A 57,671-nucleotide genomic window follows, 5' to 3' on the forward strand; every position below is an offset into this window, starting at 1 on the left:
TAATAACCAACTTCACTCACCAATACGACACCTTTTTCTTCTAATTGTTGAAGTGTAATATGTCGATTATAAATATTAGGAGGTTGCACATTCTCTTCTAACACCCAAGGCTGTGAAGATAATGGTCTATCTTTACCATAAAAAGTCACCCATTCATGCATATACTCACCGCCCACATACGCAAGTGGCGTGTGATAATGTTGATGCCAAGCTTGTTCAACATCTTGCACAAAGTTTTTTACGCCAATAAATTTTTGTCCTGCATTACGCACATTAGCGGCTTGAACGACTGTATAACCAGAAACAACCAACATACCAAAAACACCTAAACCATACAGTGCGCCACGTAATGAACGTTTAGGCATTACACTAATTGAGCCCACAAAAAGTGCAGTCGCAATCGACATAAAGGGTTGTAACCACTCGCTGATACGCCCCCCTTCATGAAAACTAAACCAGATAAAAATAATCGTTAATGGAAACAGAAAAATAAAATTGAGTAATTGGCTATCTTTAGAAGCAGACCAACTTACACGTCCACCATAAAAACGTAAAATTCCCCACATTAAAACCACAGGGTAAAAAACGGTCAGCGCAGCACGCGTTGTACGTAAATTAAAACGATTTTCAATTTGTGAGTCGACCCACTTAAACGCTGCAAAGTCGGTTTGCCATAACCAAATAAAATTGGGAATAACAAAAGCAAACCAAATAGCTAATGCTAAATAGAAATAAGGAGAACAATAGCTTGCTCGAACTTTAGGCACAAAAAGGCTTGATAAAAACACAGAACCGATAAAAGCTAATGATGAATACTTCCCCATTGTGGCAATGCCCATAGCGATAGCGAAGCCAATCCAATACTTTTGATTATCATTAATCGCACAAAGGAAAAAATAGAACGCCCATGCCCAACAACCAACTAGAATATAGTTATCGTTATAAGGGATAATATCAAAGTTGATAACACCAGATAAATTAAGCGCCAACATAGCAAACCAAGCTAAGTTCGTATTTTGTGTCAACTTGTAGGCTAAGTTCCAAACGCCTAGTAGCCCAACAGCAATGACAATAAAGTGGATAAAATACCAATAAAAGCTAAAATCGATACCGCCGTAAATAGCGGGTGTCATTATAAAACCCACAAACCAAGGATTTTTGGGGGAGCCCCACCCTCCGTTAGTGCCCCAATTGACAGCCTCAACGGCATCATAAGGCACGGTAGGGTCAAAGAGATAACTCACTAAGATCCAAAGAGTCGCATAACCAATAACCCACCAATATACTGGTTTACGTAATTGTGCAGATGATAATGTCATAATAAATAGAAATTTAAGTTAATTAATTTAATTTAGTCGTTAATTGACGTCACAACACAGTAAAGTATAGTGAAATGAACCGCACATTGTACGTGAGCAAAAATTAAATTGTCTTAAATTTGCGCTTTTATTGAAATTTTGTTTCTGATAGATTGCGCAACCAAGAAGATCACTATCGAGTTACCATTATGAATATGATTAAAAGAAAGCCCGCAGCTAAAGCACGTAAGAAATCGCGTGAAGAGCTGAACGCGGAAGGACGTGAACGTAAACGTCAAAAGAAACACCGTGGCAATCCTGCCGGTAACCGTCAGCAGGAAGCGGAAAATAAACAGCAAGCGAACAATACAGCGCCGAAAGATCCACGTATTGGTAGCAAAAAACCGATCCCTCTGATTGTGGGCGATGCACCAAAAGTTGCGAAGAAAAAACCTGCGCCAGTTAAAGCAGAGCCCGTTCGTTTAACGCCTGAGCAAGAGTTAGACCTATTAGAAAACGATGCACGCTTAGATGAATTACTGTCTCGTCTTGAAAACGGTGAAAAACTCAACGCAGAAGAGCAGGCTTATACTGAGAAAACCCTTGATCGCATTGATGAATTAATGGTTGAGCTAGGTATTGAGTTTGAAGATGATGACGATGAAGAAAAAACTGAAGACATCATGCAATTATTGAAAGGTAAATAATCAAAAGGCTAATCATTTGCCTTGATTAGCTTACATCTAACGGATATCAATAACTTATTGATATCCGTTATTTTTTATAGCTCGCTCTCTCTTTTACTTTTCATTAATACTCATTATTAACAATAGATTAAATAACCCTCTCAAGCTCAGATAACTCCATCTATTCCTCTCTTGTTATCCCTGATATCCTATTTTTCTATCTTTAATATACGAGTGATAAAAAATATGGATAACAGACAGCAGTACTTAGATATCGCAGCTGGGCAAGGAGAAAAAGTGCCCTCTCGTATAGTGGCCTTCCCTGCACAGCCACTAAACTATGCGCTTATTGAACAACGCTTAGAAGAACAGACCGATTACACTGATGGTGAGATAAATTATCTAAGTGAAAATATTGACGATGGTTTTTTCTATCGCTGCCAACATGGTGATGACGAGTTACATTTTTTTGTCTGTCTTTACCCTCGTGATAAAGATTACGAAATACGTCCAATGTATTCGACTGATGAACTTACACCACAACTACTCGCGCATGCGAATTCAACAACTCAAGATTTATTATTAGAAACACTTTTTACTGAAACTTTGCATCCTTTAGCAAGCTATCGCCATCAACTGAATTTTCTTAATATCATCGCACCTGAAATGGTCTTAGCATTAGATGAATCAGCGGCAGGTAAGGCATTAACACCTGAGTGGATACGCTTCCAATTAGAAACGCCCGATCTCTATCCTGAAGTAGAAAGCTTATATGTTATTCATGCTGTCTATGACACAGAAAATGATCCACCAACGATGTTCTGGTTTCATACGCATGGATTAGCGCGCTGCGGTTTAACCGAAGTCGATTTAGTTATTCCAAGTATGCTTGAACCATACTATGGTATTCCTGAGCTCTTCCGCTGCTTTGTTAACAACAGTATTAATCATCGTCAAATTGAATTTGGTGAACCAATGCTTTGTGGTCAAACATCATCAGGTTTGGAGTATCTTGTTGCATTACCTTTTGAAGAAGGTATTCGCCATATTAATCAATCAACACCTCTCGAAAATCTTAGACCTTTAGAAGAGATGCGTTATGACACAGAAGGCGCACCAAATGGTGTTTTCTTGGGTGATTTAGCCGATCGTGATGAATATCATCAACATCCTTCCTCTATGCTATTTAGAACCAATGAAGAAAATCCGGTTTTAGAAACCTTCTTTAAAGGTTATGAAGAGCAGCAAGCGATGATGCTACTGCGTAGCAATGAAGAAACCTATGAGATGTCTGAAAAAGCCAAGCGACGCTGGGAATACTTCGTTTCTATGTTTGATAACTACAATCAACCACCTGTTGAGAAAAAAAGTGGTTTTCTCTCCAAATTATTAGGAAAAGACAAACCCGAAGAGACTGAAAACCCGTGGCAGTTTATGATCAAATTCGGTATTCCTTATGGTGAAGAGGAAGAGCTAGAGCATATGTGGTTTGTGCCACAGTCTCGTGATGGAGACACCGTTTATGCAAAATTACTCAACGTGCCATTTTATGTTGAGGATATGCAAGAAGGTGAAATCTATCCTATCAACACCGCATTAATAACTGATTGGGTCGTTTCATACGAAGACAATAGTTATACCCCGAACAATATTTACCAACTTTTTAGCCACCAGCAAACTCACTAATTAGCGGGTATTCACAATAACAACGCGAGCTTTTCATTTAAAAAACGATGAAGAGCTCGCCATGCTAATCGCCTTAAAATCTGCTGTCATATTGTGACCCGTTAATATTATCAATTGATTGTTATATTGTTGCTACATTGACATTTCAAATCTTCACATTCTGTTTTTGTCTAGTAACAGATAAGGTAAACAGTCTATTTTCATCTCAATATCTTTTCTCTGGTTGATTTAAATCAAGTGCAGATATGCATAGACTAGGCTAAATTATACCCAATAAGGATAATTATAATTCTCATTAGCATTAAAAATATTTATTATAATTAACCTTAATATTATTATGTGAATTCTCATACACGTTAATAATTATCAGTATCATTATTCTTTGTATCAATATTCGTGGAAGGACAATCATGTCTCTGATCCCAAATCACAGTTATAAAATCTTGAGCTACTCACCTCAGATTAGCCCAGCATACAGACAGAAATTATTATCTTTAGGTATGTTACCTGGCGCTGTGTTTAACGTTATTCGTATCGCACCACTGGGTGATCCTATTCAAATAGAAACGCACCGAGTATCCCTAATTTTGAGAAAAAAAGATCTCGCACTCATTAATCTTAGCGAAGTGGTTCATAACGAAAAATAATCGTTATTTCTCATTCAACCAGGCAAGACAACTATTGGCATCACTATTATGACTCCTCTCACTATAGGCCTTATCGGTAATCCCAATGCTGGTAAAACAACACTCTTTAATCAGTTAACAGGCTCTCGCCAGCGTGTAGGTAACTGGGCGGGTGTAACGGTCGAACGCAAAGTTGGTCGTTTCACAACTGCAAATCATAAAATTGAGCTCGTCGATTTACCCGGAACTTACTCTTTAACGACAATCTCAGAACAGACATCGCTTGATGAGCAAATTGCCTGCCATTTCATTTTAAGTAATGAAGCAGACATGCTGATTAACGTGGTTGATGCATCAAATCTTGAGCGTAACCTCTATTTGACATTGCAACTACTTGAGCTTGGTATTCCGTGTATCGTGGCATTAAATATGCTCGACATTGCAGAACACCAAGATATGCAAATTGATATCAAGGCACTTTCAGAGCAACTGGGTTGCCCTGTTATTCCAATGGTTTCAACCAAAGCATCAGGTATTGATAAACTCAAAGAAGCCATTGATACCTTCCCTGCTGAAAAGAAAAAACCACAAGAATTACTGACGTCTTATCCGATATGGTTACTTAATGAAGTCGAGGCACTTGCTGAAAAAATTAATCACGATGAGTTTAATTTACAGCAACGTCGTTGGATGGCATTACAGTGTTTAGAGGGTGATATCTATACTCACCAACGTGCTCAAGTCACTAGTGAAGATATCAAAACCATTCGCCAACGAATTCAAGACGAACATAACAATGAACCCGAATTAGTCATTGCAGATGCCCGTTATCAAAATATTGAGCGTATCTGCCATACCGTGATTAATATGGAAGCCATTAAGCCGAATATTCTGACGCAAAATATCGATAAAGTGATATTAAACCGTTGGTTAGGTGTTCCTATCTTCCTGTTTGTTATGTACTTAATGTTTGTGCTCGCAATTAACATTGGTGGTGCTTTACAGCCTGCTTTTGAAGGTGGCTCTGAAGCTATCTTTATCCATGGTATTCAATGGATTGGTGCAACCTTTAACTTCCCTGAATGGCTAACGATTTTCCTTGCTCAAGGTGTCGGTGGTGGTATCAATACCGTTCTGCCATTAGTGCCACAAATCGGGATGATGTACCTGTTCTTATCTATTCTTGAAGATTCAGGTTATATGGCGCGAGCTGCCTTTGTGATGGATAGATTGATGCAGGCTCTGGGTTTACCAGGTAAATCATTTGTACCACTTATTGTCGGTTTTGGCTGTAACGTACCTTCCATTATGGGTGCGCGTACACTGGATGCACCAAGAGAACGTCTGATCACTGTATTAATGGCACCGTTTATGTCCTGTGGTGCTCGCTTAGCAATCTTTGCAGTTTTTGCCGCTGCATTCTTTGGCAAAAATGGCGCGAGTGTTGTTTTCTCGCTCTACCTTCTCGGTATTGTCGTCGCCATTCTCACTGGTTTACTGTTAAAACACACCATTATGCGTGGTGAAGCCTCACCTTTCGTAATGGAACTGCCGGTTTATCACGTTCCTCACCTAAAAACGTTACTGATGCAAACATGGCAACGTCTAAAAGGCTTCGTGGTACGTGCAGGTAAAGTCATTATTATCGCCAGTATGTTTATTGGTGCGTTAAACAGCTTTACCTTCTCAGGTAAACCTGCGGATAACATCAATGATTCTGCATTAGCGTCTGTCAGTAAAGTGATCACACCATTACTTCAACCTATTGGTGTTCACAGTGATAACTGGCAAGCAACGGTTGGTTTAGTCACTGGTGCAATGGCGAAAGAAGTGGTAGTAGGAACATTAAATACCCTCTATACCGCAGAAAGTATTGTTAATGAGCCTTTTGATCCTGAAGAATTCGACCTGTGGGGCGAAATTGGTGACGCCTTTGGTGAAACATGGGATAGCTTAAAAGAAACCTTCACGCTAGCTGCGCTTTCTAACCCAATTGAAGCCAGTAAAGGTGATGGCGAAATGGATACCGGTACAATGGGCACCATGGGCGCTAAATTTGGTTCAGGCATTGCGGCATACAGCTACTTAATCTTTGTTTTACTGTATGTACCTTGCGTTTCAGTCATGGGTGCTATTGCCCGTGAAACAAGCCGTGGATGGATGACTTTCTCTATTCTTTGGGGATTAAATATTGCTTACTCATTGGCAGCCCTGTTCTATCAAGTGGCAACCTTTAGTGAACATCCACAAAGCAGCGGTATAACGATTGCAGCGGTGGTTATCTTCAACTTAATTTTATTTATCTTGTTGCGTAATGCGCGTAGTCGCCTAACAATTAACTTAAGCAATAAACCTTCATTATCTAAACAATGTTGTTCAAAAGGTAGTTGTCACTAAGTGACAAAGGAAAAGTAAGATGGCAAGTCTGATAGAAGTACGTGATTGTATCGCCCTTAATGGTCGAGCCGATGCCCGTCTTATCAGCCATCAACTCAATATGCCTGAACCTTTGGTGCAAGCAATGTTAGAGCGGCTCACATTGATGGGTAAGCTTGAAGAGGTGGATGTAGAAGATTGTCTCACAGGCAGTTGTAAAAGTTGCCCTGAAGCCACCGCATGCCAAACAAAGCTTTATCAATTACGCTGATACGTTATAAAAAAACTAAACCCCTATTTATTGTAGGGGTTTAGTTTTTCTCCAAGAAAAACAATATTCGGGTTCTATCTTGACGGATCTGAAATCATTTTTTACATGCGTTAATAAGTACATCACTAAATTCATCAGGGTGCGAAATAAACGGAGCATGTGCAGCATTACGGAAAATAACAGAAGGCGATTGAGGATAAATAGCATCTAATAATCCAGCCACTTTTCGAGGCACTAACCCATCTAAATAACCATAGAAACGAATAAAAGGGCAACGCAAAGCTTTCAACTCTTCTCGTAAATCTTCAGTACGCAAAATTTCTAGCCCCCCATTAAGAACCTCAACAGAAGGCAGTGGTTGATCTAATACCACGGATTTTAACGCTTTCATATCCTCACGCGCACTCTGGGTGCCTAACGTTTGTAGCGCTAAAAAGCGCTCAACGGTGCGATGAAAATTCTCATTTAATTGCTGCTCAAAGCCTTTTAAAACCTCAGGTTTGATACCTGGCCAATCATCATGGGCGCCAAAGCAAGGCGAAGATGCCACCGTAACCAAGGCTTGTACATGATTGGGATTATCTAAAACCACACGGCTCGCCACTAATCCACCTAAAGACCAACCTAACCAAATTGCATTTTCAGGGGCGTTGGCAAAAACAATCTCTGCCATCTCTTTTAATGTAAGAGCAAGAAAACCTTGGCTACGACCATATCCAGGGAGATCAACGAGATGCAGTGTAAAATGCGAGCTTAATCGCGGTATTAATGATTGCCAAACCTGTGCATTCAATCCCCATCCGTGTAATAGCACAAGATGCGTTTTTCCTTCACCTATTGTCTGCCAATACAATTTATTCATTGTTATGCTCTCTTTTCTTTTACAAGGATGTTCATTATGTGGATAACAATAGCAGGATATTGTTGGTTATGTCGTCAACCCTTACATTATGATACTAAAGGTATTTGCTCGAGTTGTATTCGCTATTTACCTAAACAGCATAATCGTTGCCCATGCTGTTTATATCCCTCATCCCACTCTATGATGCTATGTGGACGCTGCTTACAATCGCCTCCACCATGGAAACAGATGTTGACAGTCACTGACTATCAACCGCCATTAAATAAATTATTACACCTTTATAAATACCAACCTCGCCCTCAAATAGCGTTATGTCTTGCACGACTTTTTCTATTGCGATGGCTTTCACATCGGCGAGAAAATTTGGTGCAGAAACCCGATAGAATTATTAGCGTTCCTTCACATCGTCATCGCCGTTGGTCTAGGGGCTTTGAGCAAGTAGAAGCTATCGCTAAGCCTTTGGCAAGGTGGCTAAATTGTGCTTATCAACCGGATACCCTGATAAGAACTCGTGCTACACTGGTGCAAACGCATCTTAATGCCAAGCAAAGGCAACAAAATTTAAAGAATGCATTTGTATTAAATAACACAGTGTCGGTATCAGGGAAAAATCTGGCACTAATTGATGATGTTATCACTACAGGTGCGACATTAAAGAGCATTATACCTTTGTTATTTCGTGCGGGAGCACGCTCTGTTGAGGTATGGGCGATTTGTCGAACCTTGTAGTTAACCGCCAATTGGGCGTATGATAACCAACCAGAACAGTCAACTATTGAGCAAGACGATATGATTATTATTACTGATGCCGCACAGGCGCATTTTGCCAAACTACTGGCTAACCAAGAACCCAACACCCAAATTCGTGTATTCGTTATCAATCCAGGCACACCTAATGCTGAATGTGGCGTTTCATATTGCCCACCTGATGCCGTAGAGCCAAACGACACTGAAATTAAATTCGAAAAACTTTCTGCGTATGTTGATAACATCAGCGCACCTTTCTTAGAAGATGCGGAAATTGACTTTGTCACTGACCAACTGGGCTCACAATTAACCCTAAAAGCACCTAACGCAAAAATGCGTAAAGTCGATGCTGATGCACCGTTAATTGAACGCGTAGAATACGTACTACAATCACAAATTAACCCGCAATTAGCGGGTCATGGTGGTCGTGTTAGTCTGATGGAAATCACTGAAGACGGTTATGCTATCTTACAATTCGGTGGTGGTTGTAACGGTTGTTCCATGATTGATGTCACCTTAAAAGATGGTATCGAAAAAGAACTGTTAAACCTGTTCCCAGAAGAGTTAAAAGGTGTGAAAGATTTAACTGAACACCAACGCGGTGAACACTCCTACTACTGATATCCCTCAGTATCACATCCCCTATGGTACTCACCTGCACTGATATCATGGGGGATTTGTTTATTAAAATAATCATTTACAAAGTATAACGTCATCTTTACCGATTTGACGTTATGATAAATGTATCGTTCTCTCGCTCAGAACAAATAAATCAATTAACAATATAATAAATAAGACAATTATGGATAAGTTTCAATTTCTCAGCATTGAACAAGCCTATCAATTCTGGACATCTCAATCGGCGATATTAGTTGATGTAAGAGATCCCCAGAGTTATCGCATAGGTCATGCTACCGGCGCATTTCATCTCACTAATGATACGCTAAACCAATTTTTACAAGATGCTGATTTTGATGTGCCTGTTATGGTGATGTGTTATCACGGTCATAGCAGCCAAGGTGCAGCTCAATATCTGGTCAATATGGGCTTTGAAACCGTTTATAGTATTAATGGTGGTTTTGAAGCATGGCTAAGAGAGTTTCCACAAGCGATAACTTCTCTGCAATAACTACAGATGAGTTTTATTAATGATCCACATTATTACGCTTTCTAACCCTCAAGCGGCTGATTTATTTGTCAATTATATGGCAACGAAAGGTGTGCGAATTCACGCAAAAAATGAAAATCAGCAAATCTCACTTTGGTTAGAAGACCAACATCAGTTGGATATGGTTGAAAAAGAACTAAACACTTTTCTACGTGAGCCTTTTCACCCACGCTATCAAGCTGCAAGTTGGCAAACTGGTGCTCCGCAAAAAACAGGCATAAAATATCGTCCTGCATTTTCGATAAAAAATATGGTGCAACGATCAGGCCCTTTAACGGTACTGGTGATTATTTTATGTATCCTCGTTTTTATCTGGCAACAAGTGGTGGGTGACTATAATGTTATGCTCCACCTCGCATGGCCTTATGAAGAGAGTCTAGACTTTGAAGTCTGGCGCTATATCACGCCAGCTTTTGTTCATTTTTCATTGATGCATATCGCCTTTAATCTCGCCATGTGGTGGTATCTCGCCAGCCAAACAGAACAGCAACTCGGCACCAGTAAATTATTTGTGATTATGCTCGTTTCTGCGCTATTTAGTAATTGGGCACAATCACTGTTTACAGACTCCAACTTCGGTGGACTTTCTGGTGTTGTGTACGCATTAATCGGCTATGTAGGCTTAACGGGCATACGTAATCCAGAAAAAGGTATTGGTGCGCCAACAGGCTTAATCGTCTTTTCGATTTTGTGGATTGTAGCGGGTTATATGGGCGTTTTAGGTGACTCTATCGGAAATGCCGCACATTTTGCAGGCTTCCTTATCGGCTTATTGATGGCTTTGTGGGATAATCGACATCAATTATCTCGTGGATCATAATAAAATTAACATGATATTTTTAACATTAGGGGACACCTGTGAAGCAAACGCAACGACATGATGCCATCATTGAACTGGTACGCCTACAGGGCTATGTCAGCACTGAAGAATTGGTGGAGCATTTTGAAGTCAGCCCACAGACAATCCGACGTGATTTAAATGAATTAGCGGAAAAGAACAAAATCCAACGTCATCACGGTGGTGCAGCATTACCTTCAAGCTCCGTGAATACGGCTTATCATGATCGTAAAATTATGTGGTCTGATGAAAAATCACGTATCGCACAACGAGTAGCAAGCTTAATTCCAGATGGTGCAACACTGTTTATTGATATCGGCACAACACCTGAAGCTGTCGCACATGCATTAATTAACCACAAAAACCTACGTATCGTGACCAACAACCTCAATGTGGCAACGTTACTGATGGGCAAAGAAGACTTTCGCTTAATTCTTGCGGGTGGTGAAGTGCGTACACGAGATGGTGGTATTGTCGGTGAAGCTACGCTTGATTTTATCTCTCAATTCCGTCTTGATTACGGTATTTTGGGGATAAGCGGTATTGATATGGATGGTTCTCTACTTGAGTTTGATTACCATGAAGTTCGCACTAAACGCGCAATTATCGAAAACTCACGCTGTGTAATGTTGGTGACTGACCATTCTAAGTTTGGTCGTAATGCAATGGTTAATTTAGGTAATATGAATCTGATCGATTACTTATTTACCGATCAAGAACCACCAGCAGGGATCCAAAAAATTGTTGAGCAGCACAACGTTCAACTCGAATTATGTTAATTTAGCAATTCTCCTAAAAAGTACCTCTCGAGGTACTTTTTTTTCGTCTATTCTCAATAAAAACCTGATTAACTTATTCTATTTTCTCTCTTTTTTGTTAACACATTAACAATGTTGTTTATTTCTAATAAACACACAGTTTATGTGGATATGATAATAAATTGTTATCCATATCACGCGGTTATGTTTTTTATCAGTTATATAGTTGGCATTTTCATCAAACTTCATTACAATTATGAGCGAAAACGAACATTAAAGAATTGTTTCGCGCATTCGTAGGAGGATGTTATGAAAACTCAAGACTTGATTGTCATCGGCGGCGGAATAAACGGCGCTGGAATTGCGGCGGATGCAGCTGGCCGAGGCCTTTCAGTACTTATGCTGGAAGCTCAAGACTTAGCAAGTGCGACATCTTCCGCAAGCTCTAAACTTATTCATGGTGGTTTACGTTATCTCGAACACTACGAGTTTCGCTTAGTGAGCGAAGCACTGGCAGAGCGTGAAGTATTATTACGCTTAGCGCCACATATCGCATTTCCAATGCGCTTTCGTCTGCCACACCAACCCCATTTACGTCCAGCTTGGATGATCCGCATTGGTTTATTCCTTTATGATCATTTAGGAAAACGCGTGAGCTTACCAAGCAGTAAAGGCATTAAATTCGGCGCAAACTCTGTTTTAAAACCTGAATTAACACGTGGTTTTGAATATTCAGACTGTTGGGTTGATGATGCACGTTTAGTGGTACTCAACGCACAAGAAATCGTTCGTCGTGGCGGTGAAGTACGCACACGAACTAAAGTCACTCGTGCTTGGCGTGAAAATAATTTATGGATGGTAGAAGCACAGGATTTACGCACTGGCGAAACCTCGCTCTATCAAGCAAAAGCACTTGTCAACGCAGCTGGCCCTTGGGTTAAAACACTGTTTGATGAAGGCTTAAAACTGAAATCACCTTATGGTATCCGTTTAATTAAAGGTAGCCATATTGTTATTCCTCGTGCACATAACGAACCACAAGCGTACATCTTACAAAATGAAGATAATCGTATTGTCTTCGTTATTCCTTGGATGGATGAGTTCTCCATCATCGGTACTACGGATGTTGAATATAAAGGCGATCCTAAAGACGTAGCGATTGATGACAATGAAGTTCAGTACTTACTGAAAGTCTACAATGATCACTTCAAGAAACAACTGACCAAAGAAGATGTGGTTTGGGATTACTCTGGTGTGCGTCCATTATGTGATGATGAATCTGATTCACCACAAGCGATCACGCGTGACTATACCTTAGATGTTCACGATGATAATGGCCAAACTCCTCTGCTATCGGTATTTGGCGGTAAATTAACCACTTATCGTAAATTGGGTGAACACGCCGTTGATAAACTCATTGCTTATTTCCCTAATATGGGTAAAGCATGGACTAAAAATGGTCAATTACCGGGCGGTAATTTAGAAGGCTGTGATCGTGATGGTTATTCACGTTTAATTCGCCAACGTCACCCTTGGTTACCAGAAGCACTGGCACTGCGTTTTGCACGTACTTATGGTAGCAATACCGAATTACTGCTCGAAGGCATTACTGATTTAGCGGGTATGGGCGAAAACTTCGGTCATAACCTGTATGAAGCAGAATTACGTTATTTAGTGAAACATGAGTGGGTTATCGAAGTTGATGATGCAATTTGGCGTCGTACTAAACTCGGCATGTGGCTAAATGACGAACAAAAACAACGTATTGCCCAATGGTTAGCAGCAAATACTCAAAATTCATAAGAGTAGTCATACTATTCTCTGACTCTGTTCGATGTTTTTATTAGCAATTTTTGTGGCGCCTAATACCGCGCCACTTTTTTTTGCTTTTTTCATATCAAAATCATCGAAATACCCTAAATTAACCACTATTTAAGCTGTTTTTCTAGAAAGGCTTTTAACACGGTAGCATTGTTTTGTTGCTCATCTTTTCCTGAATAAAGTAATACCAAAGGCTTCTCTTTTGCTATCGCAACAAGCGATTGCCAATGTTCTGGTGCCGCCATTAATTCTTGGAGATAACGTTGTGTGAATTCAGCAAAATCACCGCCGCCTCCATGAAACCATTTTCGTAATTCGGTCGAAGGCGCAACGCCTTTATTCCACTCGTCATAATGAAAATCGGTCTTTTTCACACCTCTCGGCCACAGCCTATCGACTAATACGCGATAACCTTCATGCATTCCGTCTTTATCACCATAAACACGTTTACAAGTGATCATTTCGCCTCCCATCAATCAGTTAGTTCGTTTTATTGTAGAAGAAAAATCACCCAACTTATCAGGTGATACACTCACTTTTCTCACAAATACGTCTTACAACATGAATTTTTCTCTTATTGTGACTGAATTATCCTCATCAAAAATAGGGTGAATAGTTGTTGACTAAATAACCTAATTAAGAGAATCTACATCTAGACGTCTAAATGGTTAGATGGGCAAATAAGTAGTGATACTTAATAAAAATAACAACACAGTGACACGATTGATGAGGTACAGGTATGAGCTTTTATCACGCAAGCCAACATGAAGCGCTAAACCAAAATCTTGCTGAACTTGATGGCCAGATCCAAGTTTCCTTTGAATTTTTTCCACCTCAAACTGAGGAGATGGAAAACACCCTTTGGCAATCTCTTGCGCGCTTAAATACCTTAAAACCGAGCTTTGTCTCTGTCACTTATGGCGCAAATTCAGGTGAACGTGATAGAACACACTCCATTATTAAAGGCATTAAAGAACGTACAGGACTAGAAGCGGCTCCTCATTTGACCTGTATTGATGCCAGCCGTGAAGAGTTACAGCATATCGCACAAGATTATTGGCAAAGTGGTATTCGCCACATTGTGGCATTACGGGGCGATTTACCTGATAACACTCAAAAACCTGATATGTACGCCACCGATTTAGTGCATTTACTTAAAGGGGTGGGCGATTTTGATATTTCTGTGGCGGCTTATCCTGAAGTGCACCCTGAAGCCAAAAGTGCGCAAGCAGATTTAATCAATTTAAAAAGAAAAGTCGATGCCGGAGCCAACCGTGCGATCACCCAATTTTTCTTTGATGTCGAAAGCTATTTACGTTTTCGTGACCGCTGCGTTTCAACAGGTATTGATGTTGAAATTGTGCCAGGAATTTTACCTGTCACTAATTTTAAACAGCTAAAACGCTTTGCGGGTTTAACCAATGTGAAAATTCCGGGTTGGATGCATAAAATGTTTGATGGGTTAGATAACGATCCTGAAACCCGTAGTCTAGTAGGCGCTTCTATTGCCATTGATATGGTGAAGATTTTAAGCCGTGAAGGAGTCAAAGATTTTCACTTTTATACACTTAATCGTTCAGAATTAACGTATGCTATTTGCCATACGCTGGGTGTTCGCCCTGAACTTATCACAGCATGATCCTATAACACAATTACCCCGCCAATTAAGCGGGGTGACATTTTGATGAATTACTCACCAAAGTGATAAGGTTTTTCTAAGGGTAATAGGCTGTATGCGGTGTCTAAATCACCATTAGCAATACAAGTATCTATTTTACGTACCTTATCGGTAATATCTGTAATATTCACAATCCACTCTTTGCAGTATTTTTCAACGGCTTGATTACGCAAGCCAATTTGAATGGTGCGATAGCTGAGTCGATTAAGATAAATATCACGTTCAGGATCCCACTGAATGCGGATATTACTGGTTTCTGATGCCTCTTTCCACGCGTCTGCACTGGCGTAACGGTCTGGATCAAAATGACTCACAACACCTTGTGTCAGCATCTCTTGAAAACCTTCATGTGTAATATCAACCGCAAGAATAGACGCTTGATTAGCATCTTTGCGTCCCCAGCCAGAACGGTACATCATCCAAAGAAAGGAAGGTTTTACCCACGTCATGCGGGTCATACTAAAAGGGGGCGAAACAAAAGTTCCGTTTGCGACTGCGCTCTGAGCAATAGTATTAGAATAGGCTTGGTAAACACGAACAAAATCATCCGTATAATATGCCCTTACTTCGCACTCAGGACATCGGTCAACATCATCGTTCATCTTTCTTTAATATCCTTTTATATTAATAAAATGGAACTATACGCTTAAATTATGAGCCTCTGATCACAGATAATCAAGAGCCCCTATTTTTGTTAAGACTCTATAAATAGAGTAACGCGCGTTCACAAAAATAAAAAAAAGAATAACAGTAAAACAAACAGACTCATGTCGCGATTGTGGTTTAATAATAACAAACCTAGTCTTGCAAAATATATCTCACACTCCGTCCACCAGCACCGCTATCCGCTAAAAAGCCGTGTTCAACCAGAAATGCTAAATGCCTTGTCGCACTGGCTCGGCTGACTTTTGCTACACTTTTATATTGGCTATTATTAATTCCATCAACAAAATCCCCACCAAGCATTCTATTAATCACTTTTGATTGCTCTGATGATAACAACGCTTGATCGTGAGTTTGCCAATATTTTGTTGCCCTTACTGTATTATCAATTTCATGGGTCGCATCCAAAATCGATAATTGAAGCATTTGTAAAAACCATTGAAGCCATAATGTAATATCGCCATCACCTTTTTGCATATTTTCGATGACGTCATAATATTCTTGGCAATGCTCATTAATCGTTTTTGACATTGCATATAGCCTTACTGTTTTATTCTCAGCTTGAGCCAATGCTAAATCCATAATTAATCTGCCTATCCGACCATTTCCATCTTCAAATGGATGAATAGTTAAAAACCAAAGATGTGCAATAGCCGCTCGAATAATTAAATCAGGTTCATAATGAGTTCTCGTTTCATTAAACCAGTCTAAAAATAAAGCCATTTCTGTTTCTATTGATTTTGGTGGTGGTGCTTCAAAATGAACAATGGGCTTATCAATTCTTTTACCCGAAACAACCTGCACAATACCTGTTCGATATTGCCCTGAAGTAATCGGATTTAAAATAGAGTGCCCCTGAGGAAATAAGAGGTTATGCCACTGAAATAACCGCTCATGCGTTAATGGCTCATCTAAATTATTAATCGCATCTAATGCCGCTTGAACAAAACCTTCTGATTTTTCATCAGTAGGATATGTTTTTTCCTCTACAATGCCTAATCGAGTTGCTAATGAAGAGCGAACAGAAAAAGCATTTAACTTTTCACCTTCAATATCACTCGAATAAATAATATTCGCCAAAATAGAATCTAATGCTGAAGTGCTATTTTCAGGCAACATTTGGCTTTGCCCATAAAGCATCCCTTGAATAAAACGGGTATCAATAAGCAAAGGTATGATTGTATTGCTTTTAAACCTGAAATGAGTCCAGTTTGAATGTTGCCAAATCCACATAAATCACCCCATGAGTCAAATACAAACTCTATTCTACTCACAAAGTGAGGCGAATAGAAAGCTTAATCTACTCACAAAGTGAGGCGAATAAGTTTGCTAATTGACTCATTAGGCTGGAATGAGACGCTCAATAAGCTGTGTTTTGATAAGTGCAGGCGCTTTCACAACAGTGCCTGAAATTTTTGCCGTCATGATTTCAAAGGCTTTTTCTACCAATAACGCTTCGTCCTGCTTCATGGACCACACATTATTCGGTAAAAAGCTGAGCATCACATGATCATCGAATGTACCAATATGAAGATGAGCAGGGATACTCCCTTCACGTTGACGGATAACACTCAATAAACCTTCAAGAATAGGCAACGATGAAGCAATAAAATGAGAAGGTATTTGCTGATGTTGTTCCAAATACTGTTTCATCATCCGCTCACCATCTTTGGTCGTATTATGTTCAGCATAAGAGACAGTGACGCGGTTATCATCACCATAATGCCCTTTTATGGCTTGCACATAACCGCGCAAACGAGCGGCAATAGTTGGTAATAATGCATCACCCGCAAAAAAGTGGATTGGCGCATCTTGCTTTATCATCGCTCTTGTCAGCTGAGCACCACTGTCACAGTTATCTGAAGCGACACAAATAGCTTCACTAACAGAGAAATCTCTATCTAAAAAAACCAATGGTTTTTGACGATGCTTAACATGATGTAGCTGATTTTTGCGGCTAGACGAAACAATAAAAATGCCATCAACATTGCGCTCGTCCATTGATTTAACGAGCTTATTTTCATTTTTGATATCACCATAAGTACAGCTAATCGTTAGCTGACAACCAATTTGGTGACAATGCATCTCTAATTTTTCAGCTAAAGCGGCAAAGAATGGGTTAGAAAGGCGAGGAATAACCAATCCGTAGGTATCTGTTTTATTAAGCTTTAAGCTTCTAGCCGCATGATTGACGGTATAACCAAACACCTCAACATAGTCTGCTATCTTCTTTTGCGTTTTTGCACTGATCCGGTATTGATCACCTTTGCCATTTAATACCAATCTGACTGTGGTAATAGACAAATTCAGGTCATTTGCAATCTGTTCAACTGTTTTTGCCATTAATATTCCATCATTGATATAGCCCTCATCTTAATGATGAGGGCTGATTAACCTTTATTGAGCAGGCTTAGCTCGGTATTTCTTCCACATCGCTTTTAACGAAGGTCCAATAATGGGTAGGATCAACGTCAGTATCGCAATACCTAAGAATGTCGCTGTAATTGGGCGTGTATACAGGATAGATAAATCACCCTGAGACATCATTAAAGCACGGCGTAAGTTTGATTCTGCCATCGGCCCTAAGATAATCCCGATAACCACAGGAGACATGGAGAAATCAAGCTTAATCATAATGTAAGCGAGTAACCCTGCCCCCATCATCACAAACACATCGATGATGCTATGGTTCACAGAATAAGCACCTACACTACATAATACAAAGATAATTGGTACTAATACGCGACGCGGAACATCCATCACTCGAACGAAGAGTTTCATACATAAGAAACCTAGGATACCGAGGAAAATATTCGCCATCATCAAACCAATAAAGATACTGTTAACTTCAACTGGATTGTCAGTAAAGAGCTGAGGCCCTAATGCCAATCCTTGAACCATAAATGCACCCATGATAATAGCAGTTGCACCATCACCTGGAATGCCTAAGGTCATTAAAGGCACCATGGTTCCGCCTGTCACTGAGTTTGCACCGGCTTCTGGTGCAGACACACCTTCTGGTGAACCATGACCAAACTCTTCAGGGTGTTTAGACCAACGTTTTGCTTCGTTATAAGAGATAAATGATGAGATATCTCCACCTGTACCCGGAATAGCTCCAATCGTTGTACCAATAGCAGAAGAGCGTAAATATGTTGGTAATACGCGTTTAAAATCTGCCCACGTTGGTAATACACGGTGAATACGTGCATTAATTTTTTCGTTTTTCTTCTGCTTACGCTCACGGTACTCTTCTTCGAAGCTAATAAGTCCTTGAGAGAAAGCAAACAGGCCAACTAGGATAGGAATAAATGAAACACCACCCATTAAATACACAGTATCAAAGGTAAAACGAGGTCCTGATGTCATCGGATCAAGTCCAATGGTTGCGATTGCTAAACCAATTGCCCCGCCCATTAATCCTTTCACAATCGATTGCGATGATACACTGGTAATAATACTTATGCCAAATACAGCGAGTGCAAAATACTCAGCAGCAGAGAAACCCGTCGCTACTTTTGCCAATTGAGGCGCAATAACAATCAGGGCAATCGTACTAAAGATCCCCCCAAACATAGAGCCCATCGTAGATAAACCCAGTGCTCTTCCTGCTTCACCTTTTTTCGCCATTGGATAACCATCCAATACCGTAGCAGCAGAAGCGGGTGTTCCTGGTGTACTTATTAGTATTGCGGTAATTGAGCCACCATATACGGCACCACAATACATCCCCAATAATAATAAGATCCCTGTCATTCCTTGGAAGGAGTAAGTTAATGGGAGAAGCAATGCAATCCCCATATTCACTGTTAGGCCTGGTAATGCGCCGATAATAATACCCGCGAATACCCCCAACAGGATCATCGTTATCGTTTCCAGACTAAAAACGACCATTAAAGCGTCTAGTATTTCCATCTCAAAGCTCCTTTACCGCTTACTCAAAAAAGACGGAGGTTGGCAGAGGTGAATTAAAGATAATGTCAAAGAAGACATAAACGGCGGCAACCATTACGACTGGAATAATAACCAGCGCAATAGGCTTTCTTTCATTCATCAACCACATAATGATTGGGATAAGAAGCAATGACGGAATAATAAAACCAAAAAAATACAAGCCAGTTGCATATAGCAGCATAAAAATGCCTAAGCCATAAGCACGCTTAACCGCAGTCGAACTTAAGTCAACAGATTGGTGAACGTGTTTTACTTTTTGCACAATCACACCTATCCATTGAAAAATCCCCAGTAAAACAAATAAGATGGCTAAACCATAAGGCCAGAAGCGCTCTCCTGGTACACCATATTCATCAAACATACTCATATCACGGGAGAGATAGATAATAAGTAGCCCAAAAGCTACTGAAATCGCACCGATGATTGTATTGATTTTAGTCATGTCGGGATCTCCCCGACCCTATCCAGCTTGCGGATAGGGTGGTTTATCATAGAAAGGTTATTTTTTCAGAGTTGCTGAAATTAACTCAGCATACATTTCGTGGTCTTCTTTCATCATTTGGTAAGCATCGTCACCTGTGATGTAAACAGGCATAATACCTTGTTTTTTCAGTGCTTCTTGATATTCAGGTTTTTGAACCACTTCAGAGAATGCACCGACTAACTCTTTCTTCACGTTATCAGGGACATTAGCTGTTGTTGCTAATACAGCCCAAGCACGCATTTTCACGTTAGTGTCTAATTTCAATGCTTCTTTGAAAGTAGGTACGGCTGGGAATAATGGGAAGCGACGCTCATCCATTACACCAAGAACACGTAGAATACCAGCATCAACTTGAGATTTAACTGCACCCGGCGTTGTTAATACGCCATCAAGGTGGTTACCCACTAAAGCAGCGATTGAAGGGCCTGTACCTTCGTTATAAGGGATATGGTTAAATTTAGCCCCCGTGGTACGTTCGATATTAACACCCGCTAAGTGATAAATAGCACCCATCCCTGAGTTACCCACTTTCAGTTTACCTGGGTTCGCTTTCGCGCCATCGATAAACTCTTGTAACGTGGTGTAAGGTGATTCTGCATTAACAACTAGCACCACTGGATCAGCGATAGTTGTTGCGATTGGGGTGAAGTCTTTATAAGTAACTGGTGATTTTCCTTGGTGTGGGAACATCGCAAGTTCAACGGTTGTCATTACTAATTTCGTGCCATCTGGACGCGCATTAGCAACTTCAATCAGACCCGTTAAACCATTACCCGCAGGCTTATTCACAGGAACGAAAATACGTCCAGCCGGCATCACATCTTTTGCAAATTCAATGATAGTACGTGCAGAAGTATCAGTACCACCGCCTGGATTTTTCGGGATGACAACATCAATATTTTTTGTAGGATACGTTAACTGTTGGGCAACTGCGTTCCCCATGCCCAGTGTCATCGTAATCGCCAACGCTGCGAGTAGACTCTTTTTCATAAAACCCTTTCTCCACATTTTTATTGAGTAGCCATTAACTGCTGATAAACAATGTTTTTTCGGTTCCAAGTAAAGGTCACGTGTAGGGTATTGTTTTCAGCAATAATAGCCGGATATGAAAATTCGCCTTCCCCATCGAGTAAATCGAATGGTTCAGACCAAGTACTGCCATTATCGGATGAAAGACTGACAGAGATGGGATAACGACGACTCCAGTTACCTGAATTCGGGTTATACACCAATGCCAGTTGACCATCTGCGAAGGAGACGACATCAATGCCGCTATTATTATTTGGTAATATTGTTGCATAAGCTGGACACCAACTGCGCCCATAATCCGTTGAATCGCTACGATAAATCGTACCGCGCGTACTCCGCATCATGGCATGCACATGCCCAAGCTGGGATTCCCATAGTGTTGGCTGTATCACGCCATCCCATTGAAAAACGCGTTGTAGATCAGTCTCCCATAAGGCATCGTCCTTTAAACCTTGCCAGATTTCATGTTCCGTCTGTTCACCTTTATGATGTTCAATTGGAATATCTACTCGCAACCAGTGTTGACCGTTGTCACTCGAAATATCGACAAACGCATCCCAGAATTGGTCATCCTCAACCGATCCTGGTGCCAACCACTCGCCATTCGACATCACTAACACTTTATTTTTCACAGGACCTCTAGGTGCTACATCACCAGAAACCAATTCACTCGGTAAACTCCAGCTATTTCCGCCATCCTTCGAGATAACGTATTGGGTCGTCCAACTATGTACATCGGGACCCGTTTTATAAAACAGCCAGATATTACCTGTTGATGGGTCAACATGTAAAACTGGATTCCAGTGCGCAACACCCGGATTTTTAACAACAGGCTGAGCATGTTGCCAATGATCACCCTCTTTCATCACTAGCCAGATAGCGGTATTACCGCTACCTTCTTTATCACCAGCGAAAAAAGCGGTTAATAAACGCTCAGAGTTAGGCACACGCACAATCGTTGAAGCATGGCAGTGATTAAAAAGTGAATGTGCATTATCAAGCACAAACTGGGTTTCCTTCATCACGAAAGGCATATTCCTACTCCTGTGTCCTAAATTAATCTAACGAAAGCCACTTCTTCATATTTTCACCCAATGCAGTCATGCTATTGACGGCAGAAGGGAAAAATGAGTTTTCAAACTGACTGCTGTTACGGGAACGGCAGACCAGTGTGCTGAAGTTACCAATCAGGCGCTGATGATATTTAGCGCATGCTGGATAATCCAGTGTTTCGGTCATCGCTGCTGTTGATAAATAATCAGCTAACACCGTAGCCTGCTCTGGTTTATCTTTCCAATTCTCATAAAGCCAAACATAAAGCTCTGGATGGAAGTTTGCCATAACACCGCTATATGCCTGACATCCAGCTTGGAATGAAGCTAATAGCGTTTGACTGTTAGCGTTTGCAAGATGCAAACGAGTTCCTTTTGATAATGCCAAACGACGTTCTATCATCGGAAGAGAACAGCACGTATCTTTGATAAAGGTAAAGCGATTACTTTGTGCACACCACTCTACAATCTCTTCAGATAACAAGCGCTTGTAAGGATAAGGGCATTCATAGATACCCAAATCAATCTCTTTTGGCACCACATTGGTTAAGACTTGCAGTGTTTCCATCGCTTTATCATCTGACTCCCCGACAAGAGCCAAGCGATTACTGATCATAATGACGCCATCGACGCCAGTACTCGCCATTGCCTGCAATTGTTCTTTTTGCTGACTTAATGCGGTTGCAGTATGACCAGAAGCAACTACAGGTACTCTTCCATCTGCTTTTTCAACGATAAAACGGGTAAGTGCTTGAGTTTCCTCATCACTTAAATAAAACATTTCGCTTGATTGGCAGGCGGCAAATAGTCCATGTACACCAGAATCGATATACCAGTCTACAAGGCGCTCTAATGACGCCCAATCAATCTCCCCTTTGGCATCAAAAGGGGTTAGCATAACAGGCCAAACACCGACGTATTTTTGCTGACTCATCATCAATTCCTTACAGTAAGTTAATGGCATCGCCTGCCACTTTCACTTGGATACCTTGAGTCAGTGCTTGAGCAACGAATGCTTTTAGCACAAACGCCAATTTATCTTCATCAACATAAGCCACAGTAATGTGGTTACTTTGATGTCCCGCCATAAGGTCATCACGAGTTACGCCATCTAACGTACAGTTCAGTAATGGCCATTCGTAGTTAGTTGCTCTACGGCGACGTTCAAATTCTGCTTCAGGTAATTCTACCGCCACACCTGTACCGATATGCATAATCACATCAGTACCTTCATAGTGTGCACGACTCCATAACAAGCGTCCTGCCTTGCCTTGCCCCGCGATAGTTGAACCCCCTTTAGGGAAGAACATCGGAGGCTGGCGATAACCTGTTGCACCTTTTAGGCCACCTTTGAGGTGTTCAAAAGGAACAGAGCCTGAAATTTCCATATCCCAGTAGAATGTTCCTTCATACTCACTACCCCAACGAATATCATGTAGTGTAGTTTCAGCCGGTAATCCTAATGATGTTAATAAACGCCATAACATCGTTTGAGGAATAGCCGTACCCATATCCACTTCGTTGATACAAGGAATTGGCGTGTTAGGGCAGATAATCTCGCCGTTTTCATCTGGTAATGGGAAACGCGCGGTCGAACCAATCGCACCTTCAGCAAAGTCAGATGCAGGGCAACAATCTTTTAAGCCCTGCTGATATTGCACACCCACCGCCGTTAAACCAAAACGTTTTACGAAACGCGCCATTGCAATCATCATGGCGCACTGCTCCATCACTTGTTCACGAGTGAGTTCAGTTTTGTCATCTTGACCAAACATAAACGTCATCCCGTTATCTTCGTACCACTGTAAACATGCCTCTCTTAATTCTGTCGGTACTTTTGCCATTTCGACCAGTAACGCAGACTGAGAAAGGGATTCAATTGGCATACCAATATTGATCATTGCCTGTTGTGGGAAGACCCCGTTAATCATTCCCATACAGAATGTATCGAACAAACCGATTATTTCTTTATTTTTAATTATGTATTCGCCGACTTTGCGACCTACTTCGCCGGCTTCTGTCGCCATTACCCTGTGTGTTGGCGCAATATCTGTAAGATAGTTAAGCTTATGATTTACATAGCCATATTTTAACCAAGTAGCTAAACCATCTACAAAGAATTCATCATCAAACTCTTCTGACCATAAACGTGAATAATTTTTACCTAAACTGGTCATCGTACCCGCTAAACACAACATGCCCACCAGACCCGGCCATGTACCATCAAAGTTAGCCAGCAGTAAAATAGGGCCACGATGGTGTGCTAAAGAAGAGGCAATATGGTGTGAATATTGCCATGCGGTTAATAACACAATCACTGGTGCATCAGGATCGATTGCAGCAAACATATCGCAACCTTCACGCTGACTGCTGATAAAACCATGACCGCGAGCTTCATTAATCTCATGAGCACGCTTCATTTTGTAACCTTGAGCTTCTAATGCTGTAGCCAGTTTATCTTCAAATTTTTTCTGTACAGGCCAGCAAGTTACGTTTGCAGGCTCACGTAAGTCTGCGTTGGTGACCATCAGGATCTCTTTAGAACCTGCTGTAATGGTCGTTGGTAATTTTGGTAGATTTAAGTTCAACATAAGGTATCCCTGGTAAGGTAAACTCGGTTCATAATCGGAAAAATTAGTGGTCAACAATCTGACATCATTTCGTTATAACGCTGCTGATCTTGATACATCTGCAAATAAACTTGATATTTGGCCTGATGGAAGGCAAACGTGTCGCTATCTGGTGTGATAATGCCACCTTCTCGTACCATTGCGCTGGCAGCTTTAGAGAAATCATCAAAGGCTTTACACGCTACGGCACCTAATAATGCAGCCCCTAAATTCACTGCATCTTCTTCTTGCGCTAAATGAATTTCACGGCCTGTCGCATTAGCATATTCGCGTAGCCACAATGGATTTTTCGTTGCACCACCACACATCACGATGCGATTAATTTGATGTCCAGCATCTTCAAGTGTGTCGATAATATGACGTGTGCCATAAGCAATAGATTGCAGTGTTGCAAGATAATAACGAGCCAATGCAACACGACCACTTTCCAACGTTAATCCGCTTACCATACCTTTTGCGGCAGGATTAGCGCGTGGAGAGCGATTACCATGGTGATCAGCTAAAACATGAAACTGTGCGGTTGGATATTGTTCTGTTTCTTCCAATTCAGCGACAGCTTCATTTAATAAGGCGTAGTAATTCACCCCTTTTTCATTCGCTTCTTGTTCTAATTCAGCCCATGACTCATGACGACGAATAGACCACTCGACTAACGCACCAGCAGCACTTTGACCGCCTTCATTTAGCCATAAGTCTGGTAACATCGCGCCAAAGTAAGGTCCCCAAACACCAGGTACCATAATGGGATATTGACTTACGATCATATGGCAGTTAGACGTACCACTGATAATTGCCAAACTACCTTCAGGTTGTGATGCCGTTAATGCCAACCCACCCGCATGTGCGTCAATAATGCCTGAAGCAACAATGACACCTGTGTGCAAGCCAAACGCATTGGCAACTGACTCATCTAAACAACCCGCTTGTTCACCTAACGCAAGGATGGTTTGTGGTACTTTTTCTAATAATTCATCCAAACCTACATCGGCTAACAAGCTCTCACTAAATTGTCCCTGATGTGCTAAATAGTTCCATTTACAGGTTAATGTACAGGTACTTGCTACATCCCCTGATGTTGCTTTCCAAACTAAAAAGTCAGCTAAATCAAAGAATCGCCATACGTTTTGATAACGCTCTGGATAATGATTTTTTAACCAGAGAATTTTTGGCAACTCCATTTCAATACTCACTTCACCACCGACATATCGCAGTGAAGGATCATTGGTCAGATTGATGGTAACCGTTTCTTGTACAGCACGGTGATCCATCCACATGATGATATCTTGTTCCGCTTTGCCACTCGGTGAAACAGAAAGCCCTTTGCCATCCTTATCCACAGCAACTAAAGAACAAGTGGCATCAAAGCCAATAGATTTCACATGGATAGGATCAATAGCTGATAACGCCACCGACTCTTTTACAGTCGTGCAAACCTGCTGCCAAATATCGGTAGACGATTGCTCAACGAAATCCGTTTTTGGGCGGAATTGAGCAATAGGGCGGACAGAAAAGCCCAAACGCTTTCCATTGCTATCAAATACCGCTGCACGGACACTGGCTGAGCCAACATCAACGCCAATAAAATATTGTTGTTCCATGCGAACCCTCATCATTTGCTAACGCTATGCTAATTTTTGCTACTTCGAGTTAGCAAGTTAATTCGAGCATGCTGAAAAAACAATCACAATAAGATTAGTTTGTGATGCAGATCTACATGGATAATTTAATATCATGATTTTATTGATAATTTATTTATTTGGCTTTATGAGTTATTTAGATGACATACTGAATCGATTATGTTCGTTATGAAGCTAACGAACATTTAATTAATAAGATAAGTAAAAACACTTATAAAAATAGCAATATTTCGACAATAAATACCCTTTTATAAAAAGATATCTCTCTAATAATAAGAGATATTATTCAAAAAATAATAAAACAAACAAAAACAATAATATTCCTATTGCTATAACGCTCTATTACTTTACTTTTAATAAGTTAATTTAAATTTATATATTCTTTTTTGGAGCATTTAATTATGTTGAAAAATATTGCTATTAGTCTTTCTCTACTGCTTATTTCCTCTTCTACCTTTGCAGCGACATTAGCTGAAAAAGAATTACAACAAAAATTCGAGGAGAATATTCAATCTCGTATTGTTGATTTAAATAAAAGCTGTGATGCCAATATAAAAGTCATGTTTGATTGGTCTGCATTTACTGCTGATGATTTAAAAACAACAGGTATTGATAGTTATTGTAGCGAAGGATTAAAAGGCGTAATTAATACTTGTGAGAGCTCAAAAATAGCACAAGAAACGGTAAAAGAAAAAATACAGAATATTACCTGCTCTAAAGCAACACCACGTAGTATTGATCTCAAAGAAGGCACGCTGAATTTTGGTATTGATTTCAATGCTGCAAACGATGCAAAAGCGGTTCAAGAACATTTAATGAATAATCTTTAATTTTTGCCAATAAAAGACAGCAGTATTTTACTGCTGTCTTTTATTACTATTTATTGATTAAATAACGGATTGAATTAATTTTTTTGAATAATCCTGCGTGACTTTACCTAGGTTATTTATCTCACACAATTCAATATTTTTACCTTGTAAAAAGAACATCACTTTATCGCAGAAATAAGCCACTGTTTGAATATCATGACTAATAAAAAGATAAGAGAGTGTAAATTCTTCTTTTAACTGTTTTAATAAATCTAATATTTGAACTTGAGTGGGAATATCTAAAGAGCTAAGCGCTTCATCTAATACAATAAGTTTTGGATAAGATGCTAATGCACGACATAAACATACCCGTTGAGCCTGCCCTCCAGAAAGTTCAAATATATAACGTGTATAGCAGCTTTTAGATAATTCTACTTTATCTAAAAAAGCAAAAATAAGTGTTTTCAGTGCTTGATTGCTAATACTTGGATTAATGATTTTAATCGGCTCAGCAATAATTTCGCCTACCGTTAATGTTGGATTAACAGACGTCATATAATCTTGAAAAACGATACTAATTATACCTTGGCGATGAAGTCGTTTTGTAACGGGCTTATTATTTAAAAAGATGGCACCACTATCAGGTAACTCTAATCCACAAATTAAACGCGCTAACGTACTTTTACCACTGCCACTTTCACCCACTAAACCAAAAGCTTCACTCGAATTAATATTAAAAGAGAGTGAGTCGATAACCTTCACTTTTTCACCAAATAGTGTGTTATTTTTTTGAGTATAGTACTTACTAATATTCTCAACGCTTAATAACATAAACCCTCTTTTATTTGGATAATATTAATCTATTTTTTATTAATCAATTGTTCGAAACGTAATGAAAGCTGTCGGCGTGCATTAATTAAATAACGCGTATATTCTTGTGTTGGATGCGATAAAACGGTTATTTTCTCACCACATTCAACCATTTTTCCTTTTTGCATCACTAATATATCGTCAGCAATTTCATTGACTATCCCTAAGTCATGAGAAATAAAAATCAGTGTTGAATGATAAGTTGTGACGACATGCTGGAGTAGTTTTAAAATATCTTGGCGAAGAGGTGCATCAAGCGCCGTTGTCGGTTCATCTGCAATTAATAACTTTGGTGATAAGGCAAGTGCAATCGCAATCATCACACGTTGTAATTGTCCACCACTTAATTGATGAGGAAATGCTTGCATAATAGATTGAAATTGATGAGGAAATACATGAGATAATGCCAACTCAGTTTCTTCTACGGCTTGCTTTTTAGAATAGGAAAAATGGTAGATTAAAGTTTGGCAAAATTGCTTTCCTATTCTCATTAGAGGATCAAAGGCACTCATGCCATTTTGCACAATCACACCTAAAGATGTCCCCAATAAAGCTCGACGTTGAGAAAGCGCCTCATGACTGATTTTCTTTCCATTCAAGAAAATCTCCCCTGACATGACTAATTGTTCAGGTAGTAATCCCATAATGGCTTTACTAATCAAACTCTTGCCACTACCACTTTCGCCTACAATCGCTAATGTACGCCCTTGCTTTATCGAGAAAGAGATATCATCAATCAGTTTTTTTCCGCTTTCTTGATGAGTAATAGAAACGTGCTCAAGCGTCAGTAAGTTGTTCATGCTGTTCTCCTACTGACTGACGATTATCCGGATCAAACACATCACGTAAGAAATCACCCCAAAAATTAAATGCAGTAACAACAAGGGTAATTGCAATGCCTGCGGGTAACATTTGCTCTGGGTGTAATACCATGACATTTTTTGCTTCACTCAACATATTTCCCCATTCTGGCGTTGGTGGTTGTACACCTAACCCTAAAAAGGAGAGCGCCGAGATCATTAAAACAACACTACCAATATCCGTTGATGCTAAGACAATAGTTTCAGCAAACGTTACTGGCAATAAATGACGCCGTAAAATATGACTAGAAGGTGCACCAATCACCTGTGCATATGCAATGTAATTACGATGGGAATATTGGCGAACAACCCCTCTGATCATTCTGGCATACCATGCCCATTTCACTAAAATAACGGCAATTAAGATATTACCAATACCCGGCCCCATTATTCCCACTAACGCTAAGATCATAATTTCTGCTGGGAATGACAAAACCACATCACATAATCGCATAATTAATGTGTCTGTCTTACCATGAAAAAATCCGGCTAACATTCCCATTAACCAACCAATCATTAATGTCACACTCATGGCTAATAAGGCATAAAATACCGTCGTTCTTACACCAAACAATAACCTTGAAAAGATACAGCGCCCTAAATTATCCGTACCCAGCGGGTAATCAAAGCTTATAGGCTTAAATTTCAAACGTATTGAGGTTAATGTGGGATCATGCGGAGCTAACCAAGGGGCGAATATTCCTGCAATAACCACAATCATAATCACCAATAAACACAGTTGCGCACTTTTATCTTTTCCGAGTCGTTGCCAAAAAATCCGCCACATCATTATCTCCTTAGCCGTGGATCTGCCATCATTTGAATGACGTCCATCAGAAAATTAAAAAAGAGAAATAACAGTGACATCAATAAAATATAAGCTTGTATCATCGGATAATCACGACCAAATATAGCGCTGATACATAGTCGCCCTATTCCCGGCCAAGCAAAAATATTCTCAATCACCACCGTACCAGCAATAAGCTTTGGAATACTCATCCCTAAAGCCGTTAAACTGGAATACAGCGAATTACGTAAAATATGACGACGCAAAATAAGATTATCAGGTAATCCACGCGCTTTGGCATAAAAGACATAAGGCTGATGCCATTGATTTAACATCGCACCGCGTAATAACCGTAAATAAGTGCCGATATACCCTAAAGAGAGCGCCAGAGCAGGCAAAATAACAGACTGAGGCGATAGCATCCCGCTGACAGGCAACCAATCCAAATAAACAGCGACTCCCCAAATTAATAGCAATCCTAACCAATAATTAGGAATAGCCGTTAAAATAAACACAATGAAACGGATGCATTTATCCGTAAAACTTTGAGGTTTAGCCACACACCATAATGCTAAAGGGAGTGTCAGAATAATCGTAAAGAATAGCGCGGTTGAAGCTAGCCAAAGTGTTGGAGGTAACGCCCTTAACATCTCTTGAATAACAGGGGTTCTTGTAAGAAAAGAGGTACCAAAATCGAGTTGCAAACCCGCCATTAACCACAAAAAGTAACGCGTAAAAAAAGGCTTATCTAAACCTAATTCATGGCGCATGCCTTCAATGGCTTCGGGTGTGGGGACTATTTCATTGACGCGTAGCGCGACTTCCGCAGGATCAGACGGAGCTAATTCCAACAGAATAAAGGCAATAAATGAAATGATCAGTGCCAGTGGGAAGATAGCCAGCACTCTCCAGAATATATAACGTAGCATAAGATTTGATCAGTGAAGCACGTTGATATTACGTGCCTCACTTATTTGGGTTAATCTCATTGATGCATTAATTAAGGCTTAAAGCGCATCTTTTCAAACGGTATTTCATATTGAGATGGATTAAAGCCCACATTTTCTAATTCACTACGATGGATAGCCTTAGTACGTGAATAGGTTAACGGAATATAGACCGCTTGCTCGGCTAATGACGTAAACAAGTTTTTATAGAGTTCCTGACGGCGCGCTTCATTAGGTGTAATTAATAACTCGCCAATCATTGCATCCAATTGGACTTTATTTGCCAACCCTTTTTGCCCTTGATAATCTGCGTGAGCTGGTATTCTAAATGATGAAACAAAAGAAGCGGGATCGTAAGGCGTTCCCCATGACAGTGAATATTGTAAATCAAAATCACCATTTTTTTGCCTATCTAAATAGGCTTGTTTCTCTTCACCTAAAATCGTTAAACCGACACCAATCTTTTTAAAATCATCTTGAATAAGTTCAGCTATCTCTTTCTCAACGGCATTATTCACATTATAAGAGAGCAATAGCTGTAATTTCTCACCTTGTTTCTCACGAATAGCTTTACCTTTTGGTAATACCCAGCCTTCGGCTTCTAATAGTTCAATCGCTTTTGTTGGTTGATAAGCATAAGTTGGAGAATCAAAATCACAGTAAGGCACACTGCGCGCCATTAAAGTATCAGCGATTTTTTCGCTACCCGCTAAAATACCTTGTGCAATCCCTTCTTTATCAACCGCATATTGTAATGCTTGGCGGACTTTTTGGCTGGATGTCATTGCACGACTACTATTGAGCACAATTGCGCGAGAAGCGATCGGTGCGCTCATTTCAGTTTTGAATTTATCTGACGCCATAAGAGCTTCAAATGAATCCATATCTAACATGTCGCCATCTGCACCAAAAATAAGCTGAATATCCCCTTTTTGTAGAGAAAGTAACATGGTTTGTCTATCGGGGATCACTCGCCACATCACGCCATTTAATACCGGCTTCTCTCCCCAATAATTTGGGTTAACTTTAAACTCAGCATATTGATCTTTTTTATGCTCAGTTAATACCCAAGGCCCTGTACCAATATAGTTCGCAACACCCATTTTTGTTTTGCCATTAATAAAAGAATTTGGCGAAATAAAGCGGAATGGGCGAGTTAAACCTAATTCGGTTAATGTTGGGTAGTAAGGGTTTTTTAGATTTAATTTAACCGTGAATTCATCAACAATTTCAACACTATCAATCTGACGAACTAACTCTAACCACGCATGTCGTTCATAGTTGTCTAGCACAGCTTCAATATTTAATTTTACTGCTTTAGCATTAAAAGGTTCACCATCGCTAAAAGTCACATCATGACGTAAAAAGAAGGTGTAGCTCTTTCCATCAGGAGAAATATCCCAACGCTCCGCTAAATAAGGTGCAACACCTTTTTCGGTATTTAATACAAGGGATTCAAATACCATGTTTTGAGCCGCCATCTCACCAGAGTAGAGATGCGGGTTAATATCACGAATGTCTTTTGTGCTGGCATAATCCAACATATTATTACTTTTATCTGCTAACGCAGGAAAAGCACATGCAAGTGTTAATAATAGTGTTGGGAACACTGAAAATAAGGGCTTCACGTTGTTCTCCTTTAATTATCTATTCTTTGTTTTTGTGCGTGGATCATAAACATCGGTGTGGAGCCATAATTAATCTTTTCTTCTTCGTTCCACACAAAATCACCAATGCGAGTATCTATCATATATCGACTAAAACCGACTTCTAACAGGGTATTAATATCCCATTGAGGGCGTTTAATTTGACTTAACGGTAATTGGCGAGCAATTCGTTCCATCTCTTTGGTATCTGTATTGACGTAGTGATCTTCAACTTGCTTTTCAATTGAACGCTCTCTATCTGCCACAAAACCTTGCCAGTAATTTTCATCAAAAAGATGTAAATACCAATTAGCATCAAAATTAATCAAACTACCACCTGGTTTTAATACACGAAACCACTCTGAATACGCTTTTTGAGGCGCTTTTAAATTCCATGTCACGTTGCGACTCACCACTAAATCGAATTGTTCACTGGCAAAAGGCAGTTGGTGTACATCACCGCGAATAAATTGAATATTTGCCTGATGCGTTTGCGCATTTTGTTTGGCTTCCAGCAACATGCCCTCAGTTGCATCAATTGCCGTGACATCATGGCCTGATAACGCTAATAAAATGGCAAAAAAACCAGGCCCCGTACCAATATCAAGCACTTTTAAGGTTTCACCTTCTTTGATATGCCCCAATAACAGATGACGCCATTTCTGTTGTTTCTCGCTCAGCAATTCCTGTTGATTAGACTCACTATAACTTTCAGCTCTGATATTCCAGTAGCGAGTTACATCATTAAGTAATTGGTTATTATTTATTTTATTTGTCATCAGAAACCTGCTGTTATATCAACGTAAAAAGAGGAATGAATTCCCCTAAAAGCGAATGATTTGGCTATTTTTTAGTGTGGGTAACATACCTTGTAACGCCTTGATGCTCTATGTGCTATATCAATATTCACCAGTACTCAATAAGAGAGATCGGCCAATTTGCGATCTTTATCTTTAACATAAATGCGCATCCTAATGGGAGTGAAGATAAATAAGCAAATGAATTATTTCCCCTGTTAAAATAGAGAAATAAATTGAGCGGATTTAGAAATAAAATTTAATTTTGTCTTATATTAAAAAAGTGAACGCTTTAATTTCACCTTTTTTATAAAACCGTTATAGTCAATAATATTGCTATCTTAATTTGCTTTCTTTAACCGAATATAGCCGTCACATAAGGCTCTCTAAAATATGAATCGAATCTCACGATTAACGGCTGATATTACCCGCGCCGATTTTGCCTTAACGCACCAACAGCAATTACTTCAATTGCTAACTCAACACTTTCCGACTAAGTATCGTTCTCTATTTGCGACGCCAGAGAAAAAGTCGGATGACGTGATTGAGTGGTATTCTCCTGTTTCTGGTAATCCTATCGCCTTAACGTCGTTACAAGGACAAGAGCAGCAAGAAATAAGACGTATTTTAGATGAACGCCTTAACGATATTAAAACGCAAACGGCGCTATTAGCATCGCAAAATAGAATTACGGATGAAGAGCGCCATCTTTTAGATACAGCATCGACGCTACCTGATAGCGAAAGTGTCTATATTATTAATGGGCAACCCGTTATTACATGGTGGCCACGCACAACACCATTACCGCCACCTATTGCACAAGTCACCGCAGGCGCAAGTGCCGCAGCTGCGGGTGCCGCGCTTGCCGATGTACCCGCCAAAACACGTAATCGCTGGTTACGTTGGCTATTACTCTTCTTATTCTTGCTGTTTTTAATTTTATTGGCGTCTTGGTTAAAAGGCTGTTTTGATCCGAAAGCGGTTCCTCCTATGGTTGAAGAGAAACCTACCGTTGTCATACCGCCAAAACCAGAGCCTGTTCCTGAGCCAGAGCCAATCCCTGAACCCGTTCCAGAACCTGTACCGGAGCCTATTCCTGAGCCTGTACCAGAACCTGCATCAGTGCCCAAGCCTGTGCCAGTGAAAAAACTCACTCCATTAGAAGCTTGTGTACAAGATGAATTGAAAAAAGCGGGTGTGACAGAGAAAACCGCAAATACAACCTATGAAAATCGCTTAGCCAGTAAAATTAAACAAATGTGCCCCGCAGATCGCCCAGCGGAACTTGCACCTCAAGTGATCCTTATCTTTGATGCCTCTGGTTCTATGGCGCTGAGCATGAATTTAACGGAGAGTGATTTAGACTATATCGCTTCAACTGGACAACTTTTCCCAGGTTATGATGCCGAACCTCGACGGATCACAACCGCAAGAAACGCAGCAATAAAAATCATTAATAACATTCCGTCAGATATGAAAATTACCACCGTTGTGGCATCTGACTGTGGTGTTGTGAAATCAAGCCCTGCTTATGGTGGTAATGAGAGATCAAAATTACTCAGTTACATTAAACGTATTGAGCCCGATAGTGGCACACCATTAGCCGAGTCTATCAAGCGTGCAGGTAATTTAATTAAAGGCAATAATCGTGACACCATTATTGTATTGTTATCAGACGGTTTAGAGTCTTGCGATCAAGACCCTTGTGCCGCAGCCAGAACCTTAAAGCGCGCTCACCCTCGCGCCGTCATTAATGTGGTGGATATTTTAGGTACTGGTGCAGGTAACTGTGTGGCAAATGCCACTGGCGGTAAAGTCTTCACGGCGCGTAATGCGAATGAAGTCAGTTTAATGACTCGAAAAGCGATTGAAGATTATATTCCAAAGAACTGTAAATAATGATTGATTACTGTTTCTAATATTTAACTCACCCTCTTTGGTTTCACATTGAGGGTGAATTTTTTTCACGTATTACGTGTATTTTATTATTATATTGAAGTTCACAAGCTCTATATCTTATCTATTTAAGAGCATTCCTTAATTAGGTATTTTTTTCCTTTTTTATTTCCTCATTATTCAGAATAAACCTATTTTGTGATTATTATCACAACAGTTAGATGATCATTAATAGTTTATTCTTTTATATTTTGTCTTTTTTTTCTTCTATTTCATTATTTTTTAATGTAAAACTCAATATCTCGGTGATTTAATCCATATATTTAAGAAAATATAGCGCAACCTGTAACATCATTATTTAATTATCATAATCGTTACCTTAATATTCCCTCTTTCACTCAAGAAAAATAAAAAAACCTTTAATAATAATCAGTTAATCAACCCTAAATAATCCGCTAGATAGACACCCAATTTCTGATAATATAAAATGTATATCAATTTTATATCTTTATTTTTAGCCTTAAAGCCTATTTACGGATAAGCCAACTTACCCATAGATAATCTTGCCTAGCGGAATGATCGTCGTGAATAAAGCATTCTTACGAAGTGGTAAATTAGAAAATTACCTCCCTATGGGAGAAAATGGACAGGCTGTTTATATCTCGGCACTGCAACTACGTGAAACTCTACGTTTAAGAGGAAAGGCACATATTTCTCAATGCCTTGCTATTCCTCAGCCCAATGAAACAGGCGAGCGTATTGACTGGTATTCACCGATTGACGGCTCTGTTATTCCTTGGTCTGCGGCTTCAGAAGAAGAGCGCACTGCCGCTTATGCTCTACTGAAAAAGAATCAAGATGATTTAATCGCCTTTAGTGAACAAGAACAGCAAAGAGCTGGAAATAAAGAAAGCCAGCTTTTTGGCGCCCTGCTCAGTAAAACTATCCAATTTCCTGACGAAAACCATATTTTTATTGTTGATGGACAACCGATTATTACCTTTTGGGGGTTTGTCAGCGCCAATCAGCAACTTAGAGTTGATCCTGTTGCTTGCTTAAAGCCAGCGGTTGCGCCAATCGCACCAACATCACCAGCGGTTCCACCAGCCCAAGAAAATATCATCATTACTGACACTAAGCGTCCTTGGTGGCGTTTTTTATGGTGGCTGTTACCTTTATTATTACTTCTACTCGCTATTTTCTTCTTAAGAGGCTGTTTTTCAACGCCAGCGTTACCTACGGTCGATATTAAAACGCCAGATATTGAAGCGCCTAAATTGCCAGAACCTACGCTTGAAAAACCGAAAATCCCCACAGTGGTAACTAACGGTCACACCGTCGGTGTGCCAACAGGCACTGTTCACACTGGAACATTAGGCACTGTAGATACGAATGGAAATGTGATTAATGGCACTGACGGTAACGGTGCAGTGGTTGATCCTAATACGGGTTTACCTGTGGTTGATCCTCAAACAGACAATAACCAAGGTGCCTTACCTGAAGGAACATTGCCCGAAGATGCACAACAACCGAATGTACCACCCGTTGATCCTGCGGCACAAAATGAGCAACCGAAAACAGATAACAACCCAAATACAGGAAATGAGAGCAACACGCCTAACCCTCCTGTTGATCCCAATGCTCCACCCGATGTTACACCGCCTACGACAGTTGATAACACAACACCACTGACCATTCCTGCGAATGCATTAGCGAATGGCTCAACCCAATTCCTAAATGGCCAATGGAAAGCAGGGGCGGGGATCCAAGATCGAAAAACAGGTAAGCCACTGAGCCTAAATTACCAACTCGATAATGGCAAAGGACAAGTCGTAATGACTCGCAGTGATGGCGTGACCTGCAAAGCACCTGTCAACGCAGCCGTTAATCAAGGCGGATTAAATATTAATAACCAAGGTCAGGCTCTGTGTAGTGATGGCTCAAACTATTTGATGCCAAACATTATTTGCCAGCCAGGAAGCCAAAATATTGCTGATTGCCAAGGAAAATATGAGAACAGTCAGCCATTCCCATTATCAATGAAGCGGGAGAATAACTAATTCATGTTAGCGCCACTGACCGATTATAAAGATAAAATTACCCTTATCCGAGACAGTAATATTCAGTTTCTGGATTTCGGTTTTAAGCTACCACAGCGCAAAGAGTACGGTGAGTTTGTTAAAAAAGGCGAAAACGGCCCGTTAATGCGACTCATCTATAATGAACGAGATGATAACTATCTTTATCCTGCACCTAAAAATCAGCCTCAAACACCGAGAGAAGCTGAATTTAGTTTCTCCCTTGAAGAGTCATTAACACTATTAAATGACACATGGCTACCAGTGCCATTTTTCCGTTTTAATCCACCACGCGCATTCTCTCAAGGCCCTGATAACTGGGTAAGAATGATGTTCCATCAACTGCCAGAGCCCGATGAAGATGGACATACACACCGTGTTGTTGTGGCATTTGATACCCGTATTGAGCCTAATCGCGCCAATACTGCTTATCTTGCACCAAACGAAGAAGATGTTCGCTCTGGTGTTGCTTTTGCGCTGGCCTATTTAGGTTATGAAGTTGAGAACTTCCTTGAAACACCGTGGATTGATGGTTGGTTAAAGGAAGTCTTTAGCGAAAGAGCGCTGGCTGTCACCAAAATGTACCATGATGAACTTGAAGAGGCGCTCAAAGAGTTTCAACATCAAGCACATTACCTCAATTTACTCAATATATTAGGTGAGAAACTACACTTACCTGAAATCAAAATTAACGAAACTAAACCACAAGAGCCTGCGATTGAAGTTGATCTTATTCTTGATGTGGGTAACTCACGCACTTGTGGGATCTTAATTGAAGATCATATCAATGATAACAAAGGGTTAACGCAACTCTATGAAATGACACTGCGTGATCTAAGCCATCCTTATCAAATCTATAATGAGCCATTTGAAAGCCGTGTTGAATTTGCGCAAGCTGAATTTGGTAAACAAGATTTTTCAGTTAATAGCGGTCGCAACAATGCCTTTATGTGGCCCACCATTGGTCGCGTTGGCCCAGAAGCCAATCGCATGGCAGCGCAACGCTTAGGAACTGAAGGTTCAACAGGTATTTCAAGCCCTAAACGCTATTTATGGGACGACTCGCCTTATTCGCCGGGTTGGCGCTTTAGTCGTTCTTTTGGTCAAACAGACAGAGAGCCACTGGCGACTGCTGTGCCGATGACTTATCTTCTAAACGATCACGGTGAACCGTTATTCCGTTTAGAGCCTGATGATCGCATGCCTGTATTTACGCCAAACTATACTCGCAGTTCATTAATGACCATGATGTTAACCGAAGTGTTAGCGCAGGCATTAACACAAATGAACAGCCCAGCTCAACGCCTTAAAATGAGTCACGCAAGTGCGCCTCGTCAATTGCGCAATATCATTTTGACTATTCCACCTGCAATGCCAAAACCAGAGCGCGCTATTTTTGAGACGTGCATGGAAAACGCATTAGGGCTAATTTGGAAAGCCATGAATTGGGACCCGACTGACGAAAAATTGCGTTTTGACGGTAAAGATGAACAATGTCGTATACCGATGCCAAACATCCATGTGAAATGGGATGAAGCCACTTGTGGTCAGTTAGTTTATCTCTACAACGAAACTCAAATTAAATTTGGTGAGCGTACTGAAGCCTTTTTTGCCAGCCAAGTGCGTGAAGATAACCGCACATTAACGGGTGATAGTACATTAAAGATTGCCTCAATTGATATTGGCGGCGGAACAACCGATCTCGTTATCACACGCTATAAATTGGATACAGGTACAGGTAGCAACGTCAAAATTATTCCAACACAGTTATTCCGTGAAGGATTCAAAATTGCAGGTGATGATATTTTATTAGATATCATCCAAATTTGTGTGTTGCCTGCATTACGCACAGCATTAACGGATGCGGGTATTTCTGATGCTGATGCTCTGATGTCTTCTCTTTTTGGCAGTGAAGGTTTAGATGCAGGGCAACAAGTGTTGCGCCAACAGCTTACCCTACAAATCTTTAATCCGATTGGGTTAAAGATTTTAAGCCAATACGAAAACTACGATCCCTTAGTTCCTCATGAAGGCATTAACAGTACTTTTGGTGAATTACTTAACGTTCTACCGACAGAACATGTACGCCGTTATATTGATGACGCAACCAATAAAGAGCTCGGTGGTGGAGAAAGTTTCTCCATTTTAAATGTGCCTGTACAAATTAACTTTGCGCAATTGCACGCTGAATTTATTTCAGGTGAACGTATTAATATCACACGTAGTTTAAAAGCACTGTGTGAAGTACTTTATTACTACTCCTGTGATGTTTTACTGCTGACAGGTCGCCCTTCTCGTTTACCGGGAATTCAAGCGCTATTAAAAGTATTACAGCCTGTACCGCCTTCTCGTATTCTGCCATTACACGGCTACAAAACAGGGGGTTGGTATCCATTCAACAAAAAAGGCCGTATTGACGATCCAAAATCAACAGCGGCAGTCGGTGCAATGTTGTGTTTAATGGCTGAAAATGCACGTTTACTCAACTTCTACTTCTCGACAGGTAACTTTAAGACTTACTCAACAGTACGTTATTTAGGGATGTTGGATAACAACAACACTATTTCCGATAATGACGTTTACTACCGTGATATTCAGGATAAATTTGAGCCTGATCCTGATACCTATTTTGAAGTCAGAGGCGGAATACGCTTAGGTTTCCGTCAATTGGATAATGCCCGTTGGCCTGCGTCTCCACTTTATACCTTACGCATTAAAAATCCGAAATTGGCACAGCAACTTAGCCAAGAAGACAGCGTATTGCATATCAAGTTGGGAGAAGAAAGAGGTGCCTCCGGCCATAATGATGACAATAAATCTGAAAAATTACGTATTGAAGAAATGGAGCTTATTAATGGCAAAGGTGGCGTTAATAAGAACGGTTTAAGCTTCAAACTCAATACGTTAGCAGATAGTGGTATTGGTGAAACATCCTATTGGCTGGATAGCGGGAGTGTATTAGGTAAATGAATATGATGGATGAAAAACAGTTAACAGCCAAATGGGATGCCATTTATCAAGGCGCAGGTAAAGCCATTGATTGGGTAACGGCCGTAAGAGGTAATGCACCTCGTTTAAATACCGAAGCCGATAGCCTTATCTATCGTCTGCGCCGTAGCCGTAATATGGCGAAAAATCTCAGTTTAGCGACACAACGACCAATGTCTGTGGGCTTTTTTGGTCTGTCTCAGGCAGGAAAATCGTACCTGATTTCAGCACTTGCCGCAGGACAAGAAGGCCGATTAAGAACGAGCATGTCAGGTAAAACCCTTGATTTTATCGACCACATCAACCCACCGGGTGGCGGTAAAGAAGCCACAGGTTTAGTGACTCGCTTTAGTCGCAATGCCACAAAAGGTACGCAAGAGTTTCCTGTCGAGCTACATCTTTTCAGCGAAATTGAGATTGTTAAAATTCTCGCTAATGCTTATCTGTATGACTTTAATCAGGAAAAAATTGAATTTGAATTAGATGATGAGAAAATTTCTCGTTTAATCAATTCATTAAGCACACAACGCAGTGCGACACCTGTTGCGGGTATTACTCATGATGATGTTGTTTCATTATGGGATTATCTGCAACGCCATGCGGAAAAAAGCCAGAAAAAACTGGCGACAACCTATTGGCCTAAAGCGATTGAATTAGCGCCTTATCTCAGCATTGCGCAACGCGCTAAACTCTTTTCTGTTTTATGGGGCGATATTGCAGAGCTGACATCCGCTTATCAACGTTTTAGCACCACACTGGCTTCTTTAGGTAATGCATCTCTTGTTTTGGCTCCGCTCTCTTCTTTAGTCAAAGAACAAGACGGCGTGTTAGTACAAGCAGACAGTATTATGAATGTGGATATGTTAGAGCGTCTCAATACTGCCAATGATAGCCAGATCAGCATTTGTCCTGTTCATGGCGATCGTATTGATGCCCCTGTCACATTGTCATTAGCCGAATTAACTGCACTGACGGTTGAATTAGTCGTCCCATTATTAGATGCACCGAGTAAGGCTCTATTTGAACACGTTGAACTGCTTGATTTTCCGGGCTATCGCGGTCGTTTAGGCGTTGAAACTATGGCGGATGTACGTCGTCAGGTCAACGATGACAGCGCTAATCCTCTGGCACAGCTTATTCTTCGGGGTAAAGTTGCCTATCTGTTTGAACGTTATACCGATAACCAAGAGATGAATGTACTTGTGGTATGTACCGCATCAAACAAGCAATCAGACGTAAAAGAAGTCGGTGCAGTTCTCACAGAGTGGATCAATAACACGCAAGGTAAAGATGCATTAACACGCGCTAAACGCCCTTCTGGTTTAATTTGGGCAATGACCATGTTTGATATGCGTATTACCAACTCATTAACCCTGAATGAAGCGTTATTGCGTCAATCATGGGGTAAAGGTGGCATGATCAAAATGGCCATGTTAGAGCGCTTTGGTCAATATGAATGGATGTCATCAGATTGGATCAATGGTGAAGCCTTCAATAACACCTTCTTAGTGCGTAAACCAGGTGTACCTACCCCATTTATTCAAATCAGTAATGGCAAAGAGACTGTCTTAAACGAGGGCAGTGTTTCACAATTACATCTGATGAAAAAAACCTTTGCTGAAGACGAAACTGTCCAACGCTATATTCGTGAGCCAGACCAAGCATGGGATGCTATGTTGTCGCTTAACGATGGCGGTATGCAACGCCTTGCCGACTACCTTGAAACCGTTGCGTTAAAATCACTGAAACTTGAACGTATTAGTGAGCAATTGCAAGAAATTCAACGTGATTTAATCGGTCATCATCTTGAAAAATGGTATCAATCAGGCGGTGAAGAAGAGCTCCAAGTCAAACGCCGTAACGCAGCCACTATTTTACGCTTTATGCAAAGTCGCCCTTATTTGCAAGGTGCTTTACTGGATTACCTGTTGCCTTCTCGCAAATCACTCTACGATCTATATATGCAAGAAAAAGAGGTTATCGATACGCTTTCAGATAACAAAAAAGCGACTCAAGCGCCAGTTTCTGCCTTTGCAGCTATAGAGCAACCGACTTTTGATCTCTTTAGCGATGCCCCGATTTCTCTAGAGCCTGAAGAAGATGAAGCCCCTAAAGGTCACGGCAATGAGGTTACCTATCCTAAAAAAGTGATGGCATTATGGATAAATCATCTGCGTAGCCTGCCTGATAACAGTACCTTGTTAACCTATTTAGGCATTGACCAAGAAATTATGGTGTTGCTAGTTGATGAGCTTATCACGGCTATTAATCGCCTAGGTGTTGAACAACGCATGTTGAAAACCCTTGCAGGGACAGAAGCCATTGCCCGTCGTGATGACTTAGCCGAACAGCAGTCATCTCGTGTTTATAATGTGCTGGGTGATTTTATTACTTGGTTTAATTTCAAAGATAACGGTGTTGAGAAGCCAGATAGCAAAATCAATGTCGGTCATAAAATCTTTGAAAAACCCGATAACACTAGCGTGCAATGGGGTGAGGATGAGCGCTTAGTTCGCTTACCTACCAACCCTGTTAACTACACCCTTTTATTTGTAATTGATTGGCTTATCGCTTTATCAGCGATTATTACTGAGAATGCGGGGCATTCTGCGGGAAGAGAGATCAGTGCTGAACAAAACGCACTATTAGGCCAAATAATTCAAACCATGAAATCATCCGTCGTGGAGTCATAATTCGTGTTTAATCCAGAATTAAAACCCGTACAACCTGCTCGTCCTGGCTTTGCGGTATTAAGTATTCGTAATTGGGAAGGTGACGCTTCCCCTGTTTATTTAAGCATTCAGCGTAACCAAGATCGCTATTTCTTAAATGATAAAGGGGAATGGGTAGGTAATGCCTTTTTCCACCAGCTTTCACTTGAAGATGCTGATGACGGTTATCAAATCGTTCTTGATAAAACGTTGGTTGATCCCCTCGTTAGCAACTTACAAATGGCGTATCAATTTACGTTGAAAGACGATAATGAAACACAAGATATCGGGCGATTACGTATTCGTGATGGCGTATTAGCCTCACAAGCGCAAGGTCAAAGTGAAGCATTAAAATCAACGGCAACATTAGATAATCAGCCTGTTCCACCGGCTCCTATTGTTGAAGAAGCGCCACAGGAGCCAGAGCCAGAACCTATCAAAATTGGATCTGAAGAACCAGAGCCAATTATCCCTGAAATCAAAGTAGATGAACCGCCACAGCGCCCAATACCACCCGCGCCGAAAAAATCAAAAATTGGCTTAATTTTAGCCATTATCTTGATTTTAATTTTAGCAGGTGTCTTAACATGGTTCTTCTTACTAAGAGGTAATCCTGCTGGCGAGCCTGCGCCACAGCCGACACCAGAACCCACAACCCCAAGTGTGTGTAGTGTTGAAAATATGAAATCTGGTACTGCATTAGCCTTTGTACAAAGCTGCATACAGAGCCAACCAGATAGCAAAACTATCCTTGCAACGATTGAACAAGCAAAACAGAACAATCAATGTGATGTTGCTCAACGTTTATATGCTTATAAAGCACAATCAGGTGATGTTGATATCGCACTGAATTACGCTCGTGAATACGATCCAGAAACCGCATCAGCACAAGGTTGCTTTAGTGCAGACAAAGAAACAGCTATTTATTGGTACGAAGCGGTTCTAAATCATGACTCACAAAACAGCGACGCAAAAGCGCGTCTTGAAGCTTTGAAAAAATAGGAAAGTCGCATGAAAAAGGCGCATTGGCTTACTCTTATTCTCAGCGGTTTAATTCTAACAGCACCAACAAGTGCTGAAGAGAAAAAGCCGCTATTACAAGAGGGTAAAAAAACCCTCTATCAACGTGTATTAACTTATCCAGGTTGCCAAGTTGCTGACAAGATTGGCGCAACAGGGAAAGAGCAACCTGCATTTAGCCGTTTTTATGTTTATCAGCGTCAAAAACAAGGCGCCAATGAGTGGCTACAAGTTGGCCCTGATAGCTTAGGTCATATTAGCGGTTGGATGAATGCAAGTTGTACATCAGAGTGGAAAATGCAGTTAACTCTCGCATTTACTAACCCTGCGGGTCGTAACCCAATGCTGTTTTTCAAAGATAAGCAAACGGTTGAAAGCTTACTTGAAAGTCCAACCCCTGAAAAACAGTACAAGCCCTTTTTAGCAGATATCAAAAACCAAAAAGTGAATCCGGCTGTTTTAGCAAAAGAGCCTGATTATATGATTGATCAGAAAAGTAATTTCTATCTACTGCCTGTATTAGGCTCAGATGAAGTCTTTACTGATGCTGGCTATAAAGTGCGAGTGCTCAATGTGGCTTCTGTCTCTTCACAAACCAAAGACAGCAAAGACGCACAGAATGCGAATGCTACTGCAAACAGTGCAAAACCAACAACACCTAACAGCAAAGATGCTGACAATATGATGCAAGGTTTTTCTGCCGCAGTAGTGTTTGTTATCGACTCAACAATATCAATGGATCCTTACATTGATAGAACCAAAGAAGCGATTCAAAAGGTTTACGCACAAGTCGAAAAAGACAACATGTTGGATAAGGTCAAATTTGGTTTAGTGGCATTTCGCTCTAATATCAAAGCCGTTCCTGCATTGGAATACGACAGCAAAATGTTTGTTAATCCCAATGATGTCAAAGATGGCCCTGACTTCCTCAATAAAGTCAAAGAATTACGCCAAGCGAAAGTCTCAAGTAGCCGTTTTGATGAAGATGCTTATGCGGGTGTAATGCAAGCCCTTGATGATGTTGATTGGACACGCTTTGGTGCGCGTTACGTTATTTTAATCACCGATGCAGGCGCATTAACGGGAGATGATCCTCTTTCATCAACTAAGCTCGATGCTGAACAAATTCGCCAAGAAGCCGCTTATCGCGGTGTTGCACTTTATACACTGCATTTAAAAACGCCATCAGGTGCAAAAAATCACGCTTCTGCTCAAGCACAATATGAGGCGCTAACGCTCAATCCTTTCTTACACAAATCGCTTTACTACCCAATTAATTCAGGGGATATCAATAGCTTTGGTCGGATGGTCGATAGCCTAGCAACCGCTGTAACCACTCAAATTCAAACGGCTTATCGTGGTGAAGCGGCTGTGGGTAGCGCACTAAATGCTGATCCTGCTTATAGCAAAGACAAAGAAACAAACACCTTACTTAACGATGCGCACGATTTAGGGTATGCCATGCGTTTAGCCTATTTAGGTGAAAAACAAGGCACTAAAGCACCACCTGTGTTTAAAGCATGGATAAGCGACCGTGATTTATTGCAGCAAAATATCCCAACCACAGAAGTACAGGTCTTATTGACTAAAAGTGAGTTGAGTGATTTAAGCGATGTCATGAAAAAAATCGTTAATGCTGCTAATGAAGGTTTGATCTCTCCAGACAATATGTTTGCGGATTTGCGTTCGATTGCCGCCACAATGGGTAACGATCCAAACCAAATCAAACAAGGTTCAGCAACCAAATTAGGCGAAATGGGCTTACTCGGTGAATACGTCGAAAACCTCCCTTACTTAAGTGAGGTGCTTGGTTTAGATGAAGAAACGTGGAAAAGCTGGGATGGCCTTGAGCAAGAGAAATTTATCCGCCGACTCAATACGAAGTTGCAATATTATCAACGCTATAACGAAGATGTTGATCGTTGGATATCCCTTGCACCACAAAGCGATCCTCGCGATCACGTTTATCCTGTTCCACTGGAAAACCTGCCTTAATGATCCAGATTGAAGGCATGGCAATTACGCGTGGTGATGCGCAACACGGCTTTCGTGTTGCGCTTCCTTCATTGACCCTTGAGAAAGGGGAAATCGGCGCGCTAACTGGCTTAAGCGGTTGCGGTAAAAGCACCTTATTGGAAATGTTCGGGCTGATTTTACGTCCCGATGAATTAACCCATTTTCAACTCGGTGATGATTTAATTATCACGCAAGCGGTGTTGAATAATGAACAAGCGCAACTCTCATCATTACGTGCTGAGAAATTGGGTTTTATGCTCCAAAGTGGCGGGTTACTTCCCTTTTTAACCGTCATGCAAAATATCCAATTACCTCGTAAAATGTTGGGATTAACACTGCACTCTTCTTGGCTTGATCACGCTATTGATCATCTGCAATTACGCCCCTTGCTTAATCGCCTTCCTCGCCAGCTCTCCATTGGTGAACGTCAACGCGCTGCGTTTATTCGCGCAATCGCCCATGAGCCAGCTTTATTACTTGCCGATGAGCCAACGGCCGCTCTCGATCCCCATAATGCACAAGCGCTATATGCATTGATTGTGGAGATGGTAAAACAACTCGATATCTCTGCGCTGGTTGTTAGTCACGATTGGTCTTTAGTCGAGCGTTTTGGCTTCAGCCACTATCACGCACAACTAGAAGGAGGCGGTAGTGTCTTTATCAAACAATAGCGCCAATCCTAATCGCCTTGGCTTACTCAGTTCACTCGCTTGGCGAGACTTAATTTATGATCGCAAAGTCGCTCTCTGTATTGTGTTCTCTTTAGTCTCAGTTATTGCACCACTGTTACTGCTATTTGGACTAAAAAACGGCATTGTGACGCAGCTTCACAACCAACTGCTAAATGATCCTCGTAACCTTGAAATACGTATGTTAGGCAATGGTAATTATCCACAAAGTTGGTTTAATGAGATTGCACACAAAGAAGAGGTTCGTTTTGTTATCCCATTAACTCGTAGCTTAAACACACAAGCCGATATTGTGATTGATGGGCAACATTTTATTGATAATGCGGAAATTATTCCGACAGCAGAAAACGATCCGTTATTAGAAGGTGTGGCTATTCCCAAAAATGCAGACACCTTAGTACTTTCGTCCAATGCCGCTCAAAAACTACAAGCAAATGTCGGCGATAGTGTGCGCTTATTTATCAGCCGTAAACTTAATGGCGTTAATGAGCGCGCCAAACGCACCTTTACTGTTGGCGCCATTATCAGCGATAGCAAATTTCCAAGAGCGGCCGCTTTTGTTTCTCTTGATGTTTTAGTGGCAATGGAAGATTACCGAGATGGTTATCAAACGCCGCTTTTTGGCATAACACAAGGCACTGAAGCGAAACCAAGAACTCAATTTGCTAAAGCTCGCCTTTATGCAAAAAATTTAGATGCCATTGCACCACTAGATGATTGGTTTAGACAACAACACATTGATGTGATGACACAAAAAAGCCAAATAGAGTCTGTAAAAGCCATCAGCTACGTTCTTAACGTTATTTTTTCCGTGATTGCTTGGGTATCACTATTAGGCTGTATTGCCTCATTAATTGGCGCCTTCCTTGCCAATATTGATCGCAAACGTAAAGACATGGCAGTACTACGCCTATTGGGTTTTCGTCAATTTGCAGTTTCTTTATATATTGTGTTGCAAGCGCTGTTATTAACGAGTGTTGCCTTTATTTTAGCCCTTGGGCTTTATGGTATCGGTAGCACCTTATTTACCACATTATTAGGCACACATTTACCTGAACAATCCTTTGTCTGTCAGTTAACATTATGGGATTTATTGATTGCCATGTGCAGTGCCTTACTTGTGGCTTTAGTGGTGGCAAGTATTGGTGCATTACGTGCCGTTTCGATTGAACCTGCGGAGAGCTTACGTGAAATTTAATTTATCACTTCTAACTTTATCATTCGCGCTGTTATCTAGCAGTTTTACCGCATCTGCCAAATGGGATGATAAATTCGTTAACCCAAAAGCTTTGCCTGATGATGTGATCTTGCCTTTTCCTTGTGAAGGTTCAATGGTCTTTCGCCAAGTCACTATTCCATTAAGCCAACCGCTACAAGACTACAGTGTGACATTAGGGCAAGAAGGCGATGAATGGGGTTATTTGGAACAATCACGAGCAGAACATATTGCGGGTAGCTTTCCATTAAAAGGTAAAGAGAAAGGCCGTTACTACCTTATGGCAAAATACCCCGTTACCGATCTGCAATATAACGCCATGCAGAGCGTGATTAACGGTAAAGAGTGCCCTGTTGCGTCAAATAAATTACGTTTACCAAAAGTGAATATCAGTTGGTATGAAGCAATGCAATTTGCAGACCAATATAACCAATGGTTAAGAAGCAAACATCCCGAAGCACTACCTGTTGAAGATGGCGCAAAAGGTTTTGCAAGATTACCGACAGAAACGGAGTGGGAATTTGCGGCGCGTGGTGGCTTAAAAGTGTCTGCCTCAGAATTTCGTGATATGCGCTTCCCGATGCCAGAAGGCACCAAAAACTATATTTGGTCTGCGGGCAGTCAATCTGCGAATGGCTCTTTACAGTTAACCGGTTTGTTATCGCCTAATCCACTAGGCTTACATGACATGCTCGGTAATGTCGCTGAAATGATGTTTGAACCCTTTAGATTAAACAAACTCGACCGCTTACATGGGCAAGCTGGTGGCTTTATTGTGCGTGGTGGTAGTTATCTCACCCCAGAAAGCGATATGCGCAGTTCATGGCGTCAAGAAGAGCCTTATTACACCAATACCGGTGCAAATAAAAACAAATACACAGGCTTTCGTTTAGCGATTGTCGCGCCAGCATTGACATCGAGAGACAAAATCAAAGAGATCGAAAAAGAGTGGCAACAACTGGGCAATGAGAAGCCCGCTAACGATAAATCAAAAACCAATAGCGATAACTCGATTAATAGCCTAAATACGCTCTCAACCCAGGTGCAAGATGAAGCACTGAAAAAACAGTTAGCTGAATTGAAAAATACATTACGCGCAAATACCCAACTGCGTGATGAGCAACGAGATCAAGCTATCCGCACATCACTGCAATTGGGTGCATTTTTATGTACCAAATTAAAAGATGATGGCGAGTTCTACGACAGATTAATTGCATTACATGAAAAAAATTGTCCTGCGGGCACAAAAGATGCCACTTGCGAACGACGCCAAGAGCAAGTTAACGAACATAAGAAAACCCTCGACTTTGTCGTGAGTTATTACGCAGACACATTAGTGGATATGGCAACAACTTATGATGCCTCTTTGGTGAAACCACAAATTGACGTTGTACGCCAATTGATGGAAGCCAGAGGAAAATCAAATTTAAATACGTACCTTTCAACGTATATGCAGGGACTCCAAGGATATTGGGCTAACGGTAAAGTTTCACGGAACGAATGGCTTGAAGCGTGCAAAAAACAATAACAGAGACTTGGGATAATAGGTGTGGTATGAACAAACAACTTATGGCAGTACTTGGCATTAGTGCTGTGCTTGCCCTATCAGGATGTCAAAGTAATAGCGGTACTGACCCTCGTTTGAAAAATAACAGTGATATGGAGTTTTTCAGCAAATCAGGCATTACGGCTTGTGCGGGTGGTGCGGCGATTGGTGCATTAGGCTGTTTAGTCTCAAACTCCAGCAATAAAGGCGCATGTATGCTTATTGCTGCAGTTGCGGGTTGTGGTGTCGGTATTGGTGCAAATGCCTATTTAGACAATAAACGCCAAAACTATGCGACAAAAGAAGAGATGCTCAATTCAATGATTGCTGATATTCGAAATGAAAATCAGCGTTTACAGAGTGCCTCTAACACAGCGAAAGCGGTTATTGCTGATGATAAAAAAGCCATTGCAAAAATTCAGCAAGAAATGAAACAACAACGTTTAAATAAAGAAGCTGCAGAGAAACAACTGAAAGGTATTGATGCCAATATTGCAGCACTGCGTTCTCGTTTAGCAGATATGAAAAAACGTGAAGGTGAGTGGCGAGATATTGCAGCGCAGAGTCGTCAAGATGGCTTAAAAACAGCACAACTTGATAAACAAATCGATGGGATGAAGAAGCAAGTGACCTCTTTACAAGAAGAACTTGATAGTCTTTATACTCAACGGACAGCAATAAAGCTTAGTTAACGTTAAAAAGGATGATAATGAAATTTTTACCTCTTTCCCTTGTTGGCATGACCTTACTATTAAGCGGTTGTGTCACCAATCCCGCTGATTGTGATCCAACAACGGGTGATGTCAGTATAATTACTAAGTTTAACTGTAATTATTCAGGGACTTACGACAATCGTGTCGAGCAAAAAAAAGCTATTCTCGCTAATGAGAAAGCATTAAATACAGAGTTTAAAGCCGTTCTTGCTGCCATTGAGAAAGAAAAGCAACAAACCAATGCCTCTCTCAAAAGTCAGCAAGCTAGCCAACAAGCATTAAACCAATCAATGAATAATCTGTTAAATCAAATTCGCCAAAAAACGAAAGGGCAAAATGATATTCAAAAACAGATCAATGAAATTGACAAACAAATGAAAGCGGCACAAAACAACCCATCAAAATCAGTGATGGAAAAACAACTTGAATTAGAGAACTTACAAAATCAAGTCATTAACCTACAAAGTGATTTAGGTCTTAAATAAGCCTAAAAAGGCTCTCTATTATTATTTAGAGAGCCTTTTTATTTAATTCCATTCTTATTTTTTATTTATTTTCATAGTGATTTATATTATCAAAATATTATTTATATAATCTTAATAACAACTAATAGACCTCTTTAATAAAACAACCGCATTTAAGCTAACGTGTTATTTTTTATTCCATTTGAAATGGACTCATCATTATAATTCCATCGCTTAATAATACATTCTTATTATTTAAATTATGGGATATAACTAATGAAAACAAAATTACTATCAACTTTATTTATTACTGGTTTATTGGCTACATCTTCGGCTTATGCTCAAAATGAGATTAAATTAGATAAAACAACACTTTCAGCGGGTTACGCACAACTTAAAATGGAAGGCCAAAACCCTATGCATGGTGGTTCTCTCTCTTTACGCCAAGAGCTGAATCAGCAGGTTGGTATTTTAGCCACCGCAACTTATGCACAAAATGAATATGACTTAGATAAGCCAGTTAAAAAAGTACTGCGTGATATTAATGCCCGCTATTATTCTGTTATGGCTGGCCCTACATTACGTTTAAATGATTTTTTCAGTGTCTATGGTGTTGCAGGTATTAGCCAAATACAATTTAAGAATATCGCTGACAAAGATATCGCACAAAACAAAATCAAGAAGAATGCCTTTAGTTGGGGTGCGGGTATCATTATTAATCCTACTGAAATGCTATCTATGTCTGTGGGTTATGAGAATAGCCGCTATAAAATGAATGAATTAAGCAGTAACCGTTTAGTCATGGATGGTTTTATTGCCAATATTGGTTATCGCTTTTAATTAAATTATTATGACTTAATAAAAACACTTAAAAACAAAAAGCCTCTGCTTTATAAAAACAGAGGCAAATTAACGCAAAAAAGACCCACACTAGGGAATAACACAGACACCGATTGTCTAAACAACTTTCTAAATCATTTTATTAAATCTTGATAAGTGCCTAGCTGATAACCTCGTTCCACAATCGCTTGTTTTAACGTGATATCTGTTAATACTTCAAGCTCCGTTAAGCGCTGAAAGCAATAACCACTTGCACGTAACGAATTATCAATAAAAGCAGGATGTGTCATCACTTCAAGAGAGTGCTCACGACGTGCTTTTGATTCATCAAGCACCTTTAAAAATAAAGCCTGTGTGATTTCATCACCATAAAACTGGCTATCGAAACCCTCACTACTGATCACACCTTGAGTATCAATGCCCTCTTTTTGCGCTAAAGGTCTATCAACGCGCATTGGTAACGATTTTTCTTTGGCAAATTCCGCCACAATAGGAAAAATTTGCTTGAACATATGCACATGATGATGGCTATCAATATGGTCTGGTTCACAACCAAAGATCTCAATAAAACGCTGATATTGAGCGCTAAGCTCAACACGTATTTCATCAAGTGGCAAATTGCCCTCTTCTGCCATTTGCCAGACCCATTTCCCTAGCACACCTTCACGCGTTAAAGAAGATAAAGGAGACAGCGGTTTACCCATCGTCAACGTAAAATGAAGCCCAACACCTAATCCAGGCAACTCATGACGCAATTGTGCTGCATGTTTAATTCCTTCAGCATTGACAAGTGCCGTTGTTGAGCTAACCACGCCATGACGAAAACACTCTGCAATACCGTAGTTTTGACCTTTACTTAGCCCGAAATCATCCGCATTCACAATTAATAAACCAGCCATTCTGTCTCCTTATTACTTATTTTTATCTACTGACAATTAATGAGAGGCTTTTTCTAACTCAGCAATTGCTTTGGCAAAATTAGGTAGATGTGCTTTATGTGCTAATAACATTTCACGCGTAAGTACTTCTGCATCTTTATCTGAAAGTACTAACGGTGTTAAGTTCATCGCTAATAAAGCATCATTTAATTCGCCACTAATAGCCGCTTTGCTGGCCGCGATTTCAAAGGCTTTGATGGTATGAATTAATCCCATCACTTTTTCATCAAAATGTGTTAAACGAGGATGAGGTTTAGCGCCATCACGCCCTAAAATAGCAGTCACTTCAATTGACCAATCTGCTGGAATATTATCGATATGACCATGATGTGGAATATTCACATAATGCTCAGCTTGTTTATCATTATAAATAGCATTAATCACTTCACAGGCTGCATCAGAATAATAAGCACCACCACGTAATTCCAACTCTTTCGGTTTGATATTTAAATCAGGATCTTTATACAATTCAAACAATTGTTTTTCGACTTTTTGTACTACTTTAGCGCGAGCACCGCCTTTATAGTATTCACCCATTTCAATAGCTAACATCTCTTTTTGCTTGAAGTAATACAGCAAATAAGAGCACGGCAGCATATTAAGAGAGCGGATCAACCCTTCACTAAATGGTAGGTCAAAAATATTTTTCACAGAGCCCGCGGTTAATGTTCCTGAAGCCACGCCATCTAATAATTCAGGGAAGCGAGACTGACCATTTACAATAACGTCTTTAATAAACACCATATGATTTAAGCCAAATAAATCAATGGAGAGTTCATCTTTATCCGTCAGGTTAAGAACATCTGTAATAAACATCTTCATACCGATTGGAATATTACAAACCCCAATAAACTTCTTAAAATTGGTATGGCGATAAACGGCTTCTGTCACCATGCCAGCTGGATTCGTAAAGTTGATGATCCACGCATTAGGGCAAATCTCTTCAACATCCTTAATAATATCGAAAATAACAGGGATAGTGCGTAAACCTTTAAATAGCCCACCAGCACCATTGGTTTCTTGCCCTAAATAACCATGACTTAAAGGAATTGATTCATCAAGCTCTCTTGCTTTCAATTGACCAACACGCAATTGTGTCGTGACAAAATCAGCGTCTTTTAATGCTTCACGACGATTAAGTGTTTTATAAATGGTTAAAGGAATATCCGCCTTTTTTACCATGCGTTGGCAAAGCTCAAAAATAATATCAAGCTTCTCTTGCCCTTCTTCAACATCCACTAACCATAATTCAGTGATGGGTAGTTCATGATAACGCTTAATAAAACCTTCTAGTAATTCAGGCGTATAACTGCTTCCACCACCAATGGTAACTACTTTTAATTTATGACTCATAAAATACTCCCATACAGCGTAATAGTGCTGTTATTTGTGTATTAATGGCGAAATTAAGGCGTAAAGAGCCATGAAGAAAATAAGCTTATTTTCTTCTTTCTCTCTATTTTCGATAAAATTAATCTTTATTGTTGATTAATTTCTTACGCTTAATAATGAATTAGTTTGTTTCTTTAATGCTGTATAAATTTTTTCGATAACTATTTGGAGTCAGCGAAGTTATTTTCTTAAATGTCTTAATAAATAAACTTGGGCTGCTGTAACCTGCATCAAAAGCAATATCTGTTATCGAATAGTTTGTAATTTCCAATTGTTTTTTCGCAAAATTAATTCGAATATCATGAATAATTTGCATGGGTGTTTTATCGTAATAACGCCGAGTTGCTCGGGTTAAATATTCTTGTGATTTCCCTGATAACATCACCATATTCGCCAATGCATTTTCACCAAATTTTTGTTTGTCATGCATCTCGCTTACCGTGTCTTTCAGCCATAAGGGAATATCGTCTTGTGTTCTATTTTCTCGATGGTGTCGTAATCTATTCACCACATTAAAGGTGATAATTTCAATAAACTCATTAAATTCGGTATGGCGGAAATTCAGTGATCCAACAACCGATTCAATATAGGAAAGAAACTCATTTTTTAATTCATAAACTTGTGAGGCAACAAAATAAGAAGGCAGTAATGAGAGATAATGTTTATCAAAAAAGGCTTTGCTAATACCCACATTGAGAATACGAGTTGCACCAAATTCATAAAAACTTTGATGATGAGAACCAATGGGAATAAAAACAAAATCACCACGTTCGAGTAAAATCTTTTTACCATTTATCTCTTGATAATAGCGCCCTGTTAATACAATGGTGAATTCATAATAGTCATGCTGATGCAATCCACTAACACTTTCTGTTTTATTATAAATAAAGACATGAAAGTTTTTGCCATTAAATAGCTGATCTTCATAGACCATGCGTATTTCGCTTTGCGCTCTCAATGACTCCACCACGGTATTCATCTTATTTTATCTTCTCATGTAACTCGATTAATTCTGTCACCAACTCTCTGGCTAACATTGATGTCATTAAATGATCTTGCGCGTGAACTAATACCAAACTGACTTTCGTTTTTCCTACACCTTGGTCATCACCAATTAAACGAGTCTGTATTTTATGTGCTTCATTTAATGCTTCGCGAGATTGTTCCATTAATTTTCTCGCGCCATCAAAATCACCTTCTTTGGCTTTTTTTAACGCGCCATAAGCCACACTACGAGCTTGGCCTGAGTTAATGATAAGCCCCATAATGATCTCTTCAAATTCATCATCGGTTGCACTGCTATCAACAGCATTTTCAATATCTAACATCATATTTCCTCTTTGACACTGCAAGCGCAGAGAAGCCTCTGCACTTGTGTTTTCTATCACTTAAAATTTCAACGCATTGGCAATATCTTCTTCACTTTCTTCTTTTTCAATTTCAGTTTGCGCTTTATTTGAAATAATCACGAAAGGCAGATAAATCAGTGTGGCAACACCCAAGTTAAACAGTGCTAATAACAGTGCCGCAATACTACCGTTGGTATTAAAGAAAGCACCTAGTCCGGTTGGCATTGTCCACGGCGCAATATTTGTCACTGGTGGGATTATCCCTAAGTAATAAGCCGTCACCGTAATCGCAGCAAGAATAGGCTGAATAAGAATAAATGGAATAAACATCACGGGGTTCATAATCACGGGCAGACCAAAAATAATCGGTTCGTTAATTTGGAATAAACCTGCTGGTAATGCCAGTTTTGCCACTTGGCGATGATCGGCACGACGAGATGCGATAAAGATAGCCAGAATAAGTCCCAGTGTTGCCCCTGTACCGCCTAAGAAGATAAAGGAGTCTAACATTGGTTTTGCCCAGAGGTGGAACGTCTTACCCGCTGCCAGTGCCGCTTCCACTGAACCGTATTCGGTGTAAATTGACACGTTCTCTAACGCCCAAGGCGTCATAATGCCACTATCAAGTGCAGCAAGAGCGAGTGATCCATGAATACCAAAGAACCACAGTAGAGAAGTGAAGATAACATAAGCCCAACCAACCACAGATCCCATTGATGCTAATGGTGTTGAGATAGAATCTAAAATAATTTGATGGAAGTTCGTTTCATACGTTGCTAATCCCCACGAAACAATCCCCATGACTGATAAAATAATAAAGCCTGGAATTAATGCAGAGAATGAACGTGAAACAGATGCGGGTACGCTATCTGGTAAACGGATTACCCAGTTACGACGCACAATAAAGGTAAACATTTCAGCCACAACAAGACCAATAATGATACCTGAAATGATATTTGCCCCGCCTAACCAATTAGCGCCGACTGCATAAGCACCACCTGCGTTATAAGGTGTTACTGTCATAAAGGCTGCAATGGAAAGTAAACCTGCTGCAATCGGGTCAACTTTACGCTCTTCTGCTAATGCCATTCCGATAAAGAACGGTGCCATCAACGACATTATACCCAATGTACCATTATAGACATTTCCCCCGATGGCTTTAAAACCATTGAGCGTTTCTATTGTTGATGCATCAAGGCGGATACCTAAAGAATAAAAGAAGGAGCCATCACCAAAACTAAGAAAAACGTTATTGATAAGTACAAACATTGCCCCTGCAAGGGTTAATGGCATTAAACGAATAAAGCCATTTTTAATCGCATTAACGTGAGGTTGCTTTCCAATTTTAACCGCAAAAGGAAGGAGTACCTTTTCAAGTGAACCAATAAACTTACTCATAGAAAAATACCCTTAAAATGCCGCTAATTGCTCGGCTTGCTGAAAAATTCGCTCTTTGACTGGAATAGAAATAATAAAAAAATAAAAAATAGAATTAATTTGTTGTTGCAGATGCTTTTTTAATAGAGGCGACAGCGGCTTTTAACACACCTAAGCCATCTACTTTTCCGTATAACAAAGAATCGATCACTTCGACCGGTTTATTAGGGAGTAATTTTTGGATATCAGGCAACATCCAGCTAATTTGTGGACCCAGTAAAATCAGATCCGCATCCTGTCCTTTTTGTGCTGCTAAGGTTTCAGGAAATGCTTCAATGACCACAGGCACCTCATATTTTTCTGCTTGTGCTCGCATTTTGGTCACGAGAAGAGATGTTGACATGCCAGCAGAACAAAATAAGTAAATATATTTCTTTTGCATAAAACCCTCTTGAGTTGGCAACGATTTACCCTAGAGATAACAAGGCTTTCTCTTGTGCATTCATTACTGTGTCAGTACAGAAACCGAAGTAAGATTAAAATAAGGATTGTTTCTGCTTGAATGAAGTATACGCAATGATACTGGTTAACGATATTTCTTATAGGTTCAGAATTGTCTCTCCTTGACCTACTCTTTTGACACTCTTCACAAATTGAGCAAATAATCTTAAGAGTTCTTTCACGTCACGAAATTTGTCTTTCTGATTAACACCTATGACTACTCGCAAAATTTCGCCATTTTAGTCAAGTTAATTCTTTATTATTATGAGAATGTGAATTAGTATCATTACTCTTTATATTTTTGATGGTATTATCGTCTTCTTTGTGGATCGATATTTAGGCCACTGCTGTAAAGATCCGTGTTATTTCGTGTTGCAACAATATGGGAAAGAGAATGTTTAAAAAGTCATTAAGCCCACTGTTCTTACTGCTTTCTTCACTTGTTATCGCAGGTTGTGATAACGCTCAAGACACATCAACAACACAATCAGCAGAGAAACAAACTCTCACGATTGAACATTTCCAAGGGACAACTGAAATTCCTGCACACCCACAAAAAGTGGTTGTGATGAATATGGAAACCCTCGATATTATTGATGCATTAGGTGTTTCTATTGTTGGTCTTCCACAAACGAATGTTCATTTACCAAAATTCTTAGAGAAGTACACCAATCCGAACGATTACATCAATGAAGGTGCCTTATTTGAGCCAAACTATGAAAAGCTCAGCACAACAGCGCCTGATTTAATTTTAAGTGGTAGCCGTGCGCGTGATGCTTATCCTAAATTAAGTGAAATTGCACCTGCGATTTCAATGGATATCGATCCTAAGCGTTTTATTGAAAGCCTTGCTGAACGCACAACCACATTAGGTCAAATTTTTGGTAAAGAAGAGCAAGCTAAAAAATTATTGGCTGATTTCAATAGCAAAATTGCTACCGTAAAATCAAAAACCCC

General features: G+C 40.2%; 51 protein-coding genes (2 of these 51 cut by a window edge). 26 read left to right on the top strand and 25 right to left on the bottom strand.

Features of this window, described 5'->3' with window-relative positions; translation table 11 throughout:
• On the bottom strand, positions 1 to 1,319 hold the 5' portion of the coding sequence (locus tag ABN212_RS10780) for a glycosyltransferase family 39 protein (RefSeq protein ID WP_198620093.1). 154 nt of this gene lie to the left of the window's left edge; 1,319 of the gene's 1,473 nt are visible here — the first part of the coding sequence; it begins with the start codon at positions 1,317 to 1,319; its stop codon lies off the left edge, out of view.
• A gap of 188 nt (positions 1,320 to 1,507) precedes the next feature.
• Between ABN212_RS10780 and yihI the strand changes: the two genes are divergently transcribed.
• The 5 genes from yihI (at position 1,508) to ABN212_RS10805 (ending at position 6,943) form a co-directional block, all read left to right on the top strand.
• The gene (yihI, locus tag ABN212_RS10785) at positions 1,508 to 2,005 is read left to right on the top strand and encodes a Der GTPase-activating protein YihI (protein ID WP_196534093.1); all 498 of its coding nucleotides are present in this window, start codon (positions 1,508 to 1,510) and stop codon (positions 2,003 to 2,005) included.
• A gap of 225 nt (positions 2,006 to 2,230) precedes the next feature.
• The gene (locus ABN212_RS10790; protein WP_349443209.1) at positions 2,231 to 3,670 is read left to right on the top strand and encodes a DUF4026 domain-containing protein; all 1,440 of its coding nucleotides are present in this window, start codon (positions 2,231 to 2,233) and stop codon (positions 3,668 to 3,670) included.
• A 410-nt stretch (positions 3,671 to 4,080) separates the two neighbouring features.
• Positions 4,081 to 4,317 carry a ferrous iron transporter A gene (gene feoA / locus ABN212_RS10795; protein WP_036914344.1) on the top strand — a complete coding sequence of 79 codons (237 nt, stop codon included), beginning with the start codon at positions 4,081 to 4,083 and terminating at the stop codon, positions 4,315 to 4,317.
• Positions 4,318 to 4,365: 48 nt separating this feature from the next.
• Positions 4,366 to 6,693: a Fe(2+) transporter permease subunit FeoB gene (feoB, locus tag ABN212_RS10800; RefSeq protein ID WP_198620095.1), complete on the top strand. Its 2,328-nt coding sequence runs from the start codon at positions 4,366 to 4,368 to the stop codon at positions 6,691 to 6,693.
• Between the two features lie 19 nt (positions 6,694 to 6,712).
• Entirely contained in the window at positions 6,713 to 6,943 is a 231-nt protein-coding gene (locus ABN212_RS10805) for a FeoC-like transcriptional regulator (RefSeq protein WP_100159654.1), read from the top strand.
• A 94-nt stretch (positions 6,944 to 7,037) separates the two neighbouring features.
• On the opposite strand, the gene bioH is transcribed toward ABN212_RS10805, so the two are convergent.
• Positions 7,038 to 7,805: a pimeloyl-ACP methyl ester esterase BioH gene (bioH, locus tag ABN212_RS10810; RefSeq protein ID WP_349443210.1), complete on the bottom strand. Its 768-nt coding sequence runs from the start codon at positions 7,803 to 7,805 to the stop codon at positions 7,038 to 7,040.
• Positions 7,806 to 7,841: 36 nt separating this feature from the next.
• Between bioH and gntX the strand changes: the two genes are divergently transcribed.
• From gntX to glpD, 6 genes are all read left to right on the top strand, one after another.
• Positions 7,842 to 8,534 carry a DNA utilization protein GntX gene (gntX, locus tag ABN212_RS10815; RefSeq protein WP_198626290.1) on the top strand — a complete coding sequence of 231 codons (693 nt, stop codon included), beginning with the start codon at positions 7,842 to 7,844 and terminating at the stop codon, positions 8,532 to 8,534.
• Between the two features lie 60 nt (positions 8,535 to 8,594).
• Positions 8,595 to 9,173, top strand: a complete 579-nt coding sequence (gene nfuA, locus ABN212_RS10820; protein ID WP_109373704.1) for a Fe-S biogenesis protein NfuA — start codon at positions 8,595 to 8,597, stop codon at positions 9,171 to 9,173.
• A 181-nt stretch (positions 9,174 to 9,354) separates the two neighbouring features.
• The gene (glpE, locus tag ABN212_RS10825) at positions 9,355 to 9,681 is read left to right on the top strand and encodes a thiosulfate sulfurtransferase GlpE (protein WP_069369522.1); all 327 of its coding nucleotides are present in this window, start codon (positions 9,355 to 9,357) and stop codon (positions 9,679 to 9,681) included.
• Positions 9,682 to 9,700: 19 nt separating this feature from the next.
• Positions 9,701 to 10,540 carry a rhomboid family intramembrane serine protease GlpG gene (gene glpG / locus ABN212_RS10830; protein ID WP_349443211.1) on the top strand — a complete coding sequence of 280 codons (840 nt, stop codon included), beginning with the start codon at positions 9,701 to 9,703 and terminating at the stop codon, positions 10,538 to 10,540.
• Between the two features lie 38 nt (positions 10,541 to 10,578).
• Positions 10,579 to 11,337, top strand: coding sequence for a DeoR/GlpR family transcriptional regulator (locus tag ABN212_RS10835; protein WP_006534541.1), 759 nt, complete (start codon positions 10,579 to 10,581; stop codon positions 11,335 to 11,337).
• A gap of 288 nt (positions 11,338 to 11,625) precedes the next feature.
• On the top strand, positions 11,626 to 13,119 hold the full coding sequence (gene glpD / locus ABN212_RS10840; RefSeq protein WP_196533935.1) for a glycerol-3-phosphate dehydrogenase: 1,494 nt from the start codon (positions 11,626 to 11,628) through the stop codon (positions 13,117 to 13,119).
• 125 nt (positions 13,120 to 13,244) lie between these two features.
• On the opposite strand, the gene ABN212_RS10845 is transcribed toward glpD, so the two are convergent.
• A complete protein-coding gene (locus ABN212_RS10845; RefSeq protein ID WP_109373708.1) occupies positions 13,245 to 13,598 on the bottom strand; it encodes a DUF488 domain-containing protein in 354 nt (117 codons plus the stop codon).
• 278 nt (positions 13,599 to 13,876) lie between these two features.
• On the opposite strand from ABN212_RS10845, the gene metF reads away from it, so the two are divergent.
• Entirely contained in the window at positions 13,877 to 14,776 is a 900-nt protein-coding gene (gene metF, locus ABN212_RS10850; protein ID WP_198626289.1) for a methylenetetrahydrofolate reductase, read from the top strand.
• 50 nt (positions 14,777 to 14,826) lie between these two features.
• On the opposite strand, the gene ABN212_RS10855 is transcribed toward metF, so the two are convergent.
• The 10 genes from ABN212_RS10855 to ABN212_RS10900 form a co-directional block, all read right to left on the bottom strand.
• Positions 14,827 to 15,417: a DUF4291 domain-containing protein gene (locus ABN212_RS10855; RefSeq protein ID WP_198626288.1), complete on the bottom strand. Its 591-nt coding sequence runs from the start codon at positions 15,415 to 15,417 to the stop codon at positions 14,827 to 14,829.
• A gap of 196 nt (positions 15,418 to 15,613) precedes the next feature.
• Positions 15,614 to 16,711 (bottom strand): Fic family protein, encoded by a 1,098-nt coding sequence (locus ABN212_RS10860; RefSeq protein WP_198632416.1) that lies wholly within the window; start codon positions 16,709 to 16,711, stop codon positions 15,614 to 15,616.
• A gap of 108 nt (positions 16,712 to 16,819) precedes the next feature.
• On the bottom strand, positions 16,820 to 17,821 hold the full coding sequence (locus ABN212_RS10865) for a LacI family DNA-binding transcriptional regulator (protein ID WP_109373712.1): 1,002 nt from the start codon (positions 17,819 to 17,821) through the stop codon (positions 16,820 to 16,822).
• A 54-nt stretch (positions 17,822 to 17,875) separates the two neighbouring features.
• Positions 17,876 to 19,393, bottom strand: a complete 1,518-nt coding sequence (locus tag ABN212_RS10870; RefSeq protein WP_109373713.1) for a tripartite tricarboxylate transporter permease — start codon at positions 19,391 to 19,393, stop codon at positions 17,876 to 17,878.
• A 19-nt stretch (positions 19,394 to 19,412) separates the two neighbouring features.
• On the bottom strand, positions 19,413 to 19,874 hold the full coding sequence (locus ABN212_RS10875) for a tripartite tricarboxylate transporter TctB family protein (protein WP_109373714.1): 462 nt from the start codon (positions 19,872 to 19,874) through the stop codon (positions 19,413 to 19,415).
• A gap of 57 nt (positions 19,875 to 19,931) precedes the next feature.
• The gene (locus ABN212_RS10880; RefSeq protein ID WP_232797607.1) at positions 19,932 to 20,906 is read right to left on the bottom strand and encodes a tripartite tricarboxylate transporter substrate binding protein; all 975 of its coding nucleotides are present in this window, start codon (positions 20,904 to 20,906) and stop codon (positions 19,932 to 19,934) included.
• A 20-nt stretch (positions 20,907 to 20,926) separates the two neighbouring features.
• Entirely contained in the window at positions 20,927 to 21,979 is a 1,053-nt protein-coding gene (locus ABN212_RS10885) for a sialidase family protein (protein WP_198620100.1), read from the bottom strand.
• A 22-nt stretch (positions 21,980 to 22,001) separates the two neighbouring features.
• A complete protein-coding gene (locus ABN212_RS10890) occupies positions 22,002 to 22,931 on the bottom strand; it encodes a dihydrodipicolinate synthase family protein (protein ID WP_349443212.1) in 930 nt (309 codons plus the stop codon).
• A 10-nt stretch (positions 22,932 to 22,941) separates the two neighbouring features.
• Positions 22,942 to 24,588 carry a signal transduction protein gene (locus tag ABN212_RS10895; RefSeq protein ID WP_198629972.1) on the bottom strand — a complete coding sequence of 549 codons (1,647 nt, stop codon included), beginning with the start codon at positions 24,586 to 24,588 and terminating at the stop codon, positions 22,942 to 22,944.
• A gap of 50 nt (positions 24,589 to 24,638) precedes the next feature.
• Positions 24,639 to 26,225: an FGGY-family carbohydrate kinase gene (locus ABN212_RS10900; protein ID WP_349443213.1), complete on the bottom strand. Its 1,587-nt coding sequence runs from the start codon at positions 26,223 to 26,225 to the stop codon at positions 24,639 to 24,641.
• A 440-nt stretch (positions 26,226 to 26,665) separates the two neighbouring features.
• Here ABN212_RS10900 and ABN212_RS10905 point away from each other — a divergent pair, with 440 nt between their 5' ends.
• On the top strand, positions 26,666 to 27,094 hold the full coding sequence (locus tag ABN212_RS10905) for a hypothetical protein (protein WP_349443214.1): 429 nt from the start codon (positions 26,666 to 26,668) through the stop codon (positions 27,092 to 27,094).
• A gap of 57 nt (positions 27,095 to 27,151) precedes the next feature.
• Here ABN212_RS10905 and ABN212_RS10910 read toward each other — a convergent pair whose 3' ends face one another.
• The 6 genes from ABN212_RS10910 to ABN212_RS10935 all read right to left on the bottom strand — a co-directional run bounded on the left by ABN212_RS10910 (position 27,152) and on the right by ABN212_RS10935 (position 32,962).
• Positions 27,152 to 27,904 carry an ABC transporter ATP-binding protein gene (locus ABN212_RS10910; protein WP_349443215.1) on the bottom strand — a complete coding sequence of 251 codons (753 nt, stop codon included), beginning with the start codon at positions 27,902 to 27,904 and terminating at the stop codon, positions 27,152 to 27,154.
• Between the two features lie 29 nt (positions 27,905 to 27,933).
• The gene (locus tag ABN212_RS10915) at positions 27,934 to 28,743 is read right to left on the bottom strand and encodes an ABC transporter ATP-binding protein (protein WP_198620104.1); all 810 of its coding nucleotides are present in this window, start codon (positions 28,741 to 28,743) and stop codon (positions 27,934 to 27,936) included.
• The gene (gene opp1C / locus ABN212_RS10920) at positions 28,721 to 29,590 is read right to left on the bottom strand and encodes a nickel/cobalt ABC transporter permease (protein ID WP_198620105.1); all 870 of its coding nucleotides are present in this window, start codon (positions 29,588 to 29,590) and stop codon (positions 28,721 to 28,723) included. Before opp1C ends, ABN212_RS10915 begins: the two co-directional genes overlap by 23 nt.
• A gap of 2 nt (positions 29,591 to 29,592) precedes the next feature.
• Entirely contained in the window at positions 29,593 to 30,519 is a 927-nt protein-coding gene (opp1B, locus tag ABN212_RS10925; protein WP_109373724.1) for a nickel/cobalt ABC transporter permease, read from the bottom strand.
• 71 nt (positions 30,520 to 30,590) lie between these two features.
• Positions 30,591 to 32,165, bottom strand: coding sequence for a nickel ABC transporter substrate-binding protein (gene nikA, locus ABN212_RS10930; RefSeq protein ID WP_198629971.1), 1,575 nt, complete (start codon positions 32,163 to 32,165; stop codon positions 30,591 to 30,593).
• Positions 32,166 to 32,176: 11 nt separating this feature from the next.
• Positions 32,177 to 32,962, bottom strand: coding sequence for a class I SAM-dependent methyltransferase (locus ABN212_RS10935; RefSeq protein WP_109373726.1), 786 nt, complete (start codon positions 32,960 to 32,962; stop codon positions 32,177 to 32,179).
• A gap of 411 nt (positions 32,963 to 33,373) precedes the next feature.
• On the opposite strand from ABN212_RS10935, the gene ABN212_RS10940 reads away from it, so the two are divergent.
• The 12 genes from ABN212_RS10940 to ABN212_RS10995 all read left to right on the top strand — a co-directional run bounded on the left by ABN212_RS10940 (position 33,374) and on the right by ABN212_RS10995 (position 51,157).
• Entirely contained in the window at positions 33,374 to 34,879 is a 1,506-nt protein-coding gene (locus tag ABN212_RS10940; RefSeq protein ID WP_349443216.1) for a vWA domain-containing protein, read from the top strand.
• Positions 34,880 to 35,460: 581 nt separating this feature from the next.
• The gene (locus tag ABN212_RS10945) at positions 35,461 to 36,936 is read left to right on the top strand and encodes an SrfA family protein (RefSeq protein WP_432807465.1); all 1,476 of its coding nucleotides are present in this window, start codon (positions 35,461 to 35,463) and stop codon (positions 36,934 to 36,936) included.
• Positions 36,937 to 36,939: 3 nt separating this feature from the next.
• The gene (locus ABN212_RS10950) at positions 36,940 to 39,924 is read left to right on the top strand and encodes a virulence factor SrfB (RefSeq protein ID WP_198632423.1); all 2,985 of its coding nucleotides are present in this window, start codon (positions 36,940 to 36,942) and stop codon (positions 39,922 to 39,924) included.
• Between the two features lie 2 nt (positions 39,925 to 39,926).
• On the top strand, positions 39,927 to 42,635 hold the full coding sequence (locus ABN212_RS10955; protein ID WP_232797606.1) for a putative virulence factor: 2,709 nt from the start codon (positions 39,927 to 39,929) through the stop codon (positions 42,633 to 42,635).
• Between the two features lie 3 nt (positions 42,636 to 42,638).
• Positions 42,639 to 43,655 (top strand): hypothetical protein, encoded by a 1,017-nt coding sequence (locus ABN212_RS10960; RefSeq protein ID WP_196533924.1) that lies wholly within the window; start codon positions 42,639 to 42,641, stop codon positions 43,653 to 43,655.
• 9 nt (positions 43,656 to 43,664) lie between these two features.
• On the top strand, positions 43,665 to 45,668 hold the full coding sequence (locus tag ABN212_RS10965; protein WP_349443218.1) for a vWA domain-containing protein: 2,004 nt from the start codon (positions 43,665 to 43,667) through the stop codon (positions 45,666 to 45,668).
• Positions 45,668 to 46,360, top strand: coding sequence for an ABC transporter ATP-binding protein (locus ABN212_RS10970; protein WP_232797605.1), 693 nt, complete (start codon positions 45,668 to 45,670; stop codon positions 46,358 to 46,360). Before ABN212_RS10965 ends, ABN212_RS10970 begins: the two co-directional genes overlap by 1 nt.
• Positions 46,341 to 47,576, top strand: a complete 1,236-nt coding sequence (locus ABN212_RS10975) for an ABC transporter permease (protein WP_349443219.1) — start codon at positions 46,341 to 46,343, stop codon at positions 47,574 to 47,576. The genes ABN212_RS10970 and ABN212_RS10975 overlap by 20 nt, the downstream gene beginning before the upstream one ends.
• A complete protein-coding gene (locus ABN212_RS10980) occupies positions 47,566 to 49,122 on the top strand; it encodes a formylglycine-generating enzyme family protein (RefSeq protein ID WP_198629968.1) in 1,557 nt (518 codons plus the stop codon). Before ABN212_RS10975 ends, ABN212_RS10980 begins: the two co-directional genes overlap by 11 nt.
• Positions 49,123 to 49,148: 26 nt before the next feature.
• Positions 49,149 to 49,832: a hypothetical protein gene (locus ABN212_RS10985; RefSeq protein ID WP_109373735.1), complete on the top strand. Its 684-nt coding sequence runs from the start codon at positions 49,149 to 49,151 to the stop codon at positions 49,830 to 49,832.
• Positions 49,833 to 49,849: 17 nt separating this feature from the next.
• Positions 49,850 to 50,338, top strand: a complete 489-nt coding sequence (locus ABN212_RS10990) for a hypothetical protein (RefSeq protein WP_232797604.1) — start codon at positions 49,850 to 49,852, stop codon at positions 50,336 to 50,338.
• Positions 50,339 to 50,593: 255 nt separating this feature from the next.
• Complete coding sequence (locus ABN212_RS10995; protein ID WP_198620115.1) at positions 50,594 to 51,157, top strand: Ail/Lom family outer membrane beta-barrel protein; 564 nt, start codon at positions 50,594 to 50,596, stop codon at positions 51,155 to 51,157.
• A gap of 134 nt (positions 51,158 to 51,291) precedes the next feature.
• Here the strand turns inward: ABN212_RS10995 and chbG are convergent, their stop codons facing one another.
• The 6 genes from chbG to ABN212_RS11025 form a co-directional block, all read right to left on the bottom strand.
• Entirely contained in the window at positions 51,292 to 52,056 is a 765-nt protein-coding gene (gene chbG, locus ABN212_RS11000; protein WP_349443220.1) for a chitin disaccharide deacetylase, read from the bottom strand.
• 36 nt (positions 52,057 to 52,092) lie between these two features.
• On the bottom strand, positions 52,093 to 53,448 hold the full coding sequence (locus ABN212_RS11005; RefSeq protein WP_198620117.1) for a 6-phospho-beta-glucosidase: 1,356 nt from the start codon (positions 53,446 to 53,448) through the stop codon (positions 52,093 to 52,095).
• Positions 53,449 to 53,608: 160 nt separating this feature from the next.
• The gene (gene chbR / locus ABN212_RS11010; RefSeq protein ID WP_198620118.1) at positions 53,609 to 54,466 is read right to left on the bottom strand and encodes a transcriptional regulator ChbR; all 858 of its coding nucleotides are present in this window, start codon (positions 54,464 to 54,466) and stop codon (positions 53,609 to 53,611) included.
• A gap of 1 nt (position 54,467) precedes the next feature.
• The gene (gene chbA / locus ABN212_RS11015; protein WP_088494268.1) at positions 54,468 to 54,815 is read right to left on the bottom strand and encodes a PTS N,N'-diacetylchitobiose transporter subunit IIA; all 348 of its coding nucleotides are present in this window, start codon (positions 54,813 to 54,815) and stop codon (positions 54,468 to 54,470) included.
• A gap of 60 nt (positions 54,816 to 54,875) precedes the next feature.
• On the bottom strand, positions 54,876 to 56,234 hold the full coding sequence (gene chbC / locus ABN212_RS11020) for a PTS N,N'-diacetylchitobiose transporter subunit IIC (protein WP_023583173.1): 1,359 nt from the start codon (positions 56,232 to 56,234) through the stop codon (positions 54,876 to 54,878).
• Positions 56,235 to 56,328: 94 nt separating this feature from the next.
• Entirely contained in the window at positions 56,329 to 56,655 is a 327-nt protein-coding gene (locus tag ABN212_RS11025; RefSeq protein ID WP_069369489.1) for a PTS sugar transporter subunit IIB, read from the bottom strand.
• Positions 56,656 to 57,108: 453 nt separating this feature from the next.
• Here ABN212_RS11025 and ABN212_RS11030 point away from each other — a divergent pair, with 453 nt between their 5' ends.
• Positions 57,109 to 57,671 carry the 5' portion of a siderophore ABC transporter substrate-binding protein gene (locus tag ABN212_RS11030; RefSeq protein ID WP_198620120.1) on the top strand. 397 nt of this gene lie beyond the right edge of the window, so only the first 563 of its 960 coding nucleotides appear in the window; its start codon is at positions 57,109 to 57,111; its stop codon lies beyond the right edge, outside the window.

Origin of the sequence: Proteus genomosp. 6, from assembly GCF_040139785.1 — a bacterium.
Classification (GTDB): domain Bacteria; phylum Pseudomonadota; class Gammaproteobacteria; order Enterobacterales; family Enterobacteriaceae; genus Proteus.

Coding starts and splice junctions, on each gene's coding strand:
- chbG (WP_349443220.1), bottom strand. CDS start 52,056: ATGGCTGGTTTATTAATTGTGAATGCGGATGATTTCGGGCTAAGTAAA.
- ABN212_RS10995 (WP_198620115.1), top strand. CDS start 50,594: ATGAAAACAAAATTACTATCAACTTTATTTATTACTGGTTTATTGGCT.
- ABN212_RS10845 (WP_109373708.1), bottom strand. CDS start 13,598: ATGATCACTTGTAAACGTGTTTATGGTGATAAAGACGGAATGCATGAA.
- ABN212_RS10885 (WP_198620100.1), bottom strand. CDS start 21,979: ATGCCTTTCGTGATGAAGGAAACCCAGTTTGTGCTTGATAATGCACAT.
- bioH (WP_349443210.1), bottom strand. CDS start 7,805: ATGAATAAATTGTATTGGCAGACAATAGGTGAAGGAAAAACGCATCTT.
- nfuA (WP_109373704.1), top strand. CDS start 8,595: ATGATTATTATTACTGATGCCGCACAGGCGCATTTTGCCAAACTACTG.
- glpG (WP_349443211.1), top strand. CDS start 9,701: ATGATCCACATTATTACGCTTTCTAACCCTCAAGCGGCTGATTTATTT.
- ABN212_RS10805 (WP_100159654.1), top strand. CDS start 6,713: ATGGCAAGTCTGATAGAAGTACGTGATTGTATCGCCCTTAATGGTCGA.
- ABN212_RS10875 (WP_109373714.1), bottom strand. CDS start 19,874: ATGACTAAAATCAATACAATCATCGGTGCGATTTCAGTAGCTTTTGGG.
- chbR (WP_198620118.1), bottom strand. CDS start 54,466: ATGAATACCGTGGTGGAGTCATTGAGAGCGCAAAGCGAAATACGCATG.
- ABN212_RS10890 (WP_349443212.1), bottom strand. CDS start 22,931: ATGAGTCAGCAAAAATACGTCGGTGTTTGGCCTGTTATGCTAACCCCT.
- ABN212_RS10910 (WP_349443215.1), bottom strand. CDS start 27,904: ATGTTATTAAGCGTTGAGAATATTAGTAAGTACTATACTCAAAAAAAT.
- ABN212_RS10790 (WP_349443209.1), top strand. CDS start 2,231: ATGGATAACAGACAGCAGTACTTAGATATCGCAGCTGGGCAAGGAGAA.
- ABN212_RS10955 (WP_232797606.1), top strand. CDS start 39,927: ATGATGGATGAAAAACAGTTAACAGCCAAATGGGATGCCATTTATCAA.
- ABN212_RS10865 (WP_109373712.1), bottom strand. CDS start 17,821: ATGGCAAAAACAGTTGAACAGATTGCAAATGACCTGAATTTGTCTATT.
- ABN212_RS10990 (WP_232797604.1), top strand. CDS start 49,850: ATGAAATTTTTACCTCTTTCCCTTGTTGGCATGACCTTACTATTAAGC.
- ABN212_RS11005 (WP_198620117.1), bottom strand. CDS start 53,448: ATGAGTCATAAATTAAAAGTAGTTACCATTGGTGGTGGAAGCAGTTAT.
- ABN212_RS10915 (WP_198620104.1), bottom strand. CDS start 28,743: ATGAACAACTTACTGACGCTTGAGCACGTTTCTATTACTCATCAAGAA.
- gntX (WP_198626290.1), top strand. CDS start 7,842: ATGTGGATAACAATAGCAGGATATTGTTGGTTATGTCGTCAACCCTTA.
- chbC (WP_023583173.1), bottom strand. CDS start 56,234: ATGAGTAAGTTTATTGGTTCACTTGAAAAGGTACTCCTTCCTTTTGCG.
- ABN212_RS10870 (WP_109373713.1), bottom strand. CDS start 19,393: ATGGAAATACTAGACGCTTTAATGGTCGTTTTTAGTCTGGAAACGATA.
- opp1C (WP_198620105.1), bottom strand. CDS start 29,590: ATGTGGCGGATTTTTTGGCAACGACTCGGAAAAGATAAAAGTGCGCAA.
- ABN212_RS10880 (WP_232797607.1), bottom strand. CDS start 20,906: ATGAAAAAGAGTCTACTCGCAGCGTTGGCGATTACGATGACACTGGGC.
- ABN212_RS10860 (WP_198632416.1), bottom strand. CDS start 16,711: ATGTGGATTTGGCAACATTCAAACTGGACTCATTTCAGGTTTAAAAGC.
- ABN212_RS10940 (WP_349443216.1), top strand. CDS start 33,374: ATGAATCGAATCTCACGATTAACGGCTGATATTACCCGCGCCGATTTT.
- ABN212_RS10950 (WP_198632423.1), top strand. CDS start 36,940: ATGTTAGCGCCACTGACCGATTATAAAGATAAAATTACCCTTATCCGA.
- ABN212_RS10905 (WP_349443214.1), top strand. CDS start 26,666: ATGTTGAAAAATATTGCTATTAGTCTTTCTCTACTGCTTATTTCCTCT.
- metF (WP_198626289.1), top strand. CDS start 13,877: ATGAGCTTTTATCACGCAAGCCAACATGAAGCGCTAAACCAAAATCTT.
- glpE (WP_069369522.1), top strand. CDS start 9,355: ATGGATAAGTTTCAATTTCTCAGCATTGAACAAGCCTATCAATTCTGG.
- ABN212_RS10855 (WP_198626288.1), bottom strand. CDS start 15,417: ATGAACGATGATGTTGACCGATGTCCTGAGTGCGAAGTAAGGGCATAT.
- ABN212_RS10935 (WP_109373726.1), bottom strand. CDS start 32,962: ATGACAAATAAAATAAATAATAACCAATTACTTAATGATGTAACTCGC.
- ABN212_RS10970 (WP_232797605.1), top strand. CDS start 45,668: ATGATCCAGATTGAAGGCATGGCAATTACGCGTGGTGATGCGCAACAC.
- ABN212_RS11025 (WP_069369489.1), bottom strand. CDS start 56,655: ATGCAAAAGAAATATATTTACTTATTTTGTTCTGCTGGCATGTCAACA.
- feoB (WP_198620095.1), top strand. CDS start 4,366: ATGACTCCTCTCACTATAGGCCTTATCGGTAATCCCAATGCTGGTAAA.
- ABN212_RS10895 (WP_198629972.1), bottom strand. CDS start 24,588: ATGTTGAACTTAAATCTACCAAAATTACCAACGACCATTACAGCAGGT.
- opp1B (WP_109373724.1), bottom strand. CDS start 30,519: ATGCTACGTTATATATTCTGGAGAGTGCTGGCTATCTTCCCACTGGCA.
- chbA (WP_088494268.1), bottom strand. CDS start 54,815: ATGTTAGATATTGAAAATGCTGTTGATAGCAGTGCAACCGATGATGAA.
- ABN212_RS10965 (WP_349443218.1), top strand. CDS start 43,665: ATGAAAAAGGCGCATTGGCTTACTCTTATTCTCAGCGGTTTAATTCTA.
- ABN212_RS10900 (WP_349443213.1), bottom strand. CDS start 26,225: ATGGAACAACAATATTTTATTGGCGTTGATGTTGGCTCAGCCAGTGTC.
- feoA (WP_036914344.1), top strand. CDS start 4,081: ATGTCTCTGATCCCAAATCACAGTTATAAAATCTTGAGCTACTCACCT.
- glpD (WP_196533935.1), top strand. CDS start 11,626: ATGAAAACTCAAGACTTGATTGTCATCGGCGGCGGAATAAACGGCGCT.
- ABN212_RS10985 (WP_109373735.1), top strand. CDS start 49,149: ATGAACAAACAACTTATGGCAGTACTTGGCATTAGTGCTGTGCTTGCC.
- yihI (WP_196534093.1), top strand. CDS start 1,508: ATGAATATGATTAAAAGAAAGCCCGCAGCTAAAGCACGTAAGAAATCG.